Below are 56,986 nucleotides of genomic sequence, written 5' to 3' on the forward strand. Positions count from 1 at the left end.
CGGACGTTGTGTCAACCACCGGACCCCCCTGGTACCGCCCGTCCCTCCCGTGGACAGCTCTTGCGCAGGTCAGTGCCGCTTGTCAGAGTGACCAGGCATGCAGGGAGCCACCGTGAACCCACACCCGCCGAGCGTCGCCGACGTCCTGGCCCTGCCCGTCCTGGCCGCCGGGCAGCCCCAGGTCGTCACCGGGCTGGCCGAGCTGGACCGGCCGGTGCGCTGGGTGCACATCACCGAGCTGACGGACCCGGCGTCCTTCCTCAAGGGCGGCGAGCTGGTCCTGACCACGGGCATGCCCCTGCCCGACGACGCCGCGGGTGTCCGCCGGTACGTCGACGAACTCACCGAGGTGGGAGCTGCCGCCCTGGTCATCGAGCTGGTACGGCGCTACCACCGGCCGCCCGACGCCCTCGTCCAGGCCTGCCGCGCCCGGGGTCTGCCCCTGGTCACCCTGGCGCGGGACGTCAACTTCCTGGAGGTCACGCAGGTCGTCCACGCGCTCATCCTCGGCAGCCAGGCCGACGCGATGCGCCGGACGCAGCGGATCCACGAGGCGTTCACCGCGCTGACGCTGCGCGGCGCGGGACCTGAGGACGTGGTGCGCGCGGCGGCGGAGATGAGCGGCCGCACGGTCGTCCTGGAGAACCTGGTGCACCAGGCGCTGATCTGCGAACCGTCGGGGAGCACGGTGGAGGAGGCGCTCGGCGACTGGGAACAGCGTTCGCGGGCCACCGAGCCCGGTGACCACACCGGGGCGGGCGGCCCGGAGGGCTGGCTCACGGCGCCCGTCTCCTATCAGGGCGAACGCTGGGGCCGCCTGGCCATGCTCCAGGCACCCGCCGACGGCCCGGCCTTCGGGCCGGAGCACATCACCGTCCTGGAGCGGACGGCGATGGCCCTGACCGTCGCCCGGCTCATCCACTCCACGCCCTGGGAGCACACGGCCCACCGCACCGCCCTGCGGGAGCTGGCGGAACAGCGCCACCACTCCCCCGAGGACGCCCGTGCCCGCTGTGCCGCGCTGGGCCTGCCCACGGAGGGCAGCCGCTACCTGGCGATCCTCGCCGACCTGGGCCCGGGTGCCGAGGGAGGCGAGCTGGAGGCCCGGCTGCACAGCGAGCTGCGATCGGCGGGGGTCCCGGCCCTCGTCGGCGAGCTCGCCCCCGGCCGCCTCGGGATCCTGCCGGCCCTGCGTCCCGACCGGCCCTGGCGCCCCGTGGCGGAACGGCTGTGCCGCACCGTGCTGGGGCTGGTCCCGGGGGCGATCGTCGGCGTCGGCTCGGAGGTGGCGGACCTCGCCGACACGGCACGCTCCTTCCGGGAGGCGGCCCGTGTCATAGAGGCCACCCCGCCCGGCCAGGTCCCTCCCCCGGACCGTTCCTTCCACGAGCTGCCGGACATCGACCTGCGCCGGCTGCTGTACGCCCTGCGCGAGGACACGCGCGTCCAGGACTACACGGAGCGCCGCCTCGGCCGGCTCATCGACCACGACACCCGGCACGGCACCGAGCTGCTCACGACACTGGGCCACTACCTCGACGCCGCCGGCAACAAGACCACCGCGGCCCGTCGCGGCGGTCTGTCCAGGGAGACCATGTACCAGCGTCTGCGCACCATCGAACGCCTCCTCGAATCCGACCTGGAATCCGGGGAGCGGCGCACCGAACTCCACGTGGCGCTCACGGCGTTGCGCGTGCTGCGCGAGGGGTGAAGGGGGCCTCAGCCGCGGACCGGCCGCCACTCCTGTGAGCCGTCCGCGACCTCGTTCTGCAGAATCAGCGGCGCCCCCTGGGACGCTTTTCCATCGTGGCCGGGTTTCGGGACGCATAGCGGCAGCCGTGCATGTCGCTGCATGCTGTGCGTTCAGGCGTGTGGAGGGGGTTTGATGCGGGGCGGGAGTGCGCGGCAGGGGTCGTTTGTCGCAGGGGCCGGGGCGGCAGTCATGGTGGCGTTGGCGGTGGTGACGAACTATGTCACCACATCTCTGCCGGGCTGGGCTGAGGATCCGCGGTTGGTATGGGGTGTCTTCGGCGGGCTGGCTGTCATCGCACTCGTGCTGCAGTTGTGGGGGCGGCGTTTGGACACGGATCAAGGCGGTGCGTCAGGCGGGCGGCCGGTTGCTGTGAGCAGGATCGTGAGCGATGCGGCTGAGTCGCTTCGTCCCCCCAGCATCGACAGGCCGGTCCGAGGTCGCGAAGCCACCATCAGCGACCTGCAGCGGCTTCTTCGGCGTTCCCGGGTGGCGAACCGAATCGCAGTTGTGACGGGCACAGGCGGTATGGGCAAGACGACGGTGGCTGCCGCTATGGCCAAGAAGGCTCAGGAGAAGGGGACTCCAGTCTTCTGGATTCCTGCTCTGAACGCGTCGGAGCTCGCTGAGCACATGGTCAGGGTTGCGGTGGCATGCGGCCTGCAGGAGGAAGCACTGGAATCAGCCCGGGCCGGCCGAGTCAGCTTGGCGGACGCCGTGTGGGAACAACTTGCCAAGACCAAACGGTGGCTCATCGTCCTCGACAACCTTGATGATCCCGACATTGCCAGGTCCGGCTCTGGTCCGCTGCATGACCACCGCGGCTGGGTGCGATGCCCCGAGCCGGGGGGTCTGCTGCTGATCACCAGCAGGGTGGCTGACGGGGGGACATGGGGCGCCGGAACCACTGTCATGAGACTGGCGCCCCTGCCCGACCATGACGGTGCCCAAGTCCTCCTCGACGGTGCCCCCCAGGCCGGGAGCCAAGCAGAGGCCGAACTGCTGGCGCGGCGCTTGGGCGGCCTGCCGCTCGCGCTCCGCGCGGCGGCCAAGTACGTCGCAGCGCCGAGCAGTCGGCACCACACTTTTGCGGGCTACTGCCGAGCTCTCGGAACGGAACTCGCGTCCCTCATCGGAGCTGAAAGCCCGCAGGCGTCCGACCCTGAAACAGCGCGCGCGGTTATCCGGCATACGTGGGATTTATCTCTGGATCATCTCGCAGACAACGGCATTCTCCTCGCCCGTCCGGTGCTCCGACTGCTGTCTCTTCTTGCCTGGGGGCCTGTGCCCGTCTCATTTGTCACCCCCGAGCTTGTCGAGCAGGCGACTGGCCTGTCGGCCACTCAGTCCGGCGTGGATGCCGCCTTCAATGGCTTGTCCGTCTATGCTCTGCTGGAAGTGCCCACTGATGCGAGCGGAGCCCCCGTACCAGGGCTCGTCGCCCTGCACCCGCTGGTCCGTGAGATTACGGCCCTTGATCTGACTCAACGCACCGACGCTCTGCAAGCCTGGCACGCGGCGCTCGCGCGCCGCATTTACCAGGCGATCGCGGACGTCGCGGGGGCAGAATTGAGCGACCGCTCTGTCGCGCGGCACTTGTTCCCTCATCTGCTCGTGATCGCAGCTCTGGGCGAGAACCGCGGGAACCTGCATCTGGCACAGGCTGTGGCCACCTTGGCGGATGTGCTGCATCATGAGCGTGATCACGAGCACGTGCTGATCCTCAGCGGAATGTTGGCGGGAGCCTGGGCCGAAGGGATCGGACCTGATCACCCGGACACCCTTACTGCTGTCCACAACGTGGCGATCACCCTCGGATACCTGTCGCAGCACCAGGACGCTGTCGAGAAGCACCGGCAGAACCTCAGTACACGGCTGCGTGTCCTAGGGCCTGATCATGCCGACACCCTGGCCAGCCGGGATGGTCTTGCCGTCTCCCTTGGGGCGGCAGGAGAGCTGGACGAAGCCTGCTCCCTTCTTGAGCAGAACCACCAAGCGGCTGTCCGGCTGTTCGGACGCGACCACGACCAAACTCTCCGCAGTCGGCACAGCCTTGCGGGAGTGTTCGTAGACAGAAGGCAGTTCCAGCGTGCAGCTGCTCTGTTCCGAGAAAACCTTCATGAGTGCACCCGTGTTCTCGGTGCGGACCATCCTTACGCGCTTGCCAGTCAGTCCGGTTTGGCCTCTGCGCTGAGTGGGCTGGGCGATCAGGACGGGGCCATCGCGCTCCGCCGGCAGAGTCTCGACGCTTGCCTGCGTGTCTTCGGCTCTGAGCATCCCGACACCTTTGTCGCGCGCAGCAATCTGGCGTACGAGCTCGAGGAACTTGGGGAATACGTGGAAGCCATTGGCCTCCACGAGCGAAACCTCACCGACCGCCTTCGTGTTCTGGGCGCCGACCATCCGGACACACGTGCCAGCCAGGACGCACTCGTACACGCGCAAGCGGTTCTGCGGCCGGGTGGGGTCTTCGGGAACTTGTTCCGGAGAGTGCGTTCCAGTGGGTCGCCAAACCCGTGACACCCTGGACCGCCATCCCGCCATCCCGCCATCCCGCCATCCCGCCATCCCGCCATCCCGCCACTGCAAAGGTCACCCCGGGCGCCGGTACCCTCAAGTCCGTCCGTTGCTCCGTCACCCCGAAGGGTGGCGTCAGCATCGGCGAGCTGTCTCGCAGGTCGATCCCTGTTGGAACGAACGCGCTCTAGCCCCTCTTCAGACGACCTGTGACCGTCGCTGCAGCGTTTGGGTTTCTCAGTGGAACCGTCGAACTCATGCAGTCAGTGTCAGACACCGGCCGCGCATGCACGATGACGGACAATACGGCCAATGTCACCGGAGCTCTCCTGGGCACTCGCAGGTGCCGCCTGGCTGTGCCTACGGCGGCAGGCACCGCGAAATCCCGTCCGCGATCCACTTCCGGGTTCTGACTCCCGGGACGTCCCGCGTCTCGGCGCCGCGGGGTTTGTGAGGGTGCGGAGGGGCCCTCGGGGGTGCCAGATGTCAGGATGGGGGCATGACTATCAAGGTTTTCTTTGACATCACCATCGACGACGTTCCCGCCGGCCGGATCAACATGAACCTGTTCGACGACGTCGCCCCCAAGACCGTGGAGAACTTCCGCGCGCTGGCGACCGGCGAGAAGGGCTTCGGCTACAAGGGCTCGTCCTTCCACCGCGTCATCCCGGAGTTCATGCTCCAGGGCGGTGACTTCACCCGCGGCGACGGCACGGGCGGCAAGAGCATCTACGGCGAGAAGTTCCCCGACGAGAACTTCACGCTCAAGCACACCAAGCCAGGCCAGCTCTCCATGGCCAACGCCGGCCCGAACACCAATGGCTCGCAGTTCTTCATCACCACGATCGTGACGTCGTGGCTTGACGGCAAGCACGTCGTGTTCGGTGAGGTCGCCGACGAGAGCAGCATGGAGCTCGTACGGAAGATCGAGGGCTACGGCTCGCGGTCCGGCCGTACCTCGGCCACCGTCACCATCGCCGACTCCGGCACTCTCTGACGGTAAAGCGCCTGTTCATACAGGTCGTTGGGATGATTGACTCAGGCTGACTGCCGCATATGTCTCCCGTGCCCGCAGCGCTGGATCAGGCTACGAGCGCCCGCCCGAGATGAGCGAAGCACAGCGCGTCGTCGTCAAGGCTCCGTGCCATGGCGGGGGCCCCACTGTGAGCGCAATGGATGGGCTTGAGCTCTTGGACCAGCTGTCGGTGCGGGGGGCCTTGCGGGTCAGGGGCCGGGCGGCGACTGCCACATGGCCGGCTCGCGACGCCTCGCGGTCAGCCGCGACGAAGCCCGCCGGCTCCTCAGCACCGGACTCCGGGCATGCAGCCACTGCCAGCCCGACGTCCAGCCCCACATCCTCGACTTAATGATGGTTTCAGAATCAGCAGAAGGGGTGGCCGACGGGGTCGGCGTACACCCGGTATCCGACTGGCTTGTCTGACCCGTCGAGCAGGGTTGCGCCCAATGCAAGCACTTGTGGCTCGGCCACGTCGAGATCCGCGACCATGACGTCGACGTGCATCTGCTGAGGGTGACCAGGGCGGACCACTGTGGCGGTCCGAAGTCGTGGACTCGTTGGAATGCCACGAGGGCAGTGCCTGTCGTGGTGCCGAGCACGACGAACTCCCCAGTGTCCTGCAGCCGTGAGAGTGACAGCAGATTCCCGTAGAAGTCGGCGAGCTCGGACGGGTCAGGGCAGTCGATGACAGTGGCGTACAGCTGTCCGATCATCCCGCTGATGATGGTGCTCGCCGGGCCGACCTCCATCAAGGCCTACTGGAACTGGCCTGCGCCATCATCTGCCTGCGCCGACCCGGCAGATCACTCCGGGACGATCCGCGAAACCGTGGTGCTTCTCAGCTGCGGGTCAGGGTGCCGTCGGGCCGGCCACGGTGTAGCTGGTCTGGGTCGTCTCATCGATGACGACGACCTTCTTGCCGAGCCGTTCCGCCTCGGAATCTACGGCACAGCCGCCACGGAGCTCAGGTGTCGAAGTCCACCGTCAGCGCGTCGGAGACGGGGAACGACTGGCAGGTGAGGACGTAGCCCGCGTCGACCTCGGCCGGTTCGAGGGCGAAGTTGCGCCGCATGTCGGCCTTCCCGTCGGTGACCAGGGCGCGGCAGGTGCCGCAGACGCCGCCCTTGCAGGCGAACGGCAGGTCCGGGCGGGTCTGCTGGGCGCCCTCGAGAATGCTCCGTTCCCGAGGGAGGGCGGAGGTGGTGGAGCGGCCGTCGAGGGTGACGGTGACCTGGCTGACCGGGCCGGTCGGGCCGGTCTCGGCGTGGTGGACCTCGCGCACGGGCTCGTCGTCGGCGTAGAACAGCTCCTGGTGGACGCGGTCGGCGGGCACGCCGAGGCCGGCCAGGACCTGCTGGGCGGCGCGGACCATGCCGTGCGGGCCGCACAGCCACCAGTGGTCGGCGGAGTCCACGTCCACCAGCGCGTCGACGAGGGCCGAGAGCCGGTCGGCGTCGAGGCGGCCGGAGAGCACCTCGGCCTCACGGGGTTCGCGGGAGAGGACATGGGCGACCTGGAACCGCGTCGGATACAGGTCCTTCAGGTCGGCGAGCTCGTCGGCGAACATCACGGTGCCGGTGCGGCGGTTGCCATAGAGGAGGGTGACCGTCGAGCGGGAGTCGGCGGCCAGGACGGACTCGGCGATGGAGACCATGGGCGTGATGCCGGAGCCTGCCGCGATCAGGACATGGTGGCCGGGAGCGCTGAGGTCGGGCGTGAAGGCACCGGTGGGTGCCATGACCTCGACCGTGTCGCCGGGGTGTACGTCACGCACCAGCCAGGAGGAGAAGAGGCCGCCCGGTACGACCCGGACGCCGATGCGCGGGGCGGTGCCGGCAGGTGAGCAGATCGAGTACGAGCGGCGCTCGTCCCTGCCGTCGATCTCGCGCCGCAGGGTGAGCGACTGGCCCGGCTCGAAGGCGAACTCCTCGGCCAGCTCGGCCGGGATGTCGAAGCTGACGGCTGCCGCGTCCTCGCACAGCGGCTGCACGGCGGCGACCCGCAGGGGGTGGAAGACCGGACGTCGGCGGGCACGAGCGCGGGCCGCCGGGGCGGGGGCCGGCTCCATCAGGTCGTCCATCAGATCTCCTTGACGTACTCGAACGGCTCGCGGCAGGCGAGGCAGCGCCACAGGGACTTGCAGGACGTGGCGGCGAAGCGGGAGGTCTCCTCGGTGTCGTGGAAACCGCAGCGCGGACAGGGCACCGAGCGGCGGGTCGGCGACAGCACGAGCGGGACCGGGCCGGTGGTGCGCGCGGGCGCGGCCCCGGGCGGGGCGATGCCGTGCTCGGCGAGCTTGCGCCGGCCGTCCGGGGTGATCCAGTCGCTGGTCCACGGCGGGTCGAGGACGGTGCGGATCTCCACGCGCGCGTAGCCCGCGTCCCGGAGCCGGGCGGCCACTCCGGCGCGCATCTCCGCCATCGCCGGGCAGCCCGAGTAGGTCGGGGTCAGGCTCGCGACCACCGTCCCGTCCGGGGTCAGGGACACGTCGCGCAGCACGCCGAGGTCGGCCAGGGTGAGCATGGGCAGCTCGGGGTCGGGCACCTGCTCGGCGATGCGCCGGGCCCGCCGCTCGTCCAGGAGTGTCGTCACCATGTCGCCTCCGGGTGGGCGCGGGCGATGCCCTGCAACTCGGCCAGCAGCGGGGCGAGATGCTCGGTGTGCTCCCCGGTGCGGCCCGAGCCGGGCAGCGGCCGGTAGACGGGCATGGGCAGCCCGGCCGCCTCGGTGACCTGGCGCAGGACGGCGACGACCTCGTCCCGTACGTCGTGCGCCGTGAACAGCTCGCCGAGATACGGCGCGACCTGCTCCAGCGCCCTGCGCGTCCGGCGGTGCGATTCCTCGGTGCCGTCACCGAGGCGCACCACCCACTCGGCCGCGTACTGCCGGTGGTAGGCCAGCTCCTTCACACCCTTGGCCGCGATCGCCGCCAGCACCGGGTCCCGGTGGGCGGCGAGCCGCTCGAAGTACGCGAGGCGCCAGCTCGCGAACACCAGCAGCCGTACGGTCGAGAACGCGAAATCGTCGTTGGGCAGTTCGGCCAGGCGTACGTTGCGGAAGTCGCCGGCGTCCCGGAAGTAGGCGTAGGCGTCCTCGCCGCGGCCGGTGCCGTCGACCTGGCCCGCGCGGGAGTAGAGCAGGCGGGCCTGGCCCAGCAGATCGAGTCCGATGTTGGCCAACGCCACCTCCTCCTCCAGCTCGGGGGCCCGGGTGGTCCACTCGGCGAGCCGCTGGGCCGCGACCAGGGCGTCGTCGGCCAGGGTGACGCAGAGGGCGGCCAGTTCACCGGCGTCGACGCCGTCGGGCACGGCCGTGTCCACGCCGTGCAGGGGGTCCTCGAAGCCGGTGCCGTAGGCCCAGCGGGTGTCGTCCTCGTGTCCCTCGGCGAGGGTCATGTAGACGTGGTCGTCACTCATGCCCTCTCCTTCAGATGTGCGGGACGTCGGCGGGGATGTCGTAGAACGTCGGGTGCCGGTAGACCTTGTCGGCGCTGGGCGCGAAGAACGGGTCCTTCTCGTCGCGCGTGGAGGCGGCGATGTGCTCCGAGCGCACCACCCAGATGCTCACGCCCTCGTTGCGCCGCGTGTACAGGTCGCGGGCGTGGGTGAGCGCCATGCGGTCGTCGGCGGCGTGCAGCGAGCCCACATGGACGTGGTTCAGGCCGCGCTTGCCGCGCACGAACACCTCGTACAACGGCCAGTCCTGCTTCTCGGACGGCGTTTCGGACGGCTTCTCGGGGGTCATGCCACCGCTCCCTTCTGTGCGCGGGCCGCCTGTTTGGCGGCGTGGGCGGTGGCCGCCTCGCGCACCCAGGTGCCCTCCTCGTGGGCCGTGCGGCGTCGCTCCGTCCGCTGGGCGTTGCACGGGCCGTCGCCCTTGATGACCCGCATCAGCTCGTCCCAGTCGGGAGTGCCGAAGTCGTGGTGTCCCCGCTCGTCGTTCCAGCGCAGCTCCGGGTCCGGGAGCGTCACGCCGAGCTTCTCGGCCTGCGGGACGGTCATGTCGACGAAACGCTGACGCAGTTCGTCGTTGCTGTGCCGCTTGATCTTCCAGGCCATCGACTGCGCGGAGTTGGGCGAGGCGTCGTCGGGCGGGCCGAACATCATCAGCGACGGCCACCACCAGCGGTCCACCGCGTCCTGCACCATCTCCCGCTGTGCCGCGGTGCCCCGCATCATCGTCATCAGCAGCTCGTAGCCCTGCCGCTGGTGGAACGACTCCTCCTTGCAGATCCGCACCATCGCGCGCGCGTACGGCCCGTACGAAGACCTGCACAGCGGCACCTGGTTGCAGATCGCGGCGCCGTCCACGAACCAGCCGATCACCCCGACGTCCGCGAAGCTCAGCGTGGGGTAGTTGAAGATCGACGAGTACTTCTGGCGGCCCTCGATCAGCCGGTCCGTGAGATCCGCGCGGTCCGCGCCCAGCGTCTCCGCCGCCGAGTACAGATACAGCCCGTGCCCGGCCTCGTCCTGGACCTTCGCGAACAGAATGGCCTTGCGGCGCAGCGACGGCGCGCGCGTGATCCACTCGCCCTCCGGCTGCATGCCGATGATCTCCGAGTGCGCGTGCTGCGCGATCTGACGGATCAGTGTCTTCCGGTAGCCCTCCGGCATCCAGTCGCGCGGCTCGATCCGCTGGTCCCGCGCGATCGTCGCGTCGAAGTGCTGCTGGAGAACCGGCTCGGCGCCGTCCGCCCCCTCGGGGCTGGAGTGTGTCGTATCCATCCGTCCCACTTCCCAACCGACCATTCGTTCGGTCCATGATAGGACAGGCCCGGCCGCCTTGGTAAGCCCTCGACCCTTGACATGCGCACAGGCCATGGGATTACTTGGCAACGCCGAAGCTAACCGAATGTTCGGTCGGTAGACAAGGTGGTGCGAGAGGTGACCCATACCGCTGACGCGACGCCGGCCGCGGAGGCGATGTTCGCCGCGGACAAGGCCTCACGCGGGCTCGGTGTCGAGCTGCTCGAGCAGGGCGAAGGAACCGCCGTGCTCCGGATGACCGTGACCCCGGGGATGGTGAACGGGCACGGGATCGCCCACGGGGGCTACGTCTTCCTGCTCGCGGACAGCGCCTTCGCCTGCGCCTGCAACAGCCACGGCCCGGTGACCGTCGCGGCAGGGGCCGACGTCACCTTCGTGGCCCCGGCGTACGAGGGCGACGTGCTCGTGGCGCGTGCCGAGGAACGCACCCGGTTCGGCCGCAGCGGCCTCTACGACGTGAGCGTGCTGCGGGGCGACGAGGTGATAGCGGAGTTCCGGGGCCGCAGCCGCACCATCGGGAGCACGAGCGCGAGTACGACGTCGAAGGAGTCGCGATGACCGGGCAGCGGCGGGGTGAGCCCCTCCCCCACGATCTGCTGGACGACGCCGAGCGCCTCACCCGCGAGCAGCTGCGCGAGCTGCAGCTCGACCGGCTGCGCCGGAGTCTGCGGCATGCCTACGACAACGTGGAGACGTACCGGAAGAAGTTCGACGCCGCCGGGGTCACGCCCGAGGACTGCCGCTCGCTGGAGGACCTGTCCCGGTTCCCCTTCACGACCAAGGCCGATCTGCGCGACACCTACCCGTTCGGCATGTTCGCCGTCCCCATGGACCAGGTCCGCCGCGTTCACGCGTCCAGCGGCACCACGGGCCGCCCGACGGTCGTCGGCTACACGGAGAACGACCTGTCGATGTGGGCGGACCTCGTCGCCCGCTCGATCCGGGCCGCCGGCGGACGCCCGGGCCACAAGGTGCACATCTCCTACGGCTACGGGCTGTTCACCGGAGGTCTCGGCGCGCACTACGGCGCCGAGCGCGCCGGCTGTCTTGTGATCCCGGCCTCCGGGGGCATGACCGCACGCCAGGTGCAGATCATCCAGGACTTCGAGCCCGAGATCATCATGGTCACGCCGTCCTACATGCTGACGCTCCTCGACGAGTTCGAGCGTCAGGGCATCGACCCGCGCTCCACGTCCCTGCGGGTGGGCATCTTCGGTGCCGAGCCGTGGACGGAGGAGATGCGCCGCGAGATCGAGGAGCGCATGGACCTCCACGCCGTCGACATATACGGCCTGTCCGAGGTGATCGGCCCGGGGGTCGCGCAGGAGTGCGTGGAGACCAAGGACGGCCTGCACGTATGGGAGGACCATTTCCTTCCCGAGGTCGTCGACCCGATCACGGGTGAGGTGCTACCCGAGGGCGAGGAGGGCGAGCTGGTCTTCACGTCCCTGACCAAGGAGGCGTTGCCGGTCGTCCGCTACCGCACCCGCGACCTGACCCGGCTGCTGCCCGGCACGGCCCGGCCCGCCTTCCGCCGCATCCAGAAGATCACCGGCCGCTGCGACGACATGATCATCCTGCGCGGGGTGAACGTCTTCCCCAGCCAGATCGAGGAGATCGTCCTGCGCACGCCCGGCGTCGCCCCGCACTTCCAGATCCAGCTGACCCGGCGCGGCCGCATGGACCATATGACCGTCCACGTCGAGAGCCGCCCGGGCACGCCCGCCGACCGTCGCGAGGCCGCCGCCCGCGCGATCGCGCAGGACGTCAAGGACGGCGTCGGCGTCACCGTCGACGTGGCGATCGTCGAACCGGAGACGCTGGAGCGGTCCGTGGGCAAGCTGCGCCGGGTGAAGGATCTGCGCGAGGACTGAGCTTGTTCTTTAACCTGAGTGTTTCTTGCGTTCTTGAAGCGTGGTGCCCCGTTTGGTGGTTTTGCCGACGTCGTAGCGGTTGGCGGGCCGACGGTTCTTCGAGCCGGGTGGGCGTCCGGGACCGGCGGTGGTGGGTTCGGCGCACCGGCCGGTCGGGTGGTCTTCGCGCGGAGGTTCCGAAACCCTCGACGGACCCGTGCCGGGGTGAGCTGACCTGCGGGAGCGGGGCGTTCCCACGGCCGGCGCAGATCCGCGGTGAGGTGCCGGGCCAGGCGTAGCTGGGTGTACGCGGCGATCATGAGCCAGGTCCACCGGTCCGCAGCGCGGGGGTCGCGGAGCCTCGGCACGGTCCAGCCGAGGGGCTGCCTGAAAAACCGGAACGTGTGGTCAAGGTCGAAGCGGCACAAGAACATCTGCCACAACCGGTCTACACGCGAGGATGACGCGCCCACGCGATCAAAGTGCCTTCCCACACCAGCAGATCACCGTCGTAGTCCAGCCACGATGTCACGCCGTGGATACAAGACGGGGCGCCCGCCGGCACCTGCCCGAGCGCCTCTGACCGGGATGGACGGCGCGGTGATCTCCCACTCGGTATCCGAGGTGTCCGACGGATAGCGGCGCGGACGATTCACCGCGACGCACCCACCCACAAGACATCGATGATCAACATCACCATCTACAACGGACGCCGGTTACTTCACAGGCTCTAACGGTTGTCCAAGGTTCGCTCGTTAGGAAGTAGGCATCAGAGAAGCGATGTAATCCGTATGCAGGAGGCTAGTGATGGCAATCAACGCAGCGCCGTCCGGGGAAGCGCCGGCCGGTCGGTTAGCAGGCCGGTGGGTGCCGTGGTTGGTGATTGGCTTGTGGTTGATGCTGGCGGCGTTCATGGTGCCGCTGAGCGGAAAGTTGAGCTCGGTCACCACCGACAGCGCCGCGGACACCCTGCCGGCCAGCGCCGAGTCCACCAAGGTCGCGGTACTGGAGGACAGTCTCCCCGACGGTGACGACAACACGTTCGTCTTCGTGTACCACCGCGCCGGCGGCATGACCGACGCCGACCGCGCGACGGTCGAGCGCCACTACGACACCCTTGCCAAGCGGTACCCGCCGAAGGCGACGGCGGCGGCCGGCGACGACGAGGGTCCACCGACGAGCCCCTCCACCGACGGCAAGGCGATGATGTTCACCCTCGAGGTGAGCACGACCTACGGCGCGCCGGAGGACATCGTCGGCCCGTTACGTGACGCCGCGAAGGACCGCCCCTCCGGCCTGGAACTCGACGTGACCGGCCCGGGCGCGATCGACGGCGACATGGACGCCGTCTTCGACGGCATCGACGTGCAGGTCTTGCTCACCACCATCGTCGTCGTCACGCTCCTGCTCATCCTCACCTACCGCAGCCCGGTGTTGTGGATCATCCCGCTTGTGGCCGTGGGCGCGGCCGCACTGACCTCGATGGGGACCGTCTACCTGCTCGTCAAGGGCTTCGGCATCGTGGTCAACGACCAGAACTCGGCGCTGCTGACGATCCTGGTGTTCGGCGTCGGCACGGACTACGCGCTGTTGCTCATCGCTCGATATCGGGAGGCACTGCACCACCATGAGAACGTCCGGGTCGCGATGGTCCACGCGCTACGCGGCGCGGCGCCGGCCATCGTCGCGTCCGCGGCCACCGTGGTCGCCGGCCTGCTCTGCCTGCTCGTCGCGGACCTGAACAGCACCAGCGGGTTGGGCCCGATCGGCGCGGCCGGCATCCTGTGCGCGCTGGTGGCCATGCTGACGCTGTTCCCGGCGGTGCTCGTGGTGCTCGGCAGGCGGATCTTCTGGCCGGCCATCCCGCGGATCAGCACGGCCATGGAGGAGAAGCCGGGGCTGTGGGGGCGGCTCGGCACCGCCATCAGCCGCCGCCGGTGGGTGGCGACGCTCGGCTCGCTCGGAGTCCTCGGCGTGCTCGCCCTCGGGCTGGCGGGCAACACCGGCAACCTGCGGGAGCAGGACCAGTTCCTGTCCGCGCCGGAGTCGGTCACCGGCTTCACCGTTCTCCGCCAGCACTTTCCGGAGCTCGGCGGCCAGCCGATGACGATCTTCACGCGGCCGGCGCACCAGGAGCGGGTGCTCGACCTCGTCAAGGACACGCGCGGTGTGGCCCTGGCCGTCCCGGAGCAGACCAGCGGTGGCTGGGCCAACATCTCCGTGTTCCCGAAGGATGCGCCGGACACCGTCGCGGAGTACGACACGATCAAGCGGGTGCGCACCGCCGTGCACGCGGTGAGCGGGGCGGAGGCGATCGTCGGCGGGCCGAGTGCGGAGAACCTCGACACCGAGGTGACCACCAAGCGCGACGAGAAACTGGTGATCCCGCTGGTGCTCGCCGTCGTTCTGATCGTCCTAGGGCTGCTGCTGCGCGCGATCCTGGCCCCGCTGGTCCTGATGGCCACCGTGATCGTCTCATTCGCCGCGGCCTTCGGCGGCAGCGTGTTCGTCTTCGACACGATCCTCGGGTTCAAGGGCGTCGACTATTCGGTGCCGCTGCTGGCATTCCTGTTCCTGGTGGCGCTCGGCGTCGACTACAACATCTTCCTGGCCAGCCGGGCCCGGGAGGAGACCGTGCGCCTCGGCACCAGAGAGGGCGTGCTCAAAGCCCTCTCCGCCACCGGTGGCGTCATCACCTCGGCAGGCCTGGTCCTGGCGGCCACGTTCGCGGTCCTCGCCACACTTCCGCTGGTGATGCTGATCGAGGTCGGGTTCCTGGTCGCCTTCGGCGTGCTGCTCGACGCCCTGCTGGTGCGGTCGGTCCTGGTGCCCGCCCTCACCCTGCTGATCGGCCGGCGGATCTGGTGGCCGAGCAGGCTGTCCCGTCCAGCGGCGGAGCTGCCGGACGGTCAACAGTCGCTCGCTGACGACGAGGAGCCCGCGCTGCAACGGTGAGCGTGGCGGCACGGACGAGATCCGGGACGGGGACCCAGGCCCGTCCCGGATCTCTTCATGGGCCCGACGGTCGCCGCCCTTTGGTCCTGCGCCACGCGCCGGGGCCGGGGTCGGCGCATCGCGGTGTCCTTCCCCGACGGTGAGCCGCGCGGGGCCATGCCCGAGGGCCGCCGTCGCTTGTCCTGCGCCGCGCCGCCGGGGCGGGTCAGCGCACCGCGGTGTCCTCCCCGGCGGTGAGCCGCGCGATCGGGGCGGGCGGGGCCGCGGCCGGAAGGTCGACCCGAAGCAGCGCGCCACCGCGTGCGGAGCGGGCGACGGTGGCCCGGCCGCCGTGGGCGTCGACGACCCGCTGCACGATCGACAGCCCCAGACCGGATCCCGGCAACGCCCGGGCGCTGTCGGCACGGTAGAACCGGTCGAACACCCGCGGTACGTCGGCGGCGTCGATGCCCGGCCCGGCGTCGTCGACCTCGAGCACCGCCGACGCGCCCTCGGCACGGAGCCGGACCTGGACCGGCTGGTCCGCGGGGGACCACTTGCCGGCGTTGTCGATGAGGTTGAGCACCGCCCGCTGGAGCGCAGCGGGACGCCCGCTCACCCACACGGAGGTCACGTCGAGCGCGATCTCGATGTCGGGCACGCGGGAACGCGCCCGGGTCGCGGCGGCCACCACCACGTCGGCGAGGTCGAGCAGCTCGGTGTTCTCGTCGCTGACGTCACCGCGCGCCAGGTCGGTCAGCTCGGCGGCAAGGGTGCTCAACTCGGCCACCTGGGCGCCGAGATCGTTGAGCAGCCGGGTCCGGCTCTCCGCCGGCAGTGCGCTGTCCAGGGTGCCGCGCCGATCGAGCCGGATCAGCAGCTCGACGTTGAGGCGCAGGCTGGTGAGCGGGGTCTTGAGCTCGTGGGCGGCGTCCTCGGCAAGCAGCCGCTGGGCCCGCCGGGAGTCCCGGAGCGCGGCGAGCATGTCGTTGATCGACTGGATCAGCCGCCGGATCTCCCCACCGCCCTCATCCGGGATGTCGGCGTCGAGGTCCCGGGTGTGCGCGACACGTACCGCGGCGGCGGTCAGCCGGTCGATCGGTGCCAGCCCGGTCCGTGCCACGGTCCGCCCGACAAGGGCGCCGCCGACCACGCAGAGCAGCCCGATCAGCAGCATGCCGAACCCGAACTGGTTGATCGGGCTGTCGTCGGCGACGCGGGCCACCTGGACCGCGCCGTCGCCCGCCCGCAGCGTGTAGATGAGGTAGCCGTCCTCGTCGCTGTCGTTCGACTCCATCAGGTCGGCCGACGCGCCCTGCGCCACGCGCCCGGCGTGCTCGCTGACGGGGGGCAGCGCGGGTTGGCCGGCCGGCGTCCGGGTCGAGCCGTCGGGCAGGATGACCCGCACCAGTTGACCGGATCCGGGATACGGCGGTAGCTGGACCTGCGCCAGACCGGCGCGCTCCGCGTTCGTCGCCAGGACGCGGGAGTCGGCGCGTAGCTGATTCTCGGCGGTGTCCCGCAGCTCCCAGTCCAGTAGCTCGCTGGCCACCTGGAAGGCCACGAACACGCTGACCGCGATGGCCGTCGCCGCGATCACCGTCAGCCTGGTCCGCAGGGACCGCCGACGCCACCATCGGGTCAGCCGGCGCGGTTCCCGGCCGGCGGGCCTGCTCACGGAGGAGTCTCCCGCAACGTGTATCCCAGGCCGCGCAGCGTGTAGATCAATCGCGGCTCACCCTCGGCCTCCATCTTGCGACGCAGGTAGCTCACGTACACCTGGAGGTTGTTGGCGGTGGCGCTCATGTCGAAGCCCCAGATCGCCTCGAACAGCGCGTCGCGGGTCAAGACCCGGGTCGCGTTGCGCATGAGGACCTGCAGGAGGGAGAACTCGGTCCGGGTCAGGCGCAGCGGCCGCCCGCCACGCCACGCCTCGAACCTGTCGGGATCGAGCCGGACGTCGGCGAACGACAGGATCTGCGACTCCCCGTCGGTCGGCGTGCGCCGGCGCAGCAGGGCCCGCACCCGGGCCAGCAACTCCTCGGTGGCGAACGGCTTGGGCAGGTAGTCGTCGGCGCCCGCGTCCAGCCCCGTCACCCGGTCGGAGACCTGGTCACGGGCGGTCAGCATCAGCACCGGCAGATCCCGACCCGCGGCCCGCAACCGCCGGCAGGTCTCCAACCCGCCGAGGCGGGGCATCATCACGTCGAGGATCAGCAGATCCAGCGTGTCACCGCCGGCCCCACCGAACCCGTCGAGCACGGCGAGACCGTTGGCGACGGTGCTGGTGTCGTAACCCTCGACCTGGAGCACCCGCTCCAGCGACTCACGGATGGCCACTTCATCATCCGCGATCATGATCCGCACGCCGGCCCGCCCCCTTCCAGTCGATGCTTTTGCCGCTCATTGTCCCCGATCAACCTGAGGCCAGGATTAGCGCGTCGCTGGGACCGCGCTCTTGGCTTGTTGTTAACCCATGGTGGTCGGTGGTGACCCCTGGTTGGCCACGGAAACAGCTCTAGGTCGATGATCTTCTTGTCGAGGGAAGAGCATCAATACCAAGGGCTGTCTCGTTGAACAGTGTGCATGAGGTGTGTCCGGTGGACGCGGCCGGGGAACTGGCGGGTTTCCGGAGGGAGTTGCACCGCCGACGGGCCGGTGAAATCGTTGGTGGGGTTGAGTTTGGCGCCGGAACACCGGCGCGGGCACGGTGCGATGTACGACGCGGTGAATCAGGGCCGGATCGACGTGCAGCTGTTGCGGACCGCGCTGGCCGGGCTCACCCTTCCTCGTGCTGTTGACGGCCGGTTGATGCTGGCGGTGGATATCAGCGCGTGGTTACGCCCGGACGCGGCGACGAGCCTGGACCGGTTGTTCTGTCACGTGTACGGCCGTGGCCGCAACAAAGATCAGCTGATTCCGGGGTGGCCGTACTCGTTCGTGGCCGCGCTGGAGCCCGGCCGCACCTCGTGGACGCAGGTCCTGGACGCGGTCCGGCTGGGGCCGGATGATGACGTTGCGCAGGTCACGGCGGTGCAGGTCCGCCAGGTGGTGCGACGGCTGGTCACGGCCGGGCAGTGGCGTCACGGTGATCCGGATGTGCTGGTCGTGTTGACGCCGGTTATGACCTGGCCCGGTTGGCGTTCCTGCTCGCAGACATGCCCGTGGAGGTCCTGGGCCGGCTGCGGTCGGACCGGGTGTTCCGGCTGCCCGCACCACCGCGGGCCGAAGGGGCGATCGGTCGGCCCGTCAAGCACGGCGGCGAATTCCACTTCGCTGATGCCGACACGTGGCCGGACGCGGACGTTGCCACACTCACCGACACCAGTCGTTACGGCATGGCGTCCACGAACGGGTGGGATCGGTTGCATCCCCGGTTGACGCGCCGCGCGGCGTGGCTGGACTACGACGGTGATCTGCCGGTGTGGGAAGGCACTTTGATCCGCCTAGTCGTGGACCACCTGCCGAGCGATAGTGACCCGAAACCGTTGTGGTTGCGGTCTTCACGCGTGGGCGCGTCAATCCTCGCGTGTAGACCGGTTGTGGCAGATGTTCTTGTGCCGCTTCGACCTTGACCACACGTTCCGGTTTTTCAAGCAGACCCTCGGCTGGACCGTGCCGAGGCTCCGCGACGCCCGCGCTGCGGACCGGTGGACCTGGCTCATGATCGCCGCGTACACCCAGCTACGCCTGGCCCGGCACCTCGCCGCGGATCTGCGCCGGCCGTGGGAACGCCCCGCTCCCGCAGGTCAGCTCACCCCGGCACGGGGTCCGTCGAGGGTTTCGGAACCTCCGCGCGAAGACCCCCCGACCGGCCGGTGCGCCGAAACCCACCACCGCCGGTCCCGGACGCCCACCCGGCTCGAAGAACCGTCGGCCCGCCAACCGCTACGACGTCGGCAAAACCACCAAACGGGGCACCACGCTTCAAAAACGCAAGAAACACTCAGGCTAAAGAACAAGCTGAGAACACCGCTCTTACGAGCAGCACCGAGCCTCGGCAGGCGGGGCGGGAGCAGCCGCGAGGGGACCAGCCACACCCGGTTCGGATGCCGCCGGCTTGCGGATCAGGAGCAGGGCCGCGTCGTCGTGCAGCCGGCCGCCGACGTGGGCCAGCAGTTCGTCGTGGAGTGCGCCGAGGGTGCGTGCCGGCTCGTGGGAGACGTGGCGTTCCAGTCCTTCGGCGAGCGGGTAGAAGGTCCGGCCGTGGTCGCGGGCCTCGGTGACACCGTCGGTGTAGAGCAGCAGCTGGTCGCCGTCGGCGAACGGGATCGCCTGGAGGCCGGGCGCGTGGCCCGCCAGGGCGCGCAGCCCGAGGGGCGGGGACGGGAGGTCGGGCTCGACCGGGGTGACGCGCCCCGAGGCGCTCACCAGCAGCGGAGGCGTGTGCCCGCAGTTCACCACCTCCAGGTGCCCGCCCGGCGGATATCCGGCGACCACGGCGGTGACGAAGTCGTCGTGGCCGAGGTTGCGCGTCAGGCTGCGCTCGATCCTCTCGACCACGGCGAGCAGGTCGGGCTCGTCATGGGCGGCCTCGCGGAAGACACCCAGCACCAGCGCGGCCGTCCCCACGGCGGGCAGGCCCTTGCCGCGCACATCGCCGACGATCAGCCGCACCCCGTGCCGGGTGGGTATCAGCGCGTAGAGGTCCCCGCCGATGCGGGCCTCGGCCGCCGCCGCGCTGTAGCGGACGGCCACCTGGAAGGGACCGACGTTCGCCGGTACGGGCCTGAGCAGCGCGTGCTGGGCGGTCTCCGCGACCGAGCGGACGGCCGCGAGCACCCGTTCGCGGCGCCCGCGCAGGACACTGGCCAGGCCGCTCGCGAGCGTGACGGCCATCAAGGCCGACAGCACAGCGGCCAGTTCGCGGCTCGGAACGCCGTCCCGGACCCCGAGCAGCGCGCCGAGCACCGCGGCGAGGAGGCCCACGCAGACGACACCTCGCGGCCCGTTGGTCGTGGCCGCGAGGGCGGGCCCGGCGGCGAGCAGGGGCAGCCAGATCATCCCCGCGCCGTCGGCGAGGTCGGTGAGCAGGACGGCCGTGACGACCAGTACGGGCAGGACGGGCATACCGGCGGCCAGCTGCGCGAGTGCGCGTCTGGGGGCCGAATCCCCGGCACCGGCCACTCGGCTTGTGGACGGCCCCGCGGGCCGGTGGTCGGCGCCAAGGTCACGCGCATGGCTCATGTCGGTATCCGGGTCCCTTACCTGTGCGCGGGGCGCGAGTCCGGGAAGCGCACCCCTGAAATGTCTGTTTCATCCAGATAAAGGGGTGACCTGGGACACCGGCAAGGAGCGGATTTTCAGATAGTGAGCGAGAGGCTCCGCGTCACCCGGCTCGCGGTCGGAAGCAGCCGCTCCCGGACCTCCTGAAGCCGGGAGAATCGGTTCACCGGCAGGGAGACACCGAGGGATCCGAGCGTGTCCCCGCTGTAGACGGGCACGGCGACGCAGACCGTGCCGAGGGCGTACTCCTCGAGGTCCGTGACGGCGGGGGCCATGGGCGCGGTGTCCAGCCGCCGGAGCAGTTCCGGCAGGCTGGTGATCGTCCGCGGGGTGAGGTCGGCGAGCTGGTGTCGGGAGAGGTAGTCCTTGCGGGCCTCGACGTCCAGCTCCCGCAGCACGGACTTGCCGAGCGCGGTCGCGTGGCCCGCGTCCTCGAAGCCCACCCAGAGATCGACGCGGGGCGTCCCGGGACCGTCGACGATCTCGGCGACCCGGATCTCGCCCTCCTCGTAGAAGGTGAGGTAGGCGGCGGACGCGAGCTCGTCCCGCAGCGCGCCGAGCGTGGGCCGGACACGGCTGAGCAGCGCCTGCGCCCGGCCGGTGGTCCGCAGGCTCTGCAGCTTGTCGCCGAGGACGAATCCGCCGTCGTCCAGCTTCCGCACGTACCCGTCGTGGACGAGCGTCCGCAGCAGGTGATAGGCGGTGGCCAGGGGCAGGCCCGTCTCCCGTGCCAGCTGCTTCGCCGGCGCGCCGTTCTCGTGCGCGCTGACCGCCTCCAGCAGGCGCATGGCCCGCTGGACGGACGTGATCAGCGTAGGGCCGGCTTGCTCAGCCATAGGACCAGCGTGCGTCAGCCGTACGGAGGGGGCAAGGCGGCCGGCCGTCCGCCCCCGCTCACCCTCGGACCCGGAGCCGCCGTTGCGTTTGTGACGACTTCTTCACAGCCGGAAGGGTTGGCTTGAAACCGCCTACTCGCTATCGTTCACGGACTTCACTCAATCGTTCAGCGTACGAATAGCGACAGGGAAGGTCGGTTCATGTCCGGCACGCACTCCCCAGGGCGCCGCTCGGTGCTCGCCGCGGGCACCGCCTGTGCGGCCTCGCTCGGCGCGTCCTGGCTGCTGTCCGGCTGCTCGGGCGCCACCGCCGCACCCGTCCTGCCGGCCGCCGCCCAGCGCGGCGCGCCCGACCGTGGCGGGACCCTGCGGATCGCCCGTCCGCCCGCCTCCGATGCCGAGACCCTCGACCCGGCGAGCTCGCTGTCCGCCTACGAGTACCTGGGCGCCCTCTACAACCGGCTGGTCCGCATCGGCGCGGACGGCGAGCCGGCTCCCGACCTCGCCGAGTCCTGGGAGCCGGACAGCGCGGCGCGCACCTGGACCTTCCGGCTCCGCAAGGGCGTCACGTTCCACAACGGCCGGGCCTTCACCTCCGCCGACGCCGCCTACACGCTGCGGCACATCCTGGACAAGGCGACGGCGTCCCCGCAGGCCGGCGTGCTCGCCCCGCTCGTCGACCCCGGGCGGCTGCGCACCCCCGACGCCCACACCCTCGTGGTGCCGCTGAAGGCCCCGAACGCCGAGTTCCCGAGCCTGCTCACGCACTACAACTGCTACGTCGTCCCCGAGGGCAGCGGGAAGTCCATCGGCCGCACCGGCATAGGCACCGGCCCGTTCCGGCTGGAGTCCTTCGCACCGGCGGGGCCCGGCCGTGTCACCGCGTACCAGGACCACTGGGCGGGCCGCCCCGTGCTCGACGCGATCGCCTTCTACTCGGTCGCGGACATGTCCGCCCGCTCGAACGCCCTGCTCGCCGGGCAGGTCGACCTGCTGTCCCAGACCAACCTGGACTTCGCCACCGCCCGCGTCGTGGCCGCCTCCGACCGCGCCACCATCGCCCGGGTGAAGAACGGCCAGTGGTACGTGCTGCCCATGCTCACCACCGACAAGCCCTTCACCGACGTCCGGGTCCGGCGGGCCATGAAGCTCGCCTACGATCCCGAGCACGTCGTGAAGGCCGCACTGCAGGGCGCGGGCAAGGCCGGCTGGGACAACCCGGTGCCCCCGGACGACCCGGCGCACATCTCCGCGCACCCCGAGCACGATCCGGAGCAGGCACGTTTCCTGCTGAAGAAGGCGGGCCACGAGAACCTGGCCGTCGATCTGTACACCTCCGCGTACGACCCCCTCTTCACGCCCATGGCGCTCGCCTACCAGGAGTCGGCGAAGCGGGCGGGCATCCGGATCCGTGTCAAGACGGCGTCGGCGGACTCGTACTACACACAGATCTGGATGAAGCAGCCGCTGATGGCCACCTACTGGTACACCGGCCGGCCCGTCGACCAGCTCTTCAACCAGGTCTTCCGCAGCGGCTCCTCCTACAACGAGACCGCCTGGTCCGACAAGGGCTTCGACGCCCTGCTCGACCGGGCACGTGCCGAGACCGACGACGCGAGGCGCCGTGACCTCTACGGCGAGGCGCAGACCTGGGTGATCGACAAGGGCGGTGCGATGACCCCGATGTTCGCCGACCGGCTCGTGGGCATCTCGCGCAAGGTGCGCGGATACGCCGAGCACGGCTTCGAGTTCGACTACCTCGGCATCGGCCTGAAGGGGGCCTGACCATGCTCTCCTTCGTGGCCCGCCGGATCGCGGCAGCACTCGGCACGCTGCTGCTCTCCTCGCTGCTGGTCTTCCTCTCCGTCCAGGCCCTGCCCGGGGACGTCGCCACCCAGGTCCTCGGCAAGGACGCGACCCCGCAGGCGGTGGCCGAGCTGCGCGGCAGCCTCGGCCTTGACCGGCCCGCCTTCGAACGCTACGGCGACTGGATGTGGGGCGCCCTGCACGGCGACTTCGGCACGTCCCTGGTCTCCGGGCAGGCGGTCGGCGGTGACGTCGCCCAGTACCTGGGCAACTCCGCGCTGATCGCCGCCATCACGATCCTGTTCGCCGTGACCGGCTCACTGCTGCTGGGCATCCTCGCCGGGCTCTACCGCGACCGCTGGCCCGACCACCTCATCTCGACGGTCAGCCTCGTCGGCATGAGCGTCCCCGAGTTCGTCGTGGCCACCGTCCTCGTGCTGTGCTTCTCGGTCGCACTGCCCTGGTTCCCCGCGGTCGTCCTCTACGGCCCCGACGCCACCGTGGGACAGCTCCTGCCCGCCGTCTGGCTCCCGGCGCTCGCCCTCGCGGTGGTGATGGCCGCCTACATCGTCCGGATGGCCCGCACCTCGGTGATCGACGTGATGGCGAGCGAGTACGTCACCACCGCCCGCCTCAAGGGCCTGTCCACCTGGCGGGTCGTCACCCGGCACGCCCTGCCCAGCGCCCTGCTGCCCGTCCTGCACGTGATCGCGCTCAACGTGGCCTGGCTGCTGGGCGGTGTCGCCGTCGTCGAGAACGTCTTCAACTACCCGGGCATCGGCAAGCTGATGCTCTCCTCGGTGCAGAACCGGGACCTGCCCGTCATCCAGGCCATCGCCCTGATCAGCGCCGTCGTCTACGTCGTGTGCAATCTCGCCGCCGACCTCGGCGCCATGGCCCTCAATCCCAGGCTTCGCGCCCGAGGGAGGACCCGATGACCACGCTCGACACCGTCCGGGCCGACGCCCCGGCCTCGCGCGCCGCCCGTGCGTGGCGCACCCTGTGCTCCTCGCGCGCGGCCGTCGTGGGGCTCGCGATCGTCGCCGTCCACGTCGTGATCGCGCTGCTGGCCCCCCTGCTCACCTCGTACGACCCGATCGCGGGCGACGCCTCGCAGGCCCTGCTCGGCCCGGGCGGGGAACACTGGGCGGGCACCGACCAGTACGGCCGCGACGTCCTCGCGCGTGTGCTGTACGGCGGCCGGTACGCGCTCGGGGTGTCCGTCGCCGCCACCGTCGTGAGCGTCGCCCTCGGCACGGTCATCGGCTGCGCGACGGCTCTGCGCGGCGGCTGGTTCGACGACCTGATCGGGCGGGTGCTGGACGCCGTGCTGGCCATTCCGGCGGTGCTGGCGCTGCTCGTGGTCGTGACCGCGCTCGGCACCGGACCGGCCGTCATCGTCCTCGCCGTCGCGGTCGTCTTCGTCCCGCAGGTCGTGCGGGTCGTGCGCGGCGCCGCCCTGGCGGTGGTGCCCGCCGACTACGTGACCGCCGCCCGGGCCCGCGGGGAGGGCACCTGGTCGATCCTGCGGCGGGAGGTCCTGCCCAACATCGTCGACGTGATGTGCGTCGAGTTCGCGATGCGCGCCTCCTGGGTCGTGCTGCTGATCTCCTCGCTGTCCTTCCTCGGCTTCGGCGCCGACCCGCCGACTCCCGACTGGGGCCTGATGGTCGCCGAGAACCGCACCGCCATCACCGTCGTGCCGATGGCGAGCGTCGCGCCGATCATCGCCCTGGCCACGCTCGTGATCGGACTCAACCTCGCGGCCGACGGCCTCTCCAAGGCCTGGGGCGTCGACCGGATCAGGGAGGGCCTGTGATGACCCCGCTCGTCTCCGTCGACTCGCTGTCCGTCGCGTACCGCTCCGGCGGTCGCCGGATACCCGTGGTGCACGAGGTGTCGGTCCAGGCCGCCGCGGGCCGGACGCTCGCGCTGGTCGGCGAGTCCGGCAGCGGCAAGTCGACCCTCGCCGCGGCCCTGCTCGGGCATCTGCGGCACGGCTCCCAGGTCACCGGCGGCTCGGTGACGGTCGACGGCCGGGACGTCTTCGCCCTGTCCGCGCCCGAGCTGCGGCGGCTGCGCGGCCGTACGGTCGCCATGGTCGCCCAGAACGCGGGCCAGGCGCTGACCCCCTCCATGCGCGTCGGCCGGCAGATCGCGGAGGCGGGCGGCGACATCCCCGTCACCGACCTGCTCGACCAGGTCCGGCTGCCGCGCCCCGCCGAGCTGGCCCGCCGCTATCCGCACGAGCTGTCCGGCGGCCAGCAGCAACGCGTCGCCCTCGCCATGGCCATCGCGGCCCGCCCCAAGGTGCTGGTCCTCGACGAGCCCACGACCGGCCTGGACGTCGTCACCCAGCGGGGCGTGCTGGACCTGATCGCCGCCCTGCGCGACGAACTGGGCCTGGCGGCCGTACTGGTGAGCCATGACCTGGGCGTCGTCGCGCACCTGGCCGACGAGGTGTGTGTGCTGAAGTCGGGCCGCGTGGTGGAATCGGCGCCCACCCGGCAGCTGTTCGCGACGCCCCGGGAGCCGTACACGAAGCGGCTGCTGGCGAGCGTGCCCCGGCTGGACGACGCCGGTCTGGCTCTCGTACGGGAGTCGGGCGAGCGCGAGATCCGCCCGAGGGCCGTCGTGCCCGAGGATTCGCCGGTCGCCGTCTCGGCCCGTGACGTCACCGTCGACTACGGCAGCTCCCGTGCCGTGGACGGGGTCTCCTTCGAGGTCCGGCGCGGTGAGGTCCTGGCCCTCGTCGGCGAGTCGGGCAGCGGCAAGTCCACGCTGGCCTGGACCCTCGCCGGGCTGCGCACACCGTCCGGCGGCGCCATGACCCACGAGTCGGGCGACCTGGCCCGGCCCGCGCAGCGGCGGCCGATGTCCCTGCGGCGACGGGTGCAACTGGTCTTCCAGAACGCGGACACCTCGCTCAACCCCCGGCGCTCGGTGGGCGACGCCATCCGGCGTCCGCTGCGGTTCTTCGGCACGGCCGCCGGCCGGGCGGAGTCGGCCGAGCGCGCCCGGCGGCTCATCGCCGACGTACGCCTGGACCCGGCCTTCGCCGACCGGCTGCCCGCCCAGCTCTCCGGCGGCCAGCGGCAGCGCATCGGCATCGCACGGGCGCTGGCGGGCGAGCCGGACGTCCTCATCGCCGACGAGATCACCACCGCGCTGGACGTCTCCGTCCAGGCCGACGTGCTGCACCTGGTCGACGACCTGCGCCGGGAACGCGACCTGGCCTGTCTGTTCATCAGCCATGACCTGGCCGTCGTCCGCGGCATCGCGGACCGCGTCGTCGTCCTGCGCGGCGGTGTCGTGGTCGAGGAGGGCCCGACGGAAGCCGTCTTCTCGGATCCCCGGCACCCGTACACGCGGCAGCTGATGACGGCCGCCCTCGAACCCGACCCCGACGCACGGCCGCCGGTGGAGGCGGCCCCCGACTGGACCGACGCCGCCCAGGAGGGCGAGGTGTGGACCGACCACGGCGACGGCCACCGCGTGCGCCGCTGGCGGCCCGCCGGCACCCCCGACGACAACCCGACCGCTCCCGTCGCAGAAGGAGTTTCGTGAAGTACCGCGACCGGTTCGAACGCCAGGTCGTCCGCGAGGACGTGTGGATCCCCACCCGGGACGGCAGGACCCGCCTGCACGCCCGTGTCTGGCGCCCGGCCGACGCCGAGTCGGACCCCGTCCCCGCGCTGCTCGAATACCTGCCGTACCGCAAGAGCGACTGGACCGCTCCGCGCGACGCCCAGCGCCACCCCTGGTACGCCGGTCACGGCTACGCCTCCGTCCGGGTCGACGTCCGCGGCCACGGCGACAGCGAGGGCACGCCCGGCGACGAGTACGACGCCCAGGAACTCGCGGACGGCGTGGACGTCGTCAACTGGCTCGCCGCACAGCCCTGGTGCACCGGCAAGGTCGGCATGTTCGGCATCTCCTGGGGCGGCTTCAACTCCCTCCAGATCGCGGCCCTCGCCCCCGAACCGCTCAAGGCGGTCGTGACGGTCTGCTCCACCGACGACCGCTACGACAACGACGTGCACTACACCGGCGGCGCCGTCCTCGGCATCGACATGCTCGCCTGGGCCGGCACCATGCTCGCCTTCACCGCACGCCCGCCGGACCCCGCGAACGTCGGCGCGGAACGCTGGCTGCCGATGTGGCGCGAGCGTCTCGACGCCCTCGAACCCTTCCTGCACACCTGGCTGGAGCACCAGCAGCGGGACGACTACTGGCGGCACGGCAGCGTCTGCGAGGACTACACGGCGATCGACGCGGCCGTCCTCGCGGTCGGCGGCTGGAACGACCCGTACCGGGACACCGTGCTGCGGCTAGTGGAACACCTCCCCGGTGAACAGGTGCGGGGCATCGTCGGCCCCTGGTCGCACCAGTACCCCGACCGCGGACTGCCGCCCGGCCCGGCCATCGGGTTCCTCCAGGAGACCCTGCGCTGGTGGGACCAGCACCTCAAGGGCGTCGACACGGGCGTCATGGCGGAGCCGCTGCTGCGCGCCTGGCTGAACGACCCCGTACCGCCCGCCCCGTCGCACGAGGAGATGCCAGGCCGCTGGGTGAGCGACGCCGAGTGGCCCAGCCCCGACGTCACCTGGGACACGCGTCCGCTCGGCGAGAGCCGCGACCCGGTCCTCGTGCGCTCTCCGCTGCACACCGGCCTGGACGCCGGCCGCTTCTTCCCGTTCGGCAACGCCGCCGACCTGCCGCCCGACCAGCGCGAGGAGGACGGCCGGTCCGTCTGCTTCGACTCCGCGCCCCTGGACCGGCGCGTGGAGATCCTCGGCCGGCCGCGTGTCCGGCTCCGCCTCGACAGCGACACACCGCGGGCGCATGTCATCGCCCGCGTGTGCGACGTCGCTCCCGACGGCTCGTCCACGCTCGTCACCCGGGGCGTGCTCAACCTGCTGAGCCGGAAGGGCCGTGAACACGCCGCCGAATGGACCCCGGGGACGTACGAGGACGTCGAGTTCGAGCTCAACGGCATCGGTTACGCCTTCCCGCCCGGCCACCGCGTCCGTGTCGCCGTCTCCGACGCGTACTGGCCCTGGGTGTGGCCGCACGGCGAACGCGGTGCGCTGCACGTCGTTCCGGCCGACAGCGCGCTCCTGCTGCCGGTGCGCGAGGCCGCCGACGAGGTCTCCGTCCGCTTCGAGGAACCGGAGCAGGCGGTACCGATGCCGGTCACCTACGACACTCCCCCGGACCCCCGCCCCGAGCGGCTGGTCACGCACGACGTGGCCAAGGGCGAGTGGACCCTGGAGGTCGACCCCGGATACGGGGGGTCCCGGACGTACCCGGACGGGCTGCGCTACGAGGAGAGCGCCCGCGAGACGTACACCATCCGCACCGACGACCCGCTGTCGGCGCGCGCCGTCTCCGAGTGGCGCATCCGGCTGCGGCGCGGGGACGACTGGGACGCTGAGATCATGGCCCGGACGGAGCTGCGCGCCACGGCCGCGGAGTTCATCATGGACAGCCGTATCGAGGCGCGGGGGAACGGAAAGACAGTGGCCGAGCGCGCATGGCACCGCACCACCCCGAGGACGTCGGGATGACGGCCGCCGAGCAGCCGCGGCAGGGTGGGAAGGGCCCGCGTCGCGCCGTCGCCGCCCGGGACCGGACCCGGCAGCCCACCGAGGTGCGCCGGCGTCTCATCGTCGACGCGGCCGTCCCGCTGATCGCGGAGCGCGGCTACAAGTCGGTCGGCGTGCGCGACGTGGCGGCCGCGGCCGGGGTGTCCGTCGGCACGGTTACCTACCACTTCGACAGCGTGCAGGAGGTCCTCTCCGAGGCCATGGTGCTGCACATCGAGCAGTACTACGCGGCGCTCAGCGAGGCCGCCGAGCACGCGACCAGCGGGGCCGAGGCGCTCAGGCTGCTCGTCGACGCGCTGTTCACGGAGGACACCGACCGGCACTGGCGGATGTGGTTCGACTTCTGGCACGCGGGGGAGCAGAGCACGGACGAGACCTTCGCACGGGGGCAGGCCGACCGGTACGCGGCCTGGCACCGGCAGATCCGTGCCCTGGCCGAACGGGGCGTCGCCGACGGCGAGTTCAGCAGTGACGACCTCGACGGCTTCACGGCCCGCTTCGCCGCCCTCGCCGACGGCCTCGCCTTGCAACGCCTGCGCCAGGCGCCTCCCCTGACCACGCAGGAGGCACGGCACCACCTCAACCGGTTGATCGAACGGGAGCTCGTTCCCCAGCCCGGTACGTGACCTCGTCGAAGTCGGCGGGGTGCCCGCCCCCGGTGAGGTCCCAGGCCCACAGGCCGACGAACGCGCCGGTGAAGCCGAGAGCGTGGATCTGTCCGTCCTCGATGTGCTCGGCGTGTTCGTCGGACAGGACCGTCGCGTCCAGGGCGGGACCGAAGGGCTCCCAGCCCCGGCCGGTGTCGTACCGGAAGCGCAGATCGGCTCCTTCGAAGTCGAGGCCGAGCCGCAACCGTGTGATGTCGCCGAGCGGCGCCCCACCTGCTTCGTCGACGCTCAGCACGCCCCGGTCGCAGCTCGCGACGCGCAGGACGGGCTGATCCGCGTCGTCCACGGTGACGTACAGATAGTGCCAGTTGCGGGTGTTGTAGTACGCGGTGATCCCGGCCAGGTGCTGGAACGCGTGGGGCCGGTACTCCATCGTCGCCTCGAACGAGCAGCGCGCCGATGTGACGCGGCGGGCCACCAGGCTGGGTTCGACCAGGCTCTGCGGTGAACGGCCGCCCCGGAGCCGCAGGTGGGACGGGCGTTCCGTGAGCGAGACCCAGTCGGGGGTCGGAGGTCGGCGGAGCGTCGACCACTGGGGCCCCAGGGCCGGGCCGTCGAATCCGTCGGTGTCGTCCACGTCCGTGTGCTCCGTACCCACCGTGGAGGTGCCGACCGGCACTTCCAGGGCGGGCAGGCCGGTCTCGACGCGCGGCCAGCCATCGGCGGTCCAGGTGACGGGCGCCAGTGCCGTCTCCCGGCCCAGGACGCACGGTCCTCGCCGCCCGAGGGGCCGGGCCACGAGGTAGGCCAGGTACCAGTGGCCGTCCCCGGTCTCCACCAGGCTGCCGTGCCCGGCCTTCTGCAGCGGCAGGTCGGGGTGGTCGCGGGCGGTGAGCAGCGGGCCGCTGGGGTCGCGTGCGTAGGGGCCCGCCAGGGTGCGCGACCGGGAGACGGTGACCTGGTGGTCGTAGCCCGTGCCGCCGTCCGCGGTGAGCAGGTAGTACCAGTCGCCACGGCGGTAGAGGTTCGGGCCTTCGATCCAGCCGGCCTGCGGCGGCAGCTCGATCCGCACGGGGTCGCCGGTCAGGCGGCGTTCGGCACGGTCGTAGCGCCGGGCCTCCAGGCCCGCCGAACCGCCGTGGCCGGGGCGCCAGTCGTGGACCAGGTTCAGCAGCCGGCTGTCGGCGCCGTCGTGGAAGAGGGAGGCGTCGAAACCCCGGGCGTGCAGCGGTACCGGCTCGGACCAGGGGCCCTCGATGGAGGGGGCGGTGATCAGGTGGTTGGGGCAGTCGGTGAAGCCGCCGACGTACGTCGAGACGTTGCTGTAGACGAGGTGGAACAGGCCGTCGGCGTGGGTGAGGCTGGGCGCCCACACGCCGCCCGAGTCCGGGCATCCGGTCAGATCGACCAGGCGGATGTCGTCGAGGGCACCGCCCAGGGGGCGCCAGTGGACCAGGTCCGTGGAGTGGTGCAGGCGTACGCCCGGATACCACTCGAACGTCGACGTGGCCAGGTAGAAGTCCGGTCCCACGCGGAGGATCGACGGGTCCGGATGGGACCCCGGCAGCACCGGGTTGCGGATGACGCCTGCCGGCCGGTTTCGCATGCGATGTCCCCTCGTGACGCCCGCTCCGGCGTGCGCCGGGTGATCACCGCAGGACCGTAATGTCGAATACGTTCGCCGGCAACGTCTACCTGAAAGGTTTTCCAACTCAAGTCGCTCACAACACTCTTGACTCTTCATCAGCTCCCTCCTACGTTGCGAAAACCTTTTAGGTCGTTTCCGTGCTCTGCAGGTCCGGACAGGGAGCTCCGATGAGAAGACCGCAGATCCTCCTGGCCGCACTGGTACTCGCCGTCTGTTGCGTCGTCCCCGCCACCCCGGCCGCGGCGGCGCAGACCATAGGGTTCCCCAGCTTCGGCGGCCCCGCGATCCCCGCCCCGCCCGTCGCCCACACACCGGGCGACATGATGCGGGCGATCTACGACGCGGAGAGTTCGGGGACCGACTTCTGGATGGACCGCCTGCTCGCCCGCTCGGGCAACGATCCGGCCGGGCCCTGGCTGATGAGCAGGGGACGCGCGCTGTTCATGAAGGAGCACGACCCGGCCCGGTTCGGTTTCGGCGGCAAGGTCGCCTACTGGGAGAACATCAACGGCGACAACGCCTACACCGTCGCGGTCACCCCGGGGACCTTCACCGAACAGGTCGCGCAACGCCGGCAGACGCCCAGCCACTGGAAGAGCGTGCACACCAGCGGCTCGGTCACGGTCGACCAGACGAAGTTCATCACGGACAACAACGTGGCCGTGACGAACCTGTCGATCAAGAACAATGGCTCGTCCGCCACCACGCTCCAGTTGCGGGCGACCTCGCCCTACGCCACCTCGGGCACCGGCAGCGAGCTGACCGGGCAGGTCAACGCCTACAACAACCTCACGACCCTCCGCCCCCGGCTGACGGGTGACGGGTTCGCCGTCGCCGGCGGCGGCCTCAACCGGTCCGTGACCGTCGCGGCCGGTGCCACCGTGACCGCCAAGGTCGTGATGGGTTTCGTCACCGACGAGATCCCCGAGTCGCGGACCGAGTACGACGCCTACGCGGGCTACTCGGCCGCCACCGCGTTCGCCACCCACGTCAGGGCCTACAACCGGTGGTGGGCGCAGAACGTGCCCTACATCGACGTGCCCGAGCCCGCGATCAAGAAGAACATCTACTACCGCTGGTGGCTGATGCGCTTCAACCATCTGGACGCCGACATCCCCGGGCAGACCTTCCAGTTCCCGACCTCGACCGAGGGCGTCCTCGGCTACAACAACGCCATCGCACTCACCCAGCCGATGCACATCGACGACCTGAAGTACCTGCGCGACCCGTCCTACGCCTACGGCGACTGGCTGAGTGTCGGCCAGACCTCCAAGGGCGGCCGCTTCCTGGACAACCCGGGCGACCCGGAGAACTGGTCCAACAGCTACACCCAGTACATCGCCGAGGCGGCGTGGAAGAGCTACCAGATCCACGGCGGCCAGCCGGGCATCGCCGCGAGCCTCGCCCGCTACGCGGAGGGCGACGTGAAGGGCCAGCTCGCGCACTACGACCGCGACAACAACAAGCTCATCGAGTACGACTGGGGCGCCCTGACGGGCAACGACGCCGACGCGGTCTCCTTCCACTGGAAGCCCGGAAACATGGACCGCGCCGAGTCCGCCTACCAGTACAGCGGGGCGCTGGCCGCCGCGCAGGCCTACGAGGCGACCGGCAACACGGCCAAGGCGAGCGAGATGCGCACGCTGGCGAACCAGATCAAGGACGCCATCGTCAACGTCCTGTGGAACCCCGACCGGCAGCTGTTCGAGCACCGGCTGAAGTCGACCAACGAGTGGGTGCCCTGGAAGGAGATCAACAACTACTACCCGTTCTCGGTCGGCGCCGTCCCCGACACGGCGACGTACAAGCAGGCCCTGCGGCTGTTCGACGACCCGGCGCAGTACCCGATCTTCCCCTTCTACACGGCCAACCAGGTCGACAAGAAGGCGGCGGCCGAGGCCGGGGAGCCGGGCTCCAACAACTTCTCCACCATCAACTCCACCGTCCAGTTCCGGCTGTACTCCTCGGTGCTGCGCAACTACTCCAACTCCTGGATGAACGCCACCGACTACAAGAAGCTCCTCTACTGGAACACCTGGGCGCAGTACGTCGGCGGCAACACCCAGTGGCCGGACGCGAACGAGTTCTGGGCCGACTGGAACGGCAGCGCCGTCAACTACCGCTCCTGGATCCACCACAACATCCTGGGCAGCAGCAACTGGACGGTGATCGAGGACGCGGCGGGGCTGCGGCCGCGCAGCGACGCCAAGGTGGAGCTCTCCCCCATCGACATCGGCTGGTCCCACTTCACGGTCAACAACCTGCGCTACCGGGGCGCCGACCTGTCCGTCGTCTGGGACGACCCGGCCGACGGCGTGGTGCGCTACCCCGGCATCCCGGAGGGCTACTCGATCTACGTCAACGGCACCCGGGCCGCCACCGTGAGCTCCCTGGTGCCCTTCACCTGGGACCCGGCCACCGGCGAGGTCACCACGAAGGGCACGGTCACCCACCGCACGGCCGTCCCCGGGCTCAAGGCCCCCAACCAGGTCGTGCAGGACAGCCCCCGCATGGTCGCCATGCTCGCCAAGGCCGGTGTCGATCTGACGGGCGACCCGGCCAACCTCGCCTCCGGGGCGACCGCGTCCGCCTCCCACACCGGGTCGGGCAGCGCCGTCTCGGGCGCGGTCGACGGGCTTCCCACCAACGAGCCGTTCTGGGGCGCGGGCGGCTCCTCGAACAGCCAGGACTGGTACGAGCTGAACCTCGGCACCACCCGGACGCTCAACGAGGTGCGCCTGTACTTCAAGGACAGCCGCCCCGCCAGTACGACCTACCGGGCGCCGTCCTCGTACACGATCCAGTACCACAACGGCACTTCCTGGGTGAACGCCGACGGCCAGACCAAGAGCCCGGCCGCGCCCCGCGCCAACTACAACCTGGTGCGGTTCCCGGCGATCAGCGCCCAGCGCATCCGGGTCCTGGCGACCAACGCCTCCGGGGCGAAGACGGGCCTCACCGAGATCAAGGTCCACAACCGGGGCGGCGCCCAGCCACCCGCCAATCTGGCGACGTCCGCGACGGCGTCCGCCTCGTACACCTCCTCCTGGGAGAGCGTCACCGCGATCAACGACGGGGTCGACCCGCCCTCCTCCGACGACACCGTCAACCCGCGCTGGGGCACCTGGCCGGAGACCGGGCAGCAGTGGGCCGAGCTGACCTGGCCGTCGGCGAAGAGCGTCGACCGGGCCGAGGTGTACTTCTTCGACGACGACCAGGGCATCGACATGCCCGCCTCGTGGAAGCTCCAGTACTGGAACGGCAGCGCCTATGTCGACGTGCCCGGCGCGAGCGGCTATCCGGTGGCGAAGAACCAGTACAACGCGGTCACGTTCACCGCGACGAACACCACACGACTGCGTGTGCAGCTCACCAGCAACGGCAGCAGCTCCGTCGGCCTCCTCGAAGCGAAGGTGTACGGCCCGTGACTCGTTTCAGATGTCTGTCCGCGCTCATCGGCGTCCTCACCATGGTGGTCGCCTTCCTCGCGGCGCCGCAGCCCGCTGCCGCCGCCGTGGCGTTCACGTCGACGGGGGTGAACCAGAACGGCGGCAACTGCCTGGATCTGCCGGGCGGTTCGTCGACGAACGGGACGCAGTTGCGTGCCTTCTCGTGCGGTTCCGGCGCGAACCAGAGTTTCCGCTTCGCCCCGGTCTCCGGCTCGGGTGACACGTACACGATCACCACCCAGTCCGGGCAGTGCGTCGATGTCTCCGGCGCGTCCACCGCGGACAACGCCACGGTCATCCAGTGGCCCTGCCACGGAGGCACCAACCAGCAGTGGCGGCTGCTGCCGGTGAGCGGCACCGACAAGGCCTTCAACCTGGTCTCCACGGCCTCGGGCAAGTGCGTGACCCCGAGCGGCGGTTCGTCGGCGTCGGACACCGGCCTGGTGCAGCTGCCGTGCTCCGCCGCGAACGGCAGGGTGTGGCGGCTGTCCGGCTTCACCGGCGACGGCACGAGCCCGAACACCTTCACCAACCCGATCGCCCAGCGCGGCCCCGACCCCTGGCTGACCTACCACGACGGTTACTACTACCTCGCCACCACGACCTGGAACTCGACGGTCACCATGCGCAAGTCCCGCACCCTGGGCGGCCTCGCCACGGCCTCCGAACAGGTGATCTTCAATCTGACCAGGCCCAATGGCGCCGGGACGATGTGGGCCCCGGAGTTCCATCTGCTCGACGGTCCGAACGGCAAGCGGTGGTACTTCTACTACACGGCCGGGCGGGAGCCGTTCGACCTGGGCACCCAGCGGATCCACGTCCTGGAGAGCGCCGGCCAGGACCCGATGGGCCCCTACACCTTCAAGGCCGATCTGCTCGACCCGTCCCAGGACACCACCTGGGAGCTGGACCCGGGCATCCTCCAGCTGAACGGCAAGCTGTATCTGCTCGGTACCTTCTACAACGGCTCGCAGCCGATGTTCATCCGGCCGCTGTCCAACCCGTGGACCGCGAGCGGCACCCGCCGGATCCTCTCCACCCCCACCCACAGCTGGGAGACGGTGGGCGGCGCGGTCAACGAGGGCGCCGAGGTCCTGCAGCGGAACGGGAAGACCTTCATCGTCTACTCCGCCAGCCACTGCTCCACGCCCGACTACAAGCTGGGCATGCTCACGTACAACGGCGGCGACCCGCTCAGCTCCTCCTCCTGGACCAAGTCACCGAACCCGGTGTTCCAGCGGTCCAACGCCAACGGGGTGTACGGCCCCGGCCACAACGGCTTCTTCAAGTCGCCGGACGGCACGGAGGACTGGATGGTGTACCACGCCAACAGCTCCGCGAGCGGCGGCTGCGACATGAACCGCTCCACCAGAGCACAGAAGTTCACCTGGAACGCCGACGGGACGCCGAACTTCGGCACCCCCGTGGGCCTGGGCGTCCCGCTGACCGCACCCTCGGGAGAATAGCCCGGAAGCGGACGAGGGCCGCGAAACGCCGCAGTGGTCCTTCTCGGCCCTCGTCCGAACGGCGAGCATGCCATGTCATGGACATCTTGCTTGTCGCCAGCGCGTTCAACAGCCTGTCCCAGCGTGTGTACGCGGAACTGTCGGACGAGGGGCACCGGGTGGACGTCGTCCTCGCCTCGCACGGCGCCGACGCGGTCCGGGCCGCCGTACAGGAGGTGCGCCCGGACCTGGTCGTCGCCCCGATGCTGAAGACGGCCCTGCCGGAGGACGTGTGGCAGCAGCACACCTGCCTGATCGTGCACCCCGGGCCACCCGGCGACCGGGGGCCGTCCTCCCTGGACTGGGCGATCGCCGGAGGGGCGCCCGAGTGGGGCGTGACGGTGCTTCAGGCCGAGGCGGCGATGGACGCGGGCGACGTGTGGGCGGACGGGTCCTTCCCCGTGCCGCCGGCGGGCAAGAGCGACGTGTACCGCAACGAGGCCGCCGACGCCGCGACAGCCGCGGTCCTCCAGGCCGTGCGGCGATACGCCGACGGCTCGTACAAACCGCGCCCGCAGAGCGAGCCCGGGATCCACGTGGTGTGGCGGGACTTCTTCCGCCAGGAGCAGCGGCGGATCGACTGGGAGCGGGACAGCACGGAGACGGTGCTGCGCAAGCTCCGCGGAGCCGACTCGCAGCCCGGCGTCCGGGACGAGATCTGCGGCCGGGAGGTGTTCCTGCACGGCGGGCACCCCGAGGACCGGCTGCGGGGAGAGCCCGGGGAGCTGCTCGCGACCCGGTCCGGCGCGGTCTGCCGGGCCACCCGGGACGGCGCGGTGTGGATCCCGGAGCTGCGCCCCCGCAAGAGCTCCGGCGACCCGGCGCCGTTCCGCCGCCCGGCGGCCTCGGTCCTCGCCGGCTTCCCGGCCCCGCCCGGATCCCACGGCATGCCGACCTCGAGCGAACGCCCGCACTGGCTGCCCGAGATCGCCGCCCCACTCGAACTGCCCCCGGACCGCGCCACCTGGACCGACATCCGCTACCGGCAGCACGGTCAGGTCGGCTTCGTGACCTTCTCGTTCCCCGGCGGGGCGATGAGCACCACCCACTGCCGCAGGCTGCTCGCCGCCTACCGGTACGCGCTCAGCCGCCCCACATCGGTGCTGGTGCTCGGCGGCGCCCGCGACTTCTTCTGCAACGGCATCCATCTCAACGTCATCGAGGCGTCGAGCGACCCGGCGGGCGAGTCCTGGTCCAACCTCAACGCCATGAACGACGTGGTCGAGGCCGTGCTGCGCACCACCGACCGGCTGGTGATCGCGGCGCTCGGCGGCAACGCGGCGGCCGGCGGTGTCATGCTCGCCCTGGCTGCGGACGAGGTCTGGTGCCGCACGGGCAGCGTCCTCAACCCGCACTACCGCACCATGGGCCTGTACGGCTCGGAGTACTGGACGTACTCGCTGCCGCGCCGCGTGGGAGCCGAGACGGCCGAGCGGCTGACGAGCGAGGCGCTGCCCGTGAGCGCCGCGACGGCCGCGCGGATCGGGCTGGTGGATCGTCTGGTGCCCGCCCAGGCACGGGAGTTCACGACCGAGGTCGAGCGACTGGCTGCCGCAGTCGCCGGCGACCCGGACCTCACAGGACGGATCACCGCCAAGACCACGGCACGTCACGCGGACGAGCTCCAGCGCCCCCTCGCCGAATACCGGCGGACCGAACTCGCCCGCATGCGCACGATCTTCTTCGACCGGCAGGCCCCGTACCACGCGCTGCGGTCCGCCTTCGTCCGCAAGATCCCGACCGGCTCCCCCCGGCCGCTCGGAGGTGCGCGATGAACGCGCGCCTGCTGGTGGCGGGCGTCGGCAACATCTTCCTCGCGGACGACGCCTTCGGTCCCGAGGTGATCCGCGCCCTGGAGCGGAACCCGCTGCCGCCCGAGGTACGGGTGCGGGACTTCGGCATCCGCGGGATGGATCTGGCGTACGAACTGCTCGACGGCTACGACACGGCCGTCCTGGTCGACGCGGCGGTACGGGGGCACGAGCCGGGCACCCTGTCGCTGGTCGAGCCGGACCTGCCGGACGGTGCCTCGGGGGGCGCCCCGCCCGAGGCGCACGGCATGGACCCGGCGAAGGTCCTCGCCCTGGCCGCCCACCTGGGCGACGAGCCGCTGCCGCGTGTCCTCGTCCTCGCCTGCGAGCCCGAGCTGCGGGCACCCGCCGACGAGGACATCGCTCCGGGCATCAGCGCGACGGTGCGCGAGGCGGTCGGGCGGGCCGTCGCGGCACTGCACACCATGGTCCCGGTGCTGCTCGCCGACCCGGCTGCCACGCCTCCGTTGAGCCGCCCGGACGAATCCGCCGCCCTGTCGTCGGCCGGGCTGCCGGGCACGGTGACCGACGGCGCGGAGGATCGGTAGCGGACTGATTTCCCTACCGAACGCGAGGAGCGGCGCCCATGTGCGATTCCATGGAAGAGGTCACTCAGGCCGTCCTGGCGAAGAACGACTCTCTGGCCGCGGGGCTGCGCGAGGAGCTGGCCCGGCGGGGCGTCAGCGTGGTCAACCTGTTGTCCAGCCCGGGCAGCGGAAAGACGGAACTGCTCGGGCGGGTGCTGGCCAGGGCGGTGGAGCGGGGCCTTCCGGTCGCCGCGCTCACCGCCGATCTGGCCACCGAGAACGACGCCCACCGGCTCGCCCGCTCGGGCGCCCCGGTGAAGCAGTTGCTGACGGACGGTCTGTGCCACCTGGAGGCGCGGCAACTGCGCGGTCATGTGGAGAGCTGGCTGCCCGAGGGCACCTCGCTGCTGTTCGTCGAGAACGTCGGCAACCTCGTCTGCCCGGCCTCCTACGACCTCGGCGAGAGCCTGCGGATCGTGCTCATGGCGGTGACGGAGGGCGAGGACAAGCCGCTGAAGTACCCCACGGCCTTCGGGTCCGCCCATCTGGTGGTGCTCACCAAGGTCGATCTGGCCGGGCCCGCCGGGTTCGACCAGGCCGCCTTCGCCGCGAATGTCCAGCGGGTCAACCCCGGGGTGGAGCTCCTGTTCTCCTGCGCCCGGACCGACGACGGTGTCGACACCCTCCTGGAGCGGGTGCTCGCCGTACGGGACGGTGCCCCTGTCCACCGGCCTCCCCTGGCGCCCCGCCCGCACACCCACTCCCACTCCCACGAGGGCACCGAAGCCGGCCTCGTCTCGTGACGGCGCCCGCCACCCAGGCGGTGCGCCGCCGCGTCACCGTGCGCGGCACGGTGCAGGGCGTGGGGTTCCGCCCCTTCGTGCACCGCCTGGCCACCGATCTCGCGCTCGCCGGGTTCGTGAGCAACACGGCGAGCGGAGTCCTCATCGAGGTGGAGGGACCGCCGGAGGGCATCGCCGACTTCTGCGACCGGCTGGCCCAGGAGCCGCCGCCGTTGGCCACGGTCACCGGCGTCGGGTTCGAGGAGCTGCCCGTCAGCGGCGCCGACGACACCTTCAGCATCCGTTCCACCGACCGCTCCCCCGGTCGCACCCTCCTCCCGCCCGACACGGCGACCTGCCCCGACTGCCTGCGGGAACTGGCCGATCCGGCCGACCGGCGTCACCGCCACCCGTTCGTCACGTGCACTCACTGCGGGCCCCGCTTCACCATCGCCACGGGCATGCCGTACGACCGGGCGGCCACGACCATGGCCGGCTTCCCGATGTGTGCCGAATGCGGCCGGGAGTACGGCGATCCCGTCGACCGGCGCTTTCACGCCCAGCCCGTGGCCTGCCCCGGCTGCGGCCCCCGGCTGCGTCTGGTGCCCGCCTCCGGCAGCGATGTCCGCCCGGCGCGGGACGCCGGCGCCCTGGCCGGGGCGCGGGCGCTGCTGGCCGCCGGGCGGATCGTCGCCGTCAAGGGCCTCGGCGGCTACCACCTGGCGTGTGACGCCACCGACGCACGGGCCGTCGAGACGCTGCGCACCCGCAAGGCGCGCGGCGGCAAACCGTTCGCGGTGATGTGCGCGGACCTCGACGCCGTACGGCGGATCGCCGACCCCTCCACGGCTGAACTGGCCGCCCTCACCAGCGCGCGGCGCCCCATCGTCCTGCTGCGGCGGGGAGCGGAGCGGGCAGGCCTCGCGCCGGGTGTCTGTCCCGGCAGCCCGCACCTCGGCGTCCTGCTGCCCTACACGCCCGTGCACACCCTGCTGTTCGGCCTGCCCGGCGACCCGCCGGGCCCGCGCGTGCTGGTCATGACGAGCGGCAACCGCTCCGGCGAACCGATCGTCACGGACGACGACGAGGCACTGACCCGGCTGGCCGGTCTGGCCGATGCCTGGCTCGCCCATGACCGGCCCGTCTCCTCGCCCTGCGACGACTCGCTGCTGCGGGTACGCCCCGACGGCACCGAGCAGGTGCTGCGCCGGTCCCGGGGGTACGTGCCCCGCCCGCTGCGGCTGCCGGTCCCGGTGCGGCCGACGCTCGCCGTGGGCGGGGATCTGAAGAACGCGCTGTGCCTCGGCGAGGGGGACCACGCCTGGTTCGGCCCGCACATCGGCGACATGGGCGATCTGACCACCCTGGAGGCGGCCCGGCGGGCCGAGGCGCACATGCGGTCGCTGACCGGCGTCGCCCCCGAGCTCGTCGCCGCCGACCGGCATCCGGGATACCACTCCGCGCGGTGGGCCCGTCGGCGAGCCCACGGGATCGCGCCCGTCTTCGTCCAGCACCACCACGCGCACATCGCCTCGGCGATGGCCCAGCACGGCCTCGACGGCACCGCACCCGTGATCGGCGTCGCCTTCGACGGCACCGGCTACGGCGACGACGGGACCGTCTGGGGCGGCGAGATCCTGCTCGCCGACTACACCGGCTACCGGCGCTTCGCCCGGCTGGCCCCCGCCCCGCTGCCCGGCGGGGACGCGGGCGTGGCCAACCCGTGCCGTCTGGCCCTGGCCCGGCTGTGGGCGGCGGGCCTGGCGTGGGACGCGGATCTGCCCAGTGTGACCGCCTGCACGGCCAATGAACTGGCCGTTGTGCAGCAGCAGTTGACGCGAGGGGTGGCCTGTGTGGCGACCTCCAGCATGGGCCGGCTCTTCGACGCCGTGTCCTCCCTGGTGGGCGTGTGCCATCGCGCGGGGTACGAGGCGCAGGCCGCCCTGGAGCTGGAGGCCGCCGCCGCTTCGGCCTGGGGCGAGGGCACCTCGGCCTACGACTTCGGCTTCACCGCCGGTACGTACGACCCGGCGCCCGTGCTGAACGCGCTCGTCGCCGATCTGCGGCGCGGCACTCCGGCCCCCGTGCTCGCCGCCCGCTTCCACCGTGCGGTGGCCAGGGCCGTCGCGGAGATCTGCCGGCATGCGCGTCAGGACACCGGCCTGGCCACCGTCGCTCTCAGCGGCGGGGTCTTCGCCAACGCGCTGCTGGAGGAGGAGTGCGCGCGACTGCTGTCCGAAGACGGCTTCGCGGTGCTCCGCCACGGCGAAGTCCCGCCGAACGACGGCGGGTTGGCCCTCGGCCAGCTGGTGGTCGCGGCGCACCTACGACAGGAGGAGTGACCCATGTGTTTGGCAGTGCCCGGCAAAGTCGTGGCCATCGACGACAGCGCGGATCCGCTCACCGGACTGATCGATTTCGGCGGAGTGCAGAAGCAGGCGTGCCTGGAGTACGTGTCCGATGTGCGGGTGGGCGAGTACGTCATCGTGCACGTCGGCTTCGCGCTCCAGCGTCTTGACGAGGAGTCGGCCCTGGCCTCGCTGAAGCTCTTCGAGGAACTGGGGCTGCTGGAGGAGGAGTTCGGAGACGCCTGGGAGCAGGCGGCGAAGGAGGCGGGAACAGCGTGAAGTACATCGACGAGTTCAACGACCCCGATCTGGCCCGGCGGCTGCTGGACGAGATCCGCGCCACCGCCACCCGGCCGTGGGCCCTGATGGAGGTGTGCGGCGGGCAGACCCACTCGATCATCCGGCACGGCATCGACCAACTGCTGCCCGAGCAGGTGGAGTTGATCCACGGCCCCGGCTGCCCCGTCTGTGTCACACCGCTGGAGGTCATCGACAAGGCGCTGGAGATCGCCTCGCGGCCCGGCGTGATCTTCTGTTCGTTCGGCGACATGCTCCGCGTGCCGGGCACCGACCGCGACCTGTTCCGGGTCAAGGGCGAGGGCGGCGACGTACGGGTGGTCTACTCGCCGCTCGACGCCCTGGAACTGGCCCGCCGCCACCCGGACCGGGAGGTGGTGTTCTTCGCGATCGGCTTCGAGACCACGGCTCCGGCCAACGCGATGGCCGTGCACCAGGCGAGGCGTCTCGGCCTGACCAACTTCAGCCTTCTGGTGTCGCATGTGCGGGTGCCCCCGGCCGTCGAGGCGATCATGACGGCGCCCGCCTGCCGGGTGCAGGGCTTTCTGGCCGCCGGGCACGTGTGCAGCGTGATGGGCATGGCGGAGTACCCGGAACTGGCCGAGCGGTTCCGCGTGCCGATGGTGGTGACCGGCTTCGAGCCGCTGGACATCCTGGAGGGCATCCGCCTGGCGGTCCGGCAGCTGGAGCGCGGTGAGCACCGGGTGGAGAACGCGTATCCGCGTGCCGTGCGCGAGGAGGGCAATCCGGCCGCGGTGCGCATGATCGAGGAGGTGTTCGAGGTCACCGACCGGAACTGGCGCGGCATCGGGCCGATCCCGTTGAGCGGCTGGCGGCTGACCGACGCCTTCCGCTCGTACGACGCCGAGCACCGCTTCGACGTCACCGGGATCCGCACCGAGGAGCCCGCCGAGTGCCGCAGCGGCGAGGTGCTCCAGGGGCTGATCAAGCCGACCGAGTGCGAGGCGTTCGGCACCACCTGCACCCCGCGCAACCCGCTCGGCGCCACCATGGTCTCGAGCGAGGGCGCCTGCGCGGCCTACTACCTGTACCGCCGGATGAACGCCGCGACACCGCAGGCCGAGCGGGCCGCGCGGGAGGAGATGAACCCCGTTGCCTGAGCAACTCGCCGACACGGTCGACCCGGCCGACTGGACCTGTCCGGCTCCCCTGCGCGACCAGCCGGTCGTGGTGATGGGGCACGGCGGCGGAGGCGCGCTGTCGGCGGAGCTGATGGAGCAGGTCTTCGTCCCCGCCTACGGCAACGCCACCCTGGCCGGTCTCGCCGACTCCGCCGTCCTCGAACTGGGCGGCGCGCGGCTGGCCTTCTCCACCGACTCCTACGTGGTCAGGCCGCTGTTCTTCCCCGGCGGCAGCCTGGGTGACCTCGCGGTCAACGGCACGGTCAACGATCTCGCCATGAGCGGCGCCAGGCCGGCCTACCTCTCCGCCGCCTTCGTACTGGAGGAGGGCGTGGAGCTGACCGTCGTCGGACGGATCGCGCGCGCCATGGGGGCCGCGGCCGAGGCGGCCGGGGTCACCATCGCCACGGGTGACACCAAGGTCGTCGAGTCCGGGCACGGCGACGGGGTGTACGTCACCACCGCCGGTGTGGGGCTCGTGCCCGATGGCGTGGACATCCGGCCTCAGCGTGCGCGGCCCGGTGACGCCGTGATCGTCAGCGGGCCGATCGGTCAGCACGGGGTGGCGATCATGAGTGTGCGGGAAGGGCTGGAGTTCGGGGCCGAGGTCGCCAGCGACACCGCGCCGCTGGCGGATCTGGTGGCGGCGATGCTGGCCGTCACCCCGGACCTCCATGTGCTGCGCGACCCCACCCGGGGTGGTCTTGCGGCGTCCCTCAACGAGATCGCCCGCGCTTCCGGGACCGGGGTCCGGCTTCAGGAGCGGGCCGTTCCGGTGCCGGACGCCGTGGCGAACGCCTGCGGCTTCCTCGGGCTCGATCCCCTGTATGTCGCCAACGAGGGCCGGCTGGTCGCCTTCGTGCCCCCGTCGGCGGCCGACGAGGTGCTCGCCGCGATGCGTGCCCATCCGCAGGGCACCGGGGCCACGCTGATCGGCGAGTGCGTCGCCGAGCACCCCGGGATGGTGGTCGTCGCCACCGGTCTGGGCGGCACGCGGGTGGTGGATCTGCCGCTCGGCGAGCAGTTGCCGCGCATCTGCTGACCGGGCGTGTGAGTGGGCCCCGCCGAAGGTGTCGGCGGGGCCCACTCGCGCTATGCGGAGGCCGGTGACGGCTCGATGCCCGTGATCTCCAGTTCCCGGCCGCTGCGCAGATCGTTGGAGGGCTGGTCGCAGCGCGGGCACCAGAAGAACGGGGGCATGCCCACCGGGAACTCCTCGGCGCACGGGCCGCACCAGGCCTGCCCGGGGATCTGCTCGACCACGAGCTGTGCCCCGGCGAGGGCGGTGCCGTCGCGGGCCACCTCGAAGGCGAAACCGAGGGCGTCGGGGACGACGCCCGCCAGCTCGCCGACCCGGACGGTCACCGTCGAGACGGCGTCCGTGCCGTCCGCCCGGGCCAGCTCGTCGGCCCGCTCGATGATCGCTGTCGCGATCGACAGTTCGTGCACGGCCGGATCACGGATACCGGTTGCCCGCGCGGAAACCGCCGGACATCCGCCAGATCCGCATCTCCCGCCTCAGGCTGGGCCACTCCCAGCACAGCGCGGCCAGGGCCACACCGCCCACCAGGACGGCCTCGGCCTTCAGCACCCGCTGTCCGCTCATCCCGCCGCGCCTGCGCGCGACGGGTCTGCGTGCTCGTTTGACCTTCATTGCGGCGACTCCCTGCTCTTTCTCCTGCCGGATCATGCCGGCGAGATGTTCGGCATGGTCTCCACAAGGGCGTCATGCCGCTTCCAGTGGATCCCCGTGGAGCGGCGCGCGTCGGCGGTGCCGTCCTCGTGGTGCCCCTTCTGCTGCGCGTACCGTCCCTTGTTGCCCTGGTGCAGGCCGGCGACGTGCCCGGGGGTGTCGGGCCTGGCCTGGGGCCGGCCCACTCTGATGCTGCCCATGGGGTGTTCTCCTTCCTCGCCTCCGATCTGCGGAGGGCGTGCTCATGACCGCTCGGTGAGGTCCTCGAAGAACCGTTCGACGGCGGGCCAGACCCGTCCGCCGCCGGACAGGCCGCGCCACTCCCGGCGTACGACGGCGACCATCCGGTAGCAGTCGTCGACCGGCACGATCCAGTGGTGATCGAGACCGTGGACGGTGTTCACCAGCAGGGCCTCCACCTCGGGTTCCACGGTGGCGAGCTGCGGAACCGTACCGGCCAGTTCCTGCCAGGCCGCCGCGTCCACCTCCCACCGCATGGCCCCCGCCGGGCTCGGGCCCTGCGCGGTGACGGTGCCGTCCGCCCGGGGCACGAAGAAGACCAGACCGACCGGTACACCCAGGACCGCCGTGTCGATGTGCGGCAGCCGGACCCGGCGCCGGGGCACGAGCCGGTACTGGCCGTCCCCCGCCCCGGCCTCGGCGAACAGCACCGAGCAGGGGCGGCAGGCGCAGCGCACCTCCTCCTGCCCGCTGTCGTGGAGATGGGCGTGCTCCTCCGCGAGAGGCGCGGCGCACAGGTCGCACACCTCCCTCTCGGCCGCCGCCGTACGGTCGGCCGAGGAGCGGATGAGGCGGGCCAGTGCCCCGTCGGTGGTGGTCACCGTGCGTCCCGGTGCGTCAGGGTGGTCAGCGGTACGAACGCGGGGGCCGGCGTGCTGGGCAGTGGCTCCACCGCCGTCAGCTCGGGAGCCACGGCGAGGACCGCCGCACGGACCGCGTCGGTGACCTCGGAGCCTCCGCCACCGCCACCGCCACCGCAGCCGGAGCCGGAGCCGCACCCGCCGCCCGACGTCAGGCGCACCCGGGCGACCTGCCCCTCCACCCCGGCCCACTCCACGTCGCCGCCGCGCTCCTGGACGGCGGGGCGCAGCCGCTCGACCGCGCGGGCCGCCCGGCGCTCGGCGGGCTCGGGGTGGATGTCGTGCAGGACCAGCAGATGGCCCAGCAGCTCGTCGCCGGCCAGGTTCTCGGCCAGCGGCCCGTCCGCGTGGTCCATGACGCGGGCCAGTGCCTCGCCGTAGACCTCGGTCAGGAGCGCGACCGCCTCGGTGGCGGAGCGGGTGGTGGGGCCGGGCGCGGACTCCAGGCCTTCCAGCAGGCCGTCGAGCCGGGCGAGCCGGGCCTCGACGTCCGGGTCGGCCAGTCGTACGCCGGCGGCCTCAGCCATGGTTCGCCCCGTACGTCGGCGAGTGCAGGGTGGTGAGCGTCTTGCCCTTGCCGACGTACATGTGCACACCGCACGGCAGACAGGGGTCGAAGCTGCGGACGGTGCGCATGATGTCGACGCCCTTGAAGTCGTCCGGCCCGTTCTCCTCGAAGATGGGCTGGCCCTGAACGGCGTCCTCGTACGGACCGGGGGTGCCGTAGATGTCGCGGGGGCTGGCGTTCCACGGGGTGGGCGGGTACGGGTGGTAGTTGGCGATCTTCTTGTCCTTGATCACCAGGTGGTGGGAGAGGACGCCGCGCACCGCCTCGTGGAAGCCGCAGCCGATCGCCTCGTCGGGCACCTCGTAGTTCTCGAACACCTTGGTCTCGCCCGCGCGCACCATCCCCATGGCCTCTTCGATGAACTGCAGGGCCATGGCGGCCGCGTAGGCGACGAAGTACGGCCGGGCGCGGTCGCGTTCGATGGTGTTGCTCCACTGCGGGATGCGCCACTCCAGGGTGGTCTCCGGCAGGGACTCGCCCTTGGGCAGCGAGATGCGCACGCTGTGGCCGGTGGCCTTGACGTACGGGGTGTCGACGATGCCGCTCAGCGCGGTCGACCACAGCCGGGCGAGGGGGCCGCCGCCGGTGTCGAGGGCGAGGTGCGCATCGGTCCGCTTGTCGTACCAGCGCGGGCTCATCACCCAGCTGTACTTGTCGTCGAAGTCGCGCTTCTGCGGTACCGGGACGGTGGTCTGGTTCCACGGGTGGCGCATGTCGACGGGGTTGCCGAGCGGGTCGTGCGTGACGAAGGGCGATTCGTTCACCCAGTCCTCGTAGTACGAGCTGCCCAGCATGATGCGCAGGCCGAGGTTGATGTCGACGAGGTTGTTGGTGACCAGCTCGCCGTCGACGATGATGCCGGGGGTGACATACATGTCCTTGCCCCAGGAGTTCATCGTCTCGTAGCGGTAGTCGACGGTCTGGGGGTTCTGGAAGGCGCCCCAGCAGCCCAGCAGGACACGGCGGCGGCCGACCTCCTCGTAGCCGGGCAGCGCCTCGTAGAAGAAGTCGAAGACGTCGTCGTTCATGGCGACGGCCTTCTTCACGAAGTCGATGACCCGCATGAGCCGGCTGAGGTAGTCGGTGAAGACGGTCGGCTGCGGCATCGTGCCGACACCGCCCGGGTACAGCGTGGACGGGTGGACGTGCCGCCCCTCCATCAGGCAGAACATCTCGCGGGTGACCCGGCTGACCTTCAGGGCCTCCTTGTAGACCTCGCCCTCGAAGGGGTTGAAGGCCTTCATGATGTCGGCGATGGTGCGGTAGCCGTGGATCTCGCCGCGGGGCGCGTCGGTGCGTTCGGCGCGGGCCAGCAGGCCGGGGTTGGTGGCCTTGACCATCGCCTCGCAGAAGTCCACGAACACCAGGTTGTCCTGGAAGATCGTGTGGTCGAACATGTACTCGGCCGCTTCGCCGAGGTTGACGATGTGCTCGGCCAGCGGAGGCGGCTTGACGCCGTAGGCCATCTGCTGGGCGTAGTCGGAGCAGGTGGTGTGGTTGTCGCCGCAGATGCCGCAGATCCGGGACGTGATGAACCCCGCGTCGCGCGGGTCCTTGCCCTTCATGAACACCGAGTAGCCGCGGAACAGCGACGAGGTGCTGTGGCATTCGACGACTTCCCGGTTGGCGAAGTCGATCTTCGTGTAGATGCCCAGGTTCCCGATGATCCGGGTGATCGGATCCCAGGACATGTCCACGAGTTGTGGGGGCTTGCGCTCCGTGGGCCGGGCCTCGGTGGTGGTCATCTGCGGTACTGCCCCTCGCTGTAGGTGGTCCGGTGGGTGGTGGTGGCGTGCGCGCCCGAGCGCGCGGCGCGGGTCACGAGGGCCGCCAGCGCGGGTCGTAGCCGCTGGTCAGCTTGCGCTTGTTGTGGCGCCACCTGGGCTCGTGGTTGACCAGTTCGTTCGTCACGCCGCGCAGCCGGCGGATGACGGCCCCGTAGGGCTTGATGGCCAGGGACGACAGGGTTCCGCCCGGGGGCTCGTCCATGAACGGCATGAACGCGTCGGGGAAGCCGGGCATCGTGCACCCGATGCAGATGCCGCCAACGTTCGGGCAGCCGCCGATGCCGGCCATCCAGCCGCGCTTGGGCACGTTGCAGTTCACGACCGGACCCCAACAACCCGTTTTGACCAGGCACTTGGGCGAGTTGTAGTCCTTGGCGAAGCTGGCCTGCTCGTAGTACGAGCCGCGGTCGCAGCCCTCGTGGACCGTCTTCCCGAACAGCCACTGCGGGCGCAGCATGTGGTCCAGCGGCGGCGGGGGTGCGGAACCGGCCGCGTGGTAGAGGACCCAGACCAGGGTCTCCATGAAGTTCTCGGGCTGGATGGGGCAGCCGGGCACGTTGACGATGGGCAGCCCGCCCTGCGAGGTGTAGTCCCAGCCCAGGTAGTCGGCGAGGCCCATGCAGCCGGTGGGGTTGCCGGACATGGCGTGGATGCCGCCGAAGGTGGCGCAGGTGCCTGCGGCCACCACCGCCCAGGCCTTGGGGGCCAGTTGGTCGATCCACCAGTTCAGGGGTTGCGGCTCACCGGTCTCCGGGTCGTTGCCGAAGGACGTCCAGTAGCCGTCGCCCTCGATGATGTTCTGGTTGGGGACCGAGCCCTCGATGACGAGGATGAACGGGGCCAGTTCGCCGCGTACGGCGGCCCGGTAGGGAGCGAGGAAGTCCTCGCCGCCCAGGCTCGGGGAGAGCACCTTGTTGACCAGGTTCACCTTCGGCAGGCCCGGGATCAGGCCGAGCACCAGGTCCTCGATGGAGGGCTGGTCGGCGGCGGTCAGCGAGACGGTGTCGCCGTCGCAGCTCATGCCCTCGGAGATCCAGAGGATGGTGATCTCGTCGAAGCCCTGACGGTCCTCGGCGCGATCGGGTTCCTTGCTGACCTCGGCTGTACTGCTGTTCGTTGTCATGTCACTCGGCCTCCGCTGCGGGGGTCTCGGAGTCGGTCTTGTGCGGCCCCTTGGCCGCGACGGGAGCCGGTGCCGACGGCTCGTCCGGGGTTCCGGCGGGCTCGAGCGGTTCGAGCTCGTCGGGCCGGAAGTAGTGGAAGCGTCCGTACCAGGTGTGCAGTTCGGACGCGGGGTCGTCGTCGAGGGTGACGGCGAGGTGCACGCTGCCGTCCACGTCGTGGAAGACGGCGGCGACCTCGGCGGTCCGGCCGGCCAGGAACATGTCCTGGGCGTCGGCGCCTCGTCCGCGGGGACGGAGCCGGACGCGGCTGCCGCCGCCGAGGGGCACGCCGTCGACGAGCACGGTGTCGGTGGTCGGCGAGAGACCGCCGTCGGCGCCCTCCTGCCACCAGGCGGGGCGTTCGGCGGTCGCCGGAGCGGTCGCCGGGGCGACCGGTGCCAGGGAGCGGACGGCGCCGTGGAGCCGCTCGAAGACCTCCTGCGGCATGGTGTCGACCCGGTCGAGGATCGCGGCGGCCCTCGGGTCGGTGGCCCGCGCTTCGCGCTTCTCCTCGTCGGTCAGCAGCATCGTGCGCAGGGTGAGGATCTCGTCGATCTCGGCGGCGTCGTGCAGGTCGCCCGGGCTTTCGGGGGCGACCTGGGGGTGGTCGGGCAGGATGATCGGCGCGGACAGCAGAAGGTGCCCGGCGTCCTCTGCCTCGCCGCCGAGGACCGGGAAGGTGAACTCGTTGCGGCACGAGCGCGCGGGGGCTGCCAGGTCCGTCGGCGGATCGGTGAGCGAGACGAATTCCACCCCGTCCCCGCCGATGAGGGTGTGGGTGGCGATGAGGGCCCGGCGCAGGGCCTCGTCACGCGCGGTCCGTCCGTCCGGTGCGGGCCCGGTGTTGGCCGTCCGCACGCGAAGCCGGCAGAGGTCGTCGGAGAGGCGCTCGGCGGTGACGGTGGTCTCGGCCCGTACCTCGTCTCGGTGCCGTACCACCCGCCCGGCGCCTGCGGGCAGCGGCTCGACGTCCACGCCGGCCGCCGCGCCCACGGGAACGGTGCGTCCCGTGTCGAGGAGCTCGTCGAGGGGGACCACGACCTCGCATGCGCGCGGTACCGCCTCGTCGAAGGTCAGATGCACCGTGCCGTCGTCGGTGCGCAGCGACGCGACCGGTTGGTGGCCGCTGTCCTCCACCTGCTTGCGCTGCGCCTGGAGGTAGCGGATCCGCAGACGGACGGAGGCGTCGCCGGGCCGCCGGATCCGCAGGAGGCACTCGGTCTGCTGGTACCAGGAGTCGGCGGAGCCCGAAACGCCGGGGACGACGGGGCCGTCCGACTCCACCCAGTCCCGGGGGAACAGCACCCCGAACTGCCATCGGACGCGGTTCTTGGCCGAGGACCGGCGGTAGGGGTAGAGGAGGTAGCCCTCGTAGAGGACGGCGTCGGCGACGGCGCTCAGCTGCTCGAAGACGCCGAGGGACCGTTCCGGCGGCTGTTCCGCCAAGCCCGTCGCGGCAGCGCACTCCCTGCCGCCCTCGACCAGTCCCTCCGCCATCGCGCCTCCTCGTCCGTGTCGCACTGCGCATCCCTTCCACCACGGTCACACCGCTCATCCACCCCCGCCTCCTCCGGCCCATCCGGTTGGGCCGTTCGGGGTGGGGAAGTCGTCACCTCATGGACCAGCCCATGAATCACCACCCCCACACGACCACGAGCCCCGCCGTCACGACCCTGGCCGACCCGCTGGTCAACAAGGGCACCGCCTTCAGCCGGCACGAGCGCGCGGAGCTCGGGCTCGACGGGCTGCTGCCGCCCGCCGTGGAGACCCTGGACGAGCAGGTCGCCCGCGCCTACGAGGCGTTCCACGGCTACGACAAGCCCCTCAACCGGCACATCTATCTGCGGCAGTTGCAGGACACCAACGAGGTGCTCTTCTACCGTCTGGTCACCGAGTACCTGGATGAGCTGCTGCCCGTCGTCTACACGCCGACGGTGGGTGAGGCCTGTCAGCGTTTCAGCGAGATCTACCGACGGCCGCGCGGGCTGTTCCTGAGCTGGGAGGACCGGCACCGCTTCCGGGACATCCTGCGCAACCGCCCGTACCCGGACCACGACGTGGACGTCGTCGTCGTCACCGACGGTCAGCGCATCCTGGGGCTGGGCGACCAGGGCGTCGGCGGCATGGGCATCCCGATCGGCAAGCTCAGCCTGTACACGGCGATCGGCGGCATCCACCCCGCCCGTACGCTGCCGATCCTGCTGGACGTCGGCACGGACAACGAGGCCCTGCTGGACAACCCGCGCTACCTGGGCCGGCGTGACCGCAGGCTGACCGGCGCCGAGTACGACGAGATGATCGAGGCCTTCGTGTCGGCGGTCGAGGCGGAGCTGCCCGGGACGCTGCTCCAGTGGGAGGACTTCGCCACCGCCCACGCCCATCCGATCCTCGCCCGCTACCGCGACCGGCTGCTCACGTTCAACGACGACATCCAGGGCACCGCTGCCGTCGCCCTCGGCGCCCTGTCCACCGCGGCGGACGTGGCCGGCACCCCGCTGCCCGACCAGCGGCTGGTGATCCTCGGCGCGGGCTCGGCGGCCATCGGCGTCGCCGACATGATCCGCACGGCCATGGTCGACGAGGGGCTGTCGGAGGACGAGGCCACGGCACGGTTCTGGATCCTCGACGTCGACGGCCTGCTGGTGCGCTCCCGCGGTGAACTGACGCCGCAGCAGCGGAGGTTCGCGCGCGACGACAGCGAGGTGGCCGGCTGGGACGGCACCGGCCTCGCCGAGGTGGTGCGCCGCGTCGAGCCGACGGCGCTCATCGGGCTGTCGACGGCTCATGGCGCGTTCACCGAGGAGATCGTGCGGCAGATGGCCTCGACCTGCGAACGGCCCGTCGTCTTCCCGCTGTCCAACCCCACCTCCCACTCCGAGGCCGACCCCGCCGACCTCACCCGCTGGACCGACGGCCGGGCCCTGATCGCCACCGGCTCGCCCTTCCCGCCGCTGACGGTGGACGGGCACGAGGTGCCGGTGGCGCAGTCCAACAATGTGTACGTCTTCCCGGCCATGGGGCTCGCGGTGACCGCGAGCCGCGCCACCCGCGTGACCGACCACATGCTCGTGGCCGCCGCCCGTGCCGTCGCCGAGTGCGCGGTGCGGGCGGCGGACGGCGACGACGGGCCCGTGCCGCTGCTGCCGCCCCTGACCGGGATGCGGGACTCCGCCCGCGAGATCGCGCTGGCCGCGGCCCTCGCCGCCGTCGAGGACGGGGTGGCCCCGCGGGCGACGGAGGAGGAGCTGCGCAAGGCGGTCGCGCAGGCGCAGTGGGCACCCCGCTACGAGGACTAGGAACGCATCCGGGCACTCGGGGGGACGTACTGTCGGACACACGACGGTCGACCCCGGAGGCATCGGCAGCATGGACCAGCGGCAGCCCTTCGACGACGACGCGCTGGACGCGGCGGCGGACGCCTTCGAGCGCTTGCGTCCACGGCTGTTCGGTATCGCCTACCGCGTCCTGGGCAGTGTGTCCGAGGCCGAGGACGTGGTGCAGGACGTATGGGTGCGCTGGCAGGGCGCCGACCGGAGCGCGGTGCTCGATCCCGGGGCGTTCCTGGCGACGATCACCACCCGTCTGGCGATCAACGTGGCCCGGTCGGCACGGGTGCGCCGCGAGGCCTACGTCGGGCCGTGGCTGCCCGAGCCCGTGGACACGAGCGTCGATCCGCAGGTCGGCGCGGAGCGCGGCGAGGCCCTGGAACTGGCCGTGCTGCTGGTCCTGGAGCGGCTGAATCCCGTGGAGCGGGCGGCGTACGTGCTGCGCGAGGCGTTCGACTACGCGTACGACGAGATCGCGGGCATGCTGGAGCTGAGCCAGGCCAACACGCGGCAGATCGTCAGCCGGGCCCGCAAGCGGCTGGCCGCCGAGCGCCGGGAACCGGTCGACACGGCGCAGCACCGGCGCCTGCTCGACGCCTTCGTGGCCGCCGCGCGGCACGGTGACGTGGCCGCGCTGGAGACCGTGCTGTCGGCCGACGTCGTCGCCTACGCGGACGGCAACGGCATGCGCGGCGTGGCGCGGCTGGAGATCGTGGGGGCCGGGCGCGTGGCCAGGGTGACGGCCTTCGCCCAGAAGTTCTTCCCCGGGGCCGACTACGGCATGGTCCAGGCCAACGGACAGCCCAGCCTGCTGCTCGCCCAGGACGGGGTGACTGTCGCGCTGGTGAGCGCCACCGTGGGGCCGGACGGCATCGACGGGCTCTACTGGGTCCTGACGCCGGACAAGCTGAGGGCGTACGAGCGGTCGGCACGCAGGCTCACCGGCCGCCCGTAACCTCCTGGCCTCAGTGCTGCTCGAGCCACTCCTCGTAGCGGGTGGCCGCGAGGTGCGCGGTTCCGTCGCCGGTGAGTACGTCGGGCATGCCCGCGAACAGGCCGGCGGTGTCGTCCGTGACGACGGTCCGGCCGTCCGGCTTCGCCGCCAGGGTGAGCTCACCGAACCGGTCAAGGCCGTGTGTCTCGGGGCCGGCGATGTTGCGGATACCGTTCGACGGTTCGCCCTGCGCGGCCTCGGCGACGGCTGCGGCGACCTCGGCGGAGGCGATCGGACGCAGTCGCGTGGACGGCAGGCGCACCTCCCCGCCCTCGGTGGACATGTCCATCACCGGAGCGATGAACTCGAAGAACTGGGTGGCGCGCACGATGCTGCAGGGCACGCCGCTGCCGCGCACGGCGTTCTCCTGGGCGACCTTGGCCTCGTAGTAGCCGTAGCCGGGCACCTGGTCGACGCCGACGATGGACAGCCCGACATGGTGCCGGACGCCCGCCTCCTTCTCGGCGGCGAACAGGTTCCGCGCCGAGCGGGTGAAGAAGTCCAGGGCCGGCTCGCTGTCGAAGGACGGCGAGTTCGACACGTCCACGACCACGTCCGCACCTTTGAGAACCTCGGCCAGTCCCTCGCCGGTGAGGGTGTCGACGCCCGTGGAGGGGGCGGCGGCCACGGCCTCGTGACCCCTGTCGCGCAACAGCGCGACCACCTGCGAGCCGATGAGGCCCGTACCGCCGACGACCACGATCTTCATCACTGTCTCCGTTCGCTGGTTGGCTGACTCACCAGAGAGACAGGGCGGCGTCCGGGTCTGTGACAGCCGGCGGGGATTCACTCCGTCGGGACGGTGTCCGGCAGGCCGAGTGCGGTGGAGACATGGCGCCAGACGGAGGTGAGCGCCGTGTCGAGGGTGACCGTCGGGTCGCGCAGCATCAGGCGGATGCCGTAGCCGTCGCTCAGGGACAGCACGAGCGTGCTGAGGTCGTCGACGTCGGTCGGCGTGAACTCACCGGAGTCGATGCCGCGCCGTACCGCGTCCCCCACCCAGGCGTGCAGCTGCGCGTACAGGTCCACGGCGAAGACCCGGGTGGCCTCGTCGCGCTGGGAGGGACTGCGACTGGCCGACGGTTCGGCGACGCTCGCCGAGGTCATGGGCCGGGAGCTGGGAGCGCGCATCCGGCTGGGCTCCGCCGTCGCCGCGCTGGACATCCGCCCGGACCGTTGCGTCGTACGCCTGGCCACCGGCGAGGTCCTCACCGCGACTGCGGTGGTGAGCGCCCTCCCGGTGGGCCCACTGCGGTCCGTCGCGATCAGCGGGGTCGGCGAGGCCCGGCTCGCCTCCCTGCACCGCCAACGCCACGCGACGGCCGCGAAGTTCGCCGCCGTCTACGACCGTCCCTTCTGGCGGGACGCCGATCTGAACGGCCTGTCCGAGGCCGAGGGGGTGCTGGGCAGCACTTGGCCGCAGAACGAGGGCGTCCTGTCGGCCCTGGTCCCGCCCGAGCGCTACGGCGTCCTGCTCGGCACCCCGCCGCAGCTGCGCGCCCCCGAGCTGCTCGCCGAGATGGCCGGTCTGTTCGGCGACGAGGCGCTCCGCCCGACCGCCTGCCATCTGCGGCTGTGGGGCACCGACCCGTGGACCCAGGGGTATGTCACCCAGTGGCCGCCGGGCGAGGTCATGGCGGTCGGCCCGCTGCACGGCACCCATGAACCGCCGTTCTACGTCTGCGGCTCCGACCAGTGGGTCGCCGGATACATGGAGGGCGCCGTCCGCACCGGCCGCGCCGCCGCCGAGGAGGCACTGCGCCGTGGCTGACGACGACCGCCTGAACCACATCGGCGGCAAGGAAATACCGGCGGCCTCAGGCGCCACCCTGCCGCTGATCGACCCGGCCACCGGACTGCCGCCCGGCACCGCCCCGCGCTCCGGCCCCGAGGACGTGGACGCGGCCTGCCGGGCGGCCGAAGAGGCCTTTCACGGCTGGTCGGTGACGACTCCGGCGCAGCGGCAGGCCGCGCTGCTGCGGATCGCCGACGCGCTGGAACGGGAGGCCGGTGCGGTGGCGAGCGCCGAGGTGGCCGACACGGGCAAGCCGCGCGCCTTGTTCCTGGGTGACGAACTGCCCGCGATCGTGGACGTGTTGCGGTACTTCGCCGGAGCCGCCCGCAACCTGCCGGGCGCGGCGGCCGCCGAGTACACGCCGGGCCGTACCTCCGTGCTGCGCCGCGAGCCGGTCGGCGTCTGTGCCCAGATCACCCCGTGGAACTATCCGCTGATGATGGCCGTGTGGAAGATCGCCCCGGCGCTGGCCGCGGGCAACACGGTCGTCCTGAAACCGTCCGACTCCACGCCGTCCTCGGCCGTGCTCCTGGCCCGGCTGGCCGCCGAGCACCTGCCGTCCGGCGTGCTCAACGTCGTGTGCGGCGACCGGGACACCGGGCGGTCCCTCGTCGCCCACCCCGACGTGCGGCTGGTGGCCGTCACCGGCAGTGTCCGCGCGGGGCAGGAGATCGCCGCCGCGGCGGCCGGCGACCTCAAGCGGCTGCACCTGGAACTCGGCGGCAACGCCCCGGTGTTGATCCACGCGGACGCCGATCTCGACGACGCGGTGGAGCAGTTGTCGTCCCTGTCCTTCTACAACGCGGGGCAGGACTGCACGGCCGCGACCAGGATCCTGGTCGACCGGCGGATCCACGACAGTTTCCTGGCCCGCTTCGCGGAACGGGCAGCCGGCCGGCGGCCCGGAGCACCGGACGACGAGCAGGCCGCGTTCGGGCCGCTCACCAATGCCGCCCAACTAACCCATGTACGCGGCCTGTTGGACCGGCTTCCGGATCACGCCGAGATCGTCACCGGCGGTACGGCCCTGCCCCGCCCCGGCTACTTCCACCAGGCCACGGTGGTCGCCGGGGCGCGGCAGGAGGACGAGATCGTACGGAGCGAGGTGTTCGGCCCCGTCGTCACCGTCCAGCCCTTCACCGACGAGTCCGAGGCCTTCCGCCTGGCCAACGGCGTGCCCCAGGGACTCGCGGCGAGCGTCTGGACCCGCGACCACGACCGGGCCATGCGGGCGAGCCGTGCACTGCGGACCGGCATCGTCTGGGTCAACACCCATGGCACGACGGTGTCGGAGATGCCGCACGGCGGCGTACGCCACTCCGGGTACGGCAGCGACCTCTCACTCACCGGCCTGCTCGACTACACCCAGGTCAAGCACGTGATGCTGTGACCGAGGAGAGGTCGATCGCCCGGTCCACGTCCTGCGGCCGCAGGACCCGCAGGATGCCCTCCAGCAGGTAGTAGTCGGCGTACGGGAGGGAGACCTCGATGCCGTCCTCGGACGGGCGGTGGCGGGTGCAGCGGGCCACCACCGCTTCCGCCCGTGCCGAGTTCCGCGTCAGGCAGGTCTCCGAGAGTGCGGTGAGCATCCGTAGCGCCACCTCCCGATAGGCCCCTCTGCCGGTGGCGGCGGACAGGTCGAGGAGGCCGCAGGCCGTGATCGCCCCGGCCGACGCGTCCTTGATGTCGTGGGGCTGCTGCGGAGCCCGGTAGTCCCACACCGGGACGTGGTCCGGGGTCAGTGCTCCGACCGCGAAGTCCGCGAGCTCGCGGGCCGTGGCCAGGAAGTCCCGGTTCCCGGTCCTCCGGTACATCGTGGTGAATCCGTACAGGCCCCACGCCTGCCCGCGCGACCAGCACGACGTGGGGCTGTACCCCTGGACGGTGTTCGGGCCGACCGGCGTGCCGCTGTCCGGGTCGAAGTCGTAGACGTGCGGCGTCGATCCGTCCGGGCGCGGGAAGAACCGCCGGGTCGTCTTCGCATGCTCGACGGCGATGTCCAGGTACTTCGCATCGCCGGTCTGGCGGCTCGCGAACGCCAGCAGGTCGAGGTTCATCATCGTGTCGACGATGACCCGGCCGGCGTTCTTCTCGTCGTTCAGCGCGCCCCACGCTCTGATGAAGCGCCCGCGCGGGTTGTACCGCTGGACCAGGGAGTCGGCCGCCCGTAAGGCGCCCGACCGCCACGCTTCGTCGCCCGTCAGCCGCCAGGCGGTGACCCAGGACGGGTAGAAGAGGAAACCGAGGTCGTGGGTGCCGGTGTCGTACTGCCGCGGGGCCAGCTTCCGCGCCGAGGTGAGCGCCTGTGTGCGGAAGACCTCGTCCTTGCTGTAGAGCCATGCCA

General features: G+C 71.1%; 48 protein-coding genes and 2 pseudogenes (1 of these 50 only partly in view). 27 read left to right on the plus strand and 23 right to left on the minus strand.

Annotated features, from left to right (window positions below; genetic code table 11):
* The first annotated feature begins 97 nt into the window (after positions 1–97).
* From OHU35_RS03165 to OHU35_RS03180, 4 genes are all read left to right on the plus strand, one after another.
* Positions 98–1,711, plus strand: a complete 1,614-nt coding sequence (locus OHU35_RS03165; protein WP_405504494.1) for a PucR family transcriptional regulator — start codon at positions 98–100, stop codon at positions 1,709–1,711.
* Between the two features lie 246 nt (positions 1,712–1,957).
* Entirely contained in the window at positions 1,958–4,270 is a 2,313-nt protein-coding gene (locus OHU35_RS03170) for a tetratricopeptide repeat protein (RefSeq protein WP_405504496.1), read from the plus strand.
* Between the two features lie 496 nt (positions 4,271–4,766).
* On the plus strand, positions 4,767–5,264 hold the full coding sequence (locus tag OHU35_RS03175; protein WP_189725146.1) for a peptidylprolyl isomerase: 498 nt from the start codon (positions 4,767–4,769) through the stop codon (positions 5,262–5,264).
* Positions 5,265–5,516: 252 nt separating this feature from the next.
* Positions 5,517–5,708: a DUF6233 domain-containing protein gene (locus OHU35_RS03180; RefSeq protein WP_405504499.1), complete on the plus strand. Its 192-nt coding sequence runs from the start codon at positions 5,517–5,519 to the stop codon at positions 5,706–5,708.
* On the opposite strand, the gene OHU35_RS03185 is transcribed toward OHU35_RS03180, so the two are convergent.
* The 6 genes from OHU35_RS03185 to paaA all read right to left on the minus strand — a co-directional run bounded on the left by OHU35_RS03185 (position 5,649) and on the right by paaA (position 10,012).
* The gene (locus tag OHU35_RS03185) at positions 5,649–5,816 is read right to left on the minus strand and encodes a VOC family protein (RefSeq protein WP_405504501.1); all 168 of its coding nucleotides are present in this window, start codon (positions 5,814–5,816) and stop codon (positions 5,649–5,651) included. The two genes, OHU35_RS03180 and OHU35_RS03185, sit on opposite strands and share 60 nt — an antisense overlap.
* A 433-nt stretch (positions 5,817–6,249) precedes the next feature.
* Positions 6,250–7,365, minus strand: coding sequence for a 1,2-phenylacetyl-CoA epoxidase subunit PaaE (paaE, locus tag OHU35_RS03190; RefSeq protein ID WP_229873011.1), 1,116 nt, complete (start codon positions 7,363–7,365; stop codon positions 6,250–6,252).
* Positions 7,365–7,880, minus strand: a complete 516-nt coding sequence (paaD, locus tag OHU35_RS03195; RefSeq protein WP_189725144.1) for a 1,2-phenylacetyl-CoA epoxidase subunit PaaD — start codon at positions 7,878–7,880, stop codon at positions 7,365–7,367. The genes paaE and paaD overlap by 1 nt, the downstream gene beginning before the upstream one ends.
* Complete coding sequence (gene paaC, locus OHU35_RS03200; RefSeq protein WP_189725143.1) at positions 7,874–8,701, minus strand: 1,2-phenylacetyl-CoA epoxidase subunit PaaC; 828 nt, start codon at positions 8,699–8,701, stop codon at positions 7,874–7,876. The genes paaD and paaC overlap by 7 nt, the downstream gene beginning before the upstream one ends.
* 10 nt (positions 8,702–8,711) lie before the next feature.
* A complete protein-coding gene (gene paaB / locus OHU35_RS03205) occupies positions 8,712–9,029 on the minus strand; it encodes a 1,2-phenylacetyl-CoA epoxidase subunit PaaB (RefSeq protein ID WP_359894831.1) in 318 nt (105 codons plus the stop codon).
* The gene (paaA, locus tag OHU35_RS03210) at positions 9,026–10,012 is read right to left on the minus strand and encodes a 1,2-phenylacetyl-CoA epoxidase subunit PaaA (protein WP_189725141.1); all 987 of its coding nucleotides are present in this window, start codon (positions 10,010–10,012) and stop codon (positions 9,026–9,028) included. The genes paaB and paaA overlap by 4 nt, the downstream gene beginning before the upstream one ends.
* A 198-nt stretch (positions 10,013–10,210) precedes the next feature.
* Here paaA and paaI point away from each other — a divergent pair, with 198 nt between their 5' ends.
* Together paaI and paaK are read left to right on the plus strand one after the other, a co-directional pair.
* Positions 10,211–10,612 (plus strand): hydroxyphenylacetyl-CoA thioesterase PaaI, encoded by a 402-nt coding sequence (gene paaI / locus OHU35_RS03215; RefSeq protein WP_405509163.1) that lies wholly within the window; start codon positions 10,211–10,213, stop codon positions 10,610–10,612.
* A complete protein-coding gene (gene paaK / locus OHU35_RS03220) occupies positions 10,609–11,928 on the plus strand; it encodes a phenylacetate--CoA ligase PaaK (RefSeq protein ID WP_405504505.1) in 1,320 nt (439 codons plus the stop codon). Before paaI ends, paaK begins: the two co-directional genes overlap by 4 nt.
* 9 nt (positions 11,929–11,937) lie before the next feature.
* Here the strand turns inward: paaK and OHU35_RS03225 are convergent.
* A pseudogene (locus OHU35_RS03225) lies at positions 11,938–12,383 on the minus strand (transposase); the annotation flags it as partial.
* 331 nt (positions 12,384–12,714) lie between these two features.
* Here OHU35_RS03225 and OHU35_RS03230 point away from each other — a divergent pair.
* A complete protein-coding gene (locus OHU35_RS03230) occupies positions 12,715–14,862 on the plus strand; it encodes an MMPL family transporter (protein WP_405504507.1) in 2,148 nt (715 codons plus the stop codon).
* 205 nt (positions 14,863–15,067) lie between these two features.
* Here the strand turns inward: OHU35_RS03230 and OHU35_RS03235 are convergent, their stop codons facing one another.
* The gene (locus OHU35_RS03235) at positions 15,068–16,519 is read right to left on the minus strand and encodes an ATP-binding protein (RefSeq protein WP_405504508.1); all 1,452 of its coding nucleotides are present in this window, start codon (positions 16,517–16,519) and stop codon (positions 15,068–15,070) included.
* Positions 16,516–17,208: a response regulator transcription factor gene (locus OHU35_RS03240; RefSeq protein WP_405504509.1), complete on the minus strand. Its 693-nt coding sequence runs from the start codon at positions 17,206–17,208 to the stop codon at positions 16,516–16,518. Before OHU35_RS03240 ends, OHU35_RS03235 begins: the two co-directional genes overlap by 4 nt.
* Before the next feature lie 219 nt (positions 17,209–17,427).
* On the opposite strand from OHU35_RS03240, the pseudogene OHU35_RS03245 reads away from it, so the two are divergent.
* A pseudogene (locus OHU35_RS03245) lies at positions 17,428–18,796 on the plus strand (NF041680 family putative transposase).
* A gap of 23 nt (positions 18,797–18,819) precedes the next feature.
* Here OHU35_RS03245 and OHU35_RS03250 read toward each other — a convergent pair.
* Both OHU35_RS03250 and OHU35_RS03255 read right to left on the minus strand, forming a co-directional pair.
* Positions 18,820–20,028 carry a PP2C family protein-serine/threonine phosphatase gene (locus OHU35_RS03250; protein WP_405504511.1) on the minus strand — a complete coding sequence of 403 codons (1,209 nt, stop codon included), beginning with the start codon at positions 20,026–20,028 and terminating at the stop codon, positions 18,820–18,822.
* Positions 20,029–20,144: 116 nt separating this feature from the next.
* Positions 20,145–20,903, minus strand: a complete 759-nt coding sequence (locus OHU35_RS03255) for an IclR family transcriptional regulator (RefSeq protein WP_189725136.1) — start codon at positions 20,901–20,903, stop codon at positions 20,145–20,147.
* A 201-nt stretch (positions 20,904–21,104) separates the two neighbouring features.
* Here OHU35_RS03255 and OHU35_RS03260 point away from each other — a divergent pair, with 201 nt between their 5' ends.
* Genes OHU35_RS03260 through OHU35_RS03285 form a run of 6 tightly spaced genes read left to right on the plus strand, consistent with a single transcriptional unit; the run spans position 21,105 to position 28,944 of the window.
* The gene (locus tag OHU35_RS03260) at positions 21,105–22,688 is read left to right on the plus strand and encodes an ABC transporter substrate-binding protein (protein ID WP_405504513.1); all 1,584 of its coding nucleotides are present in this window, start codon (positions 21,105–21,107) and stop codon (positions 22,686–22,688) included.
* Positions 22,689–22,690: 2 nt separating this feature from the next.
* Entirely contained in the window at positions 22,691–23,647 is a 957-nt protein-coding gene (locus tag OHU35_RS03265) for an ABC transporter permease (protein WP_405504514.1), read from the plus strand.
* On the plus strand, positions 23,644–24,528 hold the full coding sequence (locus OHU35_RS03270; protein WP_405504515.1) for an ABC transporter permease: 885 nt from the start codon (positions 23,644–23,646) through the stop codon (positions 24,526–24,528). Before OHU35_RS03265 ends, OHU35_RS03270 begins: the two co-directional genes overlap by 4 nt.
* Positions 24,528–26,276 (plus strand): dipeptide ABC transporter ATP-binding protein, encoded by a 1,749-nt coding sequence (locus OHU35_RS03275; RefSeq protein WP_405504516.1) that lies wholly within the window; start codon positions 24,528–24,530, stop codon positions 26,274–26,276. The genes OHU35_RS03270 and OHU35_RS03275 overlap by 1 nt, the downstream gene beginning before the upstream one ends.
* Positions 26,273–28,279 (plus strand): CocE/NonD family hydrolase, encoded by a 2,007-nt coding sequence (locus OHU35_RS03280; RefSeq protein ID WP_405504518.1) that lies wholly within the window; start codon positions 26,273–26,275, stop codon positions 28,277–28,279. The genes OHU35_RS03275 and OHU35_RS03280 overlap by 4 nt, the downstream gene beginning before the upstream one ends.
* Entirely contained in the window at positions 28,246–28,944 is a 699-nt protein-coding gene (locus OHU35_RS03285) for a TetR/AcrR family transcriptional regulator (RefSeq protein WP_405504519.1), read from the plus strand. Before OHU35_RS03280 ends, OHU35_RS03285 begins: the two co-directional genes overlap by 34 nt.
* On the opposite strand, the gene OHU35_RS03290 is transcribed toward OHU35_RS03285, so the two are convergent.
* Positions 28,898–30,532: a glycoside hydrolase family 43 protein gene (locus OHU35_RS03290; protein ID WP_405504521.1), complete on the minus strand. Its 1,635-nt coding sequence runs from the start codon at positions 30,530–30,532 to the stop codon at positions 28,898–28,900. The two genes, OHU35_RS03285 and OHU35_RS03290, sit on opposite strands and share 47 nt — an antisense overlap.
* Before the next feature lie 209 nt (positions 30,533–30,741).
* Between OHU35_RS03290 and OHU35_RS03295 the strand changes: the two genes are divergently transcribed.
* From OHU35_RS03295 to hypE, 9 genes are all read left to right on the plus strand, one after another.
* Positions 30,742–34,002 (plus strand): discoidin domain-containing protein, encoded by a 3,261-nt coding sequence (locus tag OHU35_RS03295; protein ID WP_405504523.1) that lies wholly within the window; start codon positions 30,742–30,744, stop codon positions 34,000–34,002.
* Positions 33,999–35,489 carry a family 43 glycosylhydrolase gene (locus OHU35_RS03300; protein ID WP_359895713.1) on the plus strand — a complete coding sequence of 497 codons (1,491 nt, stop codon included), beginning with the start codon at positions 33,999–34,001 and terminating at the stop codon, positions 35,487–35,489. The genes OHU35_RS03295 and OHU35_RS03300 overlap by 4 nt, the downstream gene beginning before the upstream one ends.
* 77 nt (positions 35,490–35,566) lie before the next feature.
* Positions 35,567–37,303 (plus strand): enoyl-CoA hydratase-related protein, encoded by a 1,737-nt coding sequence (locus tag OHU35_RS03305; protein WP_359895712.1) that lies wholly within the window; start codon positions 35,567–35,569, stop codon positions 37,301–37,303.
* Positions 37,300–37,887, plus strand: a complete 588-nt coding sequence (locus OHU35_RS03310; RefSeq protein WP_189725125.1) for a hydrogenase maturation protease — start codon at positions 37,300–37,302, stop codon at positions 37,885–37,887. Before OHU35_RS03305 ends, OHU35_RS03310 begins: the two co-directional genes overlap by 4 nt.
* Positions 37,888–37,925: 38 nt before the next feature.
* Positions 37,926–38,669, plus strand: a complete 744-nt coding sequence (gene hypB / locus OHU35_RS03315) for a hydrogenase nickel incorporation protein HypB (RefSeq protein WP_189725124.1) — start codon at positions 37,926–37,928, stop codon at positions 38,667–38,669.
* Positions 38,666–40,990, plus strand: coding sequence for a carbamoyltransferase HypF (gene hypF, locus OHU35_RS03320; protein ID WP_405504525.1), 2,325 nt, complete (start codon positions 38,666–38,668; stop codon positions 40,988–40,990). The genes hypB and hypF overlap by 4 nt, the downstream gene beginning before the upstream one ends.
* A gap of 3 nt (positions 40,991–40,993) precedes the next feature.
* Complete coding sequence (locus OHU35_RS03325) at positions 40,994–41,275, plus strand: HypC/HybG/HupF family hydrogenase formation chaperone (RefSeq protein WP_184595505.1); 282 nt, start codon at positions 40,994–40,996, stop codon at positions 41,273–41,275.
* On the plus strand, positions 41,272–42,414 hold the full coding sequence (hypD, locus tag OHU35_RS03330) for a hydrogenase formation protein HypD (protein ID WP_189725122.1): 1,143 nt from the start codon (positions 41,272–41,274) through the stop codon (positions 42,412–42,414). Before OHU35_RS03325 ends, hypD begins: the two co-directional genes overlap by 4 nt.
* Positions 42,407–43,477: a hydrogenase expression/formation protein HypE gene (gene hypE, locus OHU35_RS03335; RefSeq protein WP_405504527.1), complete on the plus strand. Its 1,071-nt coding sequence runs from the start codon at positions 42,407–42,409 to the stop codon at positions 43,475–43,477. The genes hypD and hypE overlap by 8 nt, the downstream gene beginning before the upstream one ends.
* A gap of 50 nt (positions 43,478–43,527) precedes the next feature.
* On the opposite strand, the gene hypA is transcribed toward hypE, so the two are convergent.
* The 8 genes from hypA to OHU35_RS03375 form a co-directional block, all read right to left on the minus strand.
* Positions 43,528–43,884 (minus strand): hydrogenase maturation nickel metallochaperone HypA, encoded by a 357-nt coding sequence (hypA, locus tag OHU35_RS03340; RefSeq protein WP_189725121.1) that lies wholly within the window; start codon positions 43,882–43,884, stop codon positions 43,528–43,530.
* A 7-nt stretch (positions 43,885–43,891) separates the two neighbouring features.
* On the minus strand, positions 43,892–44,089 hold the full coding sequence (locus OHU35_RS03345; RefSeq protein WP_189725486.1) for a hypothetical protein: 198 nt from the start codon (positions 44,087–44,089) through the stop codon (positions 43,892–43,894).
* Between the two features lie 32 nt (positions 44,090–44,121).
* Complete coding sequence (locus OHU35_RS03350; RefSeq protein ID WP_189725120.1) at positions 44,122–44,328, minus strand: hypothetical protein; 207 nt, start codon at positions 44,326–44,328, stop codon at positions 44,122–44,124.
* Positions 44,329–44,370: 42 nt separating this feature from the next.
* Positions 44,371–44,970: a DUF5947 family protein gene (locus tag OHU35_RS03355; protein WP_189725119.1), complete on the minus strand. Its 600-nt coding sequence runs from the start codon at positions 44,968–44,970 to the stop codon at positions 44,371–44,373.
* Entirely contained in the window at positions 44,967–45,536 is a 570-nt protein-coding gene (locus OHU35_RS03360) for a NifU family protein (protein ID WP_405504531.1), read from the minus strand. The genes OHU35_RS03355 and OHU35_RS03360 overlap by 4 nt, the downstream gene beginning before the upstream one ends.
* On the minus strand, positions 45,529–47,322 hold the full coding sequence (locus OHU35_RS03365) for a nickel-dependent hydrogenase large subunit (RefSeq protein WP_189725117.1): 1,794 nt from the start codon (positions 47,320–47,322) through the stop codon (positions 45,529–45,531). The genes OHU35_RS03360 and OHU35_RS03365 overlap by 8 nt, the downstream gene beginning before the upstream one ends.
* A gap of 73 nt (positions 47,323–47,395) precedes the next feature.
* Positions 47,396–48,487, minus strand: coding sequence for a hydrogenase expression protein HypE (locus OHU35_RS03370; RefSeq protein WP_189725116.1), 1,092 nt, complete (start codon positions 48,485–48,487; stop codon positions 47,396–47,398).
* A gap of 1 nt (position 48,488) precedes the next feature.
* Positions 48,489–50,024, minus strand: coding sequence for a hypothetical protein (locus OHU35_RS03375; protein WP_405504533.1), 1,536 nt, complete (start codon positions 50,022–50,024; stop codon positions 48,489–48,491).
* Positions 50,025–50,143: 119 nt separating this feature from the next.
* On the opposite strand from OHU35_RS03375, the gene OHU35_RS03380 reads away from it, so the two are divergent.
* Positions 50,144–51,823 carry an NAD-dependent malic enzyme gene (locus tag OHU35_RS03380; protein WP_405504535.1) on the plus strand — a complete coding sequence of 560 codons (1,680 nt, stop codon included), beginning with the start codon at positions 50,144–50,146 and terminating at the stop codon, positions 51,821–51,823.
* A gap of 70 nt (positions 51,824–51,893) precedes the next feature.
* Positions 51,894–52,808 (plus strand): RNA polymerase sigma factor SigJ, encoded by a 915-nt coding sequence (gene sigJ / locus OHU35_RS03385; protein WP_405504537.1) that lies wholly within the window; start codon positions 51,894–51,896, stop codon positions 52,806–52,808.
* Positions 52,809–52,818: 10 nt separating this feature from the next.
* Here sigJ and OHU35_RS03390 read toward each other — a convergent pair whose 3' ends face one another.
* Both OHU35_RS03390 and OHU35_RS03395 read right to left on the minus strand, forming a co-directional pair.
* Entirely contained in the window at positions 52,819–53,556 is a 738-nt protein-coding gene (locus OHU35_RS03390) for an SDR family oxidoreductase (protein WP_405504539.1), read from the minus strand.
* Between the two features lie 77 nt (positions 53,557–53,633).
* Entirely contained in the window at positions 53,634–53,954 is a 321-nt protein-coding gene (locus OHU35_RS03395; protein ID WP_405504541.1) for a TetR family transcriptional regulator C-terminal domain-containing protein, read from the minus strand.
* On the opposite strand from OHU35_RS03395, the gene OHU35_RS03400 reads away from it, so the two are divergent.
* The gene (locus OHU35_RS03400) at positions 53,953–54,618 is read left to right on the plus strand and encodes a flavin monoamine oxidase family protein (RefSeq protein WP_405504543.1); all 666 of its coding nucleotides are present in this window, start codon (positions 53,953–53,955) and stop codon (positions 54,616–54,618) included. The genes OHU35_RS03395 and OHU35_RS03400 overlap by 2 nt on opposite strands.
* Positions 54,611–56,032, plus strand: a complete 1,422-nt coding sequence (locus OHU35_RS03405; protein WP_405504545.1) for an aminobutyraldehyde dehydrogenase — start codon at positions 54,611–54,613, stop codon at positions 56,030–56,032. The genes OHU35_RS03400 and OHU35_RS03405 overlap by 8 nt, the downstream gene beginning before the upstream one ends.
* On the opposite strand, the gene OHU35_RS03410 is transcribed toward OHU35_RS03405, so the two are convergent.
* A protein-coding gene (locus OHU35_RS03410; RefSeq protein WP_189725108.1) for a glycoside hydrolase family 88 protein crosses the window boundary here: on the minus strand, positions 56,013–56,986 show its 3' portion. It continues 268 nt past the right edge of the window; the window shows 974 of its 1,242 coding nt (coding positions 269–1,242); its start codon lies beyond the right edge, outside the window; it ends in the stop codon at positions 56,013–56,015. The genes OHU35_RS03405 and OHU35_RS03410 overlap by 20 nt on opposite strands.

It is taken from the genome of Streptomyces purpurascens, assembly GCF_045040895.1.
GTDB classification, from domain to species: Bacteria; Actinomycetota; Actinomycetes; order Streptomycetales; family Streptomycetaceae; genus Streptomyces; species Streptomyces purpurascens.

What these genes read in the sequence shown, in the direction of transcription:
- OHU35_RS03165 (WP_405504494.1), top strand. Translation starts at nt 98, where the DNA reads ATGCAGGGAGCCACCGTGAACCCACACCCGCCGAGCGTCGCCGACGTC.
- OHU35_RS03175 (WP_189725146.1), top strand. Translation starts at nt 4,767, where the DNA reads ATGACTATCAAGGTTTTCTTTGACATCACCATCGACGACGTTCCCGCC.
- OHU35_RS03180 (WP_405504499.1), top strand. Translation starts at nt 5,517, where the DNA reads ATGGCCGGCTCGCGACGCCTCGCGGTCAGCCGCGACGAAGCCCGCCGG.
- paaE (WP_229873011.1), bottom strand. Translation starts at nt 7,365, where the DNA reads ATGGACGACCTGATGGAGCCGGCCCCCGCCCCGGCGGCCCGCGCTCGT.
- paaD (WP_189725144.1), bottom strand. Translation starts at nt 7,880, where the DNA reads ATGGTGACGACACTCCTGGACGAGCGGCGGGCCCGGCGCATCGCCGAG.
- paaC (WP_189725143.1), bottom strand. Translation starts at nt 8,701, where the DNA reads ATGAGTGACGACCACGTCTACATGACCCTCGCCGAGGGACACGAGGAC.
- paaB (WP_359894831.1), bottom strand. Translation starts at nt 9,029, where the DNA reads ATGACCCCCGAGAAGCCGTCCGAAACGCCGTCCGAGAAGCAGGACTGG.
- paaA (WP_189725141.1), bottom strand. Translation starts at nt 10,012, where the DNA reads ATGGATACGACACACTCCAGCCCCGAGGGGGCGGACGGCGCCGAGCCG.
- paaI (WP_405509163.1), top strand. Translation starts at nt 10,211, where the DNA reads ATGTTCGCCGCGGACAAGGCCTCACGCGGGCTCGGTGTCGAGCTGCTC.
- paaK (WP_405504505.1), top strand. Translation starts at nt 10,609, where the DNA reads ATGACCGGGCAGCGGCGGGGTGAGCCCCTCCCCCACGATCTGCTGGAC.
- OHU35_RS03230 (WP_405504507.1), top strand. Translation starts at nt 12,715, where the DNA reads ATGGCAATCAACGCAGCGCCGTCCGGGGAAGCGCCGGCCGGTCGGTTA.
- OHU35_RS03250 (WP_405504511.1), bottom strand. Translation starts at nt 20,028, where the DNA reads ATGAGCCATGCGCGTGACCTTGGCGCCGACCACCGGCCCGCGGGGCCG.
- OHU35_RS03255 (WP_189725136.1), bottom strand. Translation starts at nt 20,903, where the DNA reads ATGGCTGAGCAAGCCGGCCCTACGCTGATCACGTCCGTCCAGCGGGCC.
- OHU35_RS03260 (WP_405504513.1), top strand. Translation starts at nt 21,105, where the DNA reads ATGTCCGGCACGCACTCCCCAGGGCGCCGCTCGGTGCTCGCCGCGGGC.
- OHU35_RS03265 (WP_405504514.1), top strand. Translation starts at nt 22,691, where the DNA reads ATGCTCTCCTTCGTGGCCCGCCGGATCGCGGCAGCACTCGGCACGCTG.
- OHU35_RS03270 (WP_405504515.1), top strand. Translation starts at nt 23,644, where the DNA reads ATGACCACGCTCGACACCGTCCGGGCCGACGCCCCGGCCTCGCGCGCC.
- OHU35_RS03275 (WP_405504516.1), top strand. Translation starts at nt 24,528, where the DNA reads ATGACCCCGCTCGTCTCCGTCGACTCGCTGTCCGTCGCGTACCGCTCC.
- OHU35_RS03285 (WP_405504519.1), top strand. Translation starts at nt 28,246, where the DNA reads ATGGCACCGCACCACCCCGAGGACGTCGGGATGACGGCCGCCGAGCAG.
- OHU35_RS03290 (WP_405504521.1), bottom strand. Translation starts at nt 30,532, where the DNA reads ATGCGAAACCGGCCGGCAGGCGTCATCCGCAACCCGGTGCTGCCGGGG.
- OHU35_RS03295 (WP_405504523.1), top strand. Translation starts at nt 30,742, where the DNA reads ATGAGAAGACCGCAGATCCTCCTGGCCGCACTGGTACTCGCCGTCTGT.
- OHU35_RS03305 (WP_359895712.1), top strand. Translation starts at nt 35,567, where the DNA reads ATGGACATCTTGCTTGTCGCCAGCGCGTTCAACAGCCTGTCCCAGCGT.
- OHU35_RS03310 (WP_189725125.1), top strand. Translation starts at nt 37,300, where the DNA reads ATGAACGCGCGCCTGCTGGTGGCGGGCGTCGGCAACATCTTCCTCGCG.
- hypB (WP_189725124.1), top strand. Translation starts at nt 37,926, where the DNA reads ATGTGCGATTCCATGGAAGAGGTCACTCAGGCCGTCCTGGCGAAGAAC.
- OHU35_RS03325 (WP_184595505.1), top strand. Translation starts at nt 40,994, where the DNA reads ATGTGTTTGGCAGTGCCCGGCAAAGTCGTGGCCATCGACGACAGCGCG.
- OHU35_RS03345 (WP_189725486.1), bottom strand. Translation starts at nt 44,089, where the DNA reads ATGAAGGTCAAACGAGCACGCAGACCCGTCGCGCGCAGGCGCGGCGGG.
- OHU35_RS03350 (WP_189725120.1), bottom strand. Translation starts at nt 44,328, where the DNA reads ATGGGCAGCATCAGAGTGGGCCGGCCCCAGGCCAGGCCCGACACCCCC.
- OHU35_RS03360 (WP_405504531.1), bottom strand. Translation starts at nt 45,536, where the DNA reads ATGGCTGAGGCCGCCGGCGTACGACTGGCCGACCCGGACGTCGAGGCC.
- OHU35_RS03365 (WP_189725117.1), bottom strand. Translation starts at nt 47,322, where the DNA reads ATGACCACCACCGAGGCCCGGCCCACGGAGCGCAAGCCCCCACAACTC.
- OHU35_RS03370 (WP_189725116.1), bottom strand. Translation starts at nt 48,487, where the DNA reads ATGACAACGAACAGCAGTACAGCCGAGGTCAGCAAGGAACCCGATCGC.
- OHU35_RS03375 (WP_405504533.1), bottom strand. Translation starts at nt 50,024, where the DNA reads ATGGCGGAGGGACTGGTCGAGGGCGGCAGGGAGTGCGCTGCCGCGACG.
- OHU35_RS03380 (WP_405504535.1), top strand. Translation starts at nt 50,144, where the DNA reads ATGGACCAGCCCATGAATCACCACCCCCACACGACCACGAGCCCCGCC.
- sigJ (WP_405504537.1), top strand. Translation starts at nt 51,894, where the DNA reads ATGGACCAGCGGCAGCCCTTCGACGACGACGCGCTGGACGCGGCGGCG.
- OHU35_RS03390 (WP_405504539.1), bottom strand. Translation starts at nt 53,556, where the DNA reads ATGAAGATCGTGGTCGTCGGCGGTACGGGCCTCATCGGCTCGCAGGTG.
- OHU35_RS03400 (WP_405504543.1), top strand. Translation starts at nt 53,953, where the DNA reads ATGGGCCGGGAGCTGGGAGCGCGCATCCGGCTGGGCTCCGCCGTCGCC.
- OHU35_RS03395 (WP_405504541.1), bottom strand. Translation starts at nt 53,954, where the DNA reads ATGACCTCGGCGAGCGTCGCCGAACCGTCGGCCAGTCGCAGTCCCTCC.